Here is a 55,299-nt window from a genome sequence, read left to right as displayed (position 1 = left end):
CCCGGCCTCGACGAGATCAACGGCTCGACCGGCAACGACGTATTGCGGGGCGGTGACAATACCGACACGCTGAAGGGCGGCGGCGGCGACGACACTCTCGAGGGCGGGCCGGGCCGTGACGACAACCTGTTCGGCGGCGACGGGAACGACAAGCTGTTCGGTGGCGACGGCGACTCCGACGATCTCGACGGCGGATCCGGTGCCGATCAGCTCGACGGCGGCCCCGGCAAGCTCGACATCGTGCTCTACAACACCCGCTCGAACCCGGTGTTCGTCAACCTGTCGTCCACGGCAGCGGACAATGGTGAGAGCGGCGAGGGCGACAGCATCCTCACGGGTGTCGAGAACGTCATGGGCGGCGAAGGCGACGACATCCTCAACGGCAACGAGGGCGACAACAACCTGCTCGGCAGGGGTGGGAATGATCTCATCTTCGGCGGCAAGGGCAAGGACATCGTTGTCGGCGGTGACGGTGACGACATCCTCGGTGGGAACGTGTTTAACCTGTTCACCTCCCTCCCGAACGCCGATGGCGCCAAAGACCAGATCGCCGGCGAGGACGGCAACGACACCTGTGTCCGCAGTGCCGCCGATCCGGACCTGACCGTCGGCTGTGAGGCGGTCAGCATCGACGGATGATCGACCGATCGGTGTCATCACGACACCGCTGACCGATCCGCGGTCCGTTGACCCTCGTACCCGAGCCGGGGGTCAACGGGCCGGACCAACGGAGGCGGAACGCCGCGACCAGAGGCTTCAACGGTCGCTGGTGTGCTCGCTGCGAGGCTCGTCCGAACCGGCCGCCACAATGGGGCGATGGTCCACATTGCGCTCCACAATAGCGACGCGGCTGCCGAGCATCGGGAGGGCGTTCTCCACGTTTGGAACGAGACCTTCGGGAGGGTCGGCGACGCCTCCGTATGGCAAGACACGGTGTGGGACCGGCACCGGGCCCGTGCGGACTTCCGCTTGGCGACTGCCTACGACGATGACCGCCTGGTCGGATTCAGTTGGGGCTACACGGGGCAACCGGGCCAGTACTGGTCTGACTTCATCCTCGACAAGCTCGGCCCTGCGGTGCAGGAGTGGGTTGGCGGGCACTTCGAGTTCGTCGAGCTTGCGGTGCTTCCCAGCGTGCGTGGGCAGGGTGTCGGCGGCAGGCTGCATGACCTGCTCCTAGCCGGGCTGCCGCACAAGCGCGCGTTGCTCGGCACCGATGACGACGCGACCAGCGCAGCCGTACGCCTGTACCTCAGCCGTGGCTGGCGTCGTCTGGGTAAGCAGTCGCCAACCGGTCAGGTGATGGGCAAGCTCCTGGAGGACGACTAGGGCTCCGGTCGATGGAACTGGTCGCCGGTAGGCGGTGCCGACCGCGACCTCGGCGCGAGATCTGTAGCCATGCCGAATCTGTGCCATACCTGCGGCTCAATCGACGCAGTCCGGCGTGTCGCGGCATGGGAGGCCGTTGAGCCACGCGTTTGTCACGGATCTCCCGGGGCAGTGCTGAGGTGGCTCATCGCACTGGACCGAGAGTCGGCAAGAATGGACTTGTGGCCATTGATCCGGACATTGACCGCCTTGAGGCTGGTCCTGCGGAACTGAGCCCGCGACAGCGACGGCAACTGCTCCGCTGGGGCCTGACCCCAGTTCTTGGACACGCCGAATCCCGCACCCGTGATGGGCAGGGAGTGAGCGAGATGATCCGAGAATCATGGCCAGGAAGAACTACTCCGAGGAGTTCCGTCGTCAGGCCGTCGACTTGTATGAGTCCACACCGGGGGCCACGGTCCGCGGCATTGCTGAGGACCTGGGCATCGTGCGTGGCACGCTGCGGCACTGGCTCGAGGCGTACGGGACCGGCAAGAAGACCGCCGCCGACGGGACGCTGACCTCCAGCCCACTGCACGCCAAGCCGCCGATGACGCCTCCGTCAGGGCCTGTCGATGAGACACAGGAACAGCGGATCGCGCGGCTCGAAACAGAGAACGCGGCCCTGCGGGCAGAGACGACGAAGTTGACCACCGAGCGGGAGATCCTCCAGCGGGCGGCCAAGTATTTCGCCGGGGAGACGCGCTGGTGAGTCGCTTCCAGTTCGTCGCCGACAACTCCGCCACCTTCGAGGTGAAGCGACTGTGTGCACTCGTCGAGATCGAGCGCTCCTCCTACTACGCCTGGAAGGCTGGAGCGCCAGCCCGTACCGACCGTGCTGCCGCGGATGCGGAGTTGGCCGAACGGATCCGGGTGATCCACGAGGCCGACAACACCGTCGGCGCGCCACGGGTGACCGCGGAGCTCAACGACGGTGTCCCTGCCGGGGAGCGGGTCAACCACAAACGCGTCGCGCGGGTCATGCGTGCGGCTGGGATAGCCGGCTACGTCAAGAAGCGCCGTGTGCGGACCACGATTCCCGAACCGTCGGATCAGTTGATCCCCGACCTGCTGAAGCGGGACTTCACCGCGGATGCGCCGGGGCGACGCTATGTCGGCGACATCACCTACCTGCCGCTGGCCGACGGGACGAACCTGTACCTGGCCACCGTCATCGACTGCTACAGCAGACGGCTCGCCGGCTGGGCGGTCGCGGACCACATGCGCACCAGCCTCGTCGAGGACGCCCTCACCGCAGCAGCTGCGACCCGCGGCGGCTCAGGTGGGCTGGCAGGGGCCATCTTCCACAGCGACCACGGGTCGGTCTACACCTCGAAGGACTACGCCAAGCTCTGCGCGCGCCTCGGCGTGACCCAGTCGATGGGTGCCGTGGGCACGTCGGCCGACAACGCGCTCGCGGAGTCGTTCAACGCCACCCTCAAACGAGAGGTCCTCCAAGACGCCGCCTGCTGGCCCGACGAGCTCATCTGCCGCCGGCAGCTCTTCAGGTGGCTGACCCGCTACAACACCAAGCGGCGCCACTCCTGGTGCCGATACCAGTCCCCGTCCACCTACGAGGCCCGCTGGGCCGCTACGCTCCCAACCGCTGCGTAATCAACCCCCGTGTCCAAGAACCGGGGGTAGGCCCCGCTCGATGCTCGTCGTGCTGGCCGCCGCGGCGCTGGTGTTCGTTTCCGGGTCCATTTCGGCGCTGAATCGTGACTTGGCTCAACGGCCGGCTGCAGCTCCTCCGTCAACTACCGCGAGGCCCTCGTTCACGAGGCTGTCGATGACTGGCGGCGACCGGTGAGAGTCTCGGTTCTTGACCAGCCGAAGACTGATCGGGATCTGCTACCGGCATGGGCCGCTGCTCAGATGCGGACGGCACCTGTCGATTCGGCCCGTCTGGCAGTCGCCACCCCAGGGGTCCAGGTTTCATAGCCGGCACGCAGTCCAGTGCTTGCCTGGTCGCCATTGACCAGGCTGCGCAGCGCGCCACGGGCGACTGCCTATCCGGCAGACGGTTCGTTGCGGCAAGCGACGTTGACTGGATGAGCGTGAGCGCCACGCAGGTGAACTGCCGACTCGATGTCGTGCTCGTTCCAGATGGATATCTGCTCAGGATGCCCAAGGACTCCACCGTGAGCGCGGAAGGACCGAATGTCGCAGTCGTGTCATCAAGCCGCGATTCCGGGGAATACAGCCTTCGAGTGTCGGGCAAGGCTCCTGTCGAGTTCACCGCCAGCGATGATCAGAGCGATTGCTGATCTGGATGTCGCCCGACCGTCGACCAGCTCCATCGACTGGTGCCCTGTTGCTGCTTGATTTCGCGCGGGCTCACAGGATCGACGCAACCCCAGGTCTTGAGAGAAGGGGCTTATGTCTACTGGTGGGTTGCCGGTTCGTCGGGCTGTTCGTCGGGTGTTTTGGTTGGGTGTCCGGGCTGGGTTGTCGCGGGAGGAGGCGGCGGTTCGTGCGGGCGTGTCGGCGTCGGCGGGGCGGCGGTGGTTCCGTGAGGCTGGCGGGATGCCTCCGATGTCGTTGAGCGAGCCGTCTGAGTCGTCGCGTTATCTGACGTTGCCGGAGCGGATCGAGATCTTCGCGGGTTTGCAGTTGGGGAACAGTTATGCCCAGATTGCTCGTGGGTTGGGTCGGTCGACATCGACGGTGACGCGGGAGCTGGACTTGTACAAGGTCCGGCCGACGCGGCCGCGGGCCGAGCCGGTCGGCCGGGAGACGCCGCGTGGTGGGGTCGTCTGCCGCGGGTGTTGAACTATTGCCCGGCGAAGGCTGATGCGCGGGCCGAGGCTGGTCGGCGGCGGCCGAAGACGTCGAAGCTGGCGTCGTGTCCGCGGTTGCGGGCGGAGGTGCAGACTCGGTTGAAGAAGCGGCACAGTCCGCAGCAGATCGCTGCCCGGCTGAAGGTCGCCTTCCCCGACGATGCGGAGATGTGGGTGTCGCACGAGACGGTGTATCGAGGCCTCTATATTCAGGGCAAAGGGGCGTTGGCTAGGGAGCTCACCAAGTGTTTGCGGACCGGCCGGCAGCTGCGGAAGCCTCGCCGGCCTAGGGTCGAGGCGACGCCGCGGTGTGGTGGGGTCTCGATCAGTGAGCGGCCGCCGGCGGCGGAGGATCGGGCGGTGCCGGGCCATTGGGAGGGCGACCTGATCCTGGGTGCGCACAACGGCTCGGCGATCGCGACCATTGTGGAGCGGCGGTCCCGGTTCATGCTGTTGGCGCATCTGCCGACCGATCACACCGCGGCCTCGGTCGCGGCCGCGGTCGCCGCCCAGCTCAAGCAGCTGCCCGACCAGCTGAAGGCCCAGACCCTGACCTGGGACCAGGGCATCGAGATGGCCAACCATGCCCAGCTCGCCATCGACGCCGACGTCAAGATCTTCTTCTGCGACCCGGCCTCGCCGTGGCAGCGACCGACCAACGAGAACCACAACGGGCTGCTGCGTCAGTACTTCCCGAAGGGCACCGATCTGTCGGTCCATGACCCCGAGGAGCTGGCCTTCGTGGCCGCCGAGATCAACGACCGGCCCCGCAAGGTGCTGGGCTGGAAGACCCCTCGGGAGGTCTTCTACGACACGCTGCGGGCCGCCTAATTCCCAACCCTGTAAGGGAATATGGTAATGTTACTTGTATCGTTGCGTCCACTCCTTGAGACCGCCTGCGACGAAGCAACCCTGGCGCACCAGTGAGCGACCGCACACTTGGGCCGGGAGCCAGTGTCGCGCCGACTCGGACCTTGGTCCAAATCGCGGGTCTTCAGCGCTGCGAGTGCTTGAGGAGATCGTCGTAGACCCTCGCGAGGGACGAAGGCCATCGGCTGAAGTTGGTCAGTTGGTCGCTGGAATGGGTCAGTTGGTCGATGGCTCCGACCGGGGCCAGCTGACGCAGCTCTGAGTCCGAGACCTTGCGGAGACAGGCCTGTGCAAACCGTTCGGCATTGAGCACTCGGTATGGCCGGCGGGCATCGTTGATGCCGACCTCGAACGGCTTGCAGGTTGGATCGAGTGGCTGTTCCGAGTCGAGGCGGTTGTGCTCAGCGGCTGCTATCACCAGGGATGCGACAAGCGCAGCCTCGCGGTCTTGCGGAGTCCGGGCGCCCATCAACTGGTCAAGCAATGGGCCGAGTTGCTCGGTCCCTTCGAGTTGAGCGAACGCTGTGCTGAGCCATTTCAGGTAGGGCCAGTACCGGCGTCGCTGCAAGAAGGTGAGCTCCATCAGAAGACGTACGAGGAGGGCAGCGATCATCTGGGCGCCTCGGGAGTCGCCGGCCCCGGCGAGCCGACCGGGCAGAGCCTCCGCGCTCGCGATGAGCTGCCACTGGCTGGCCTGCATCCACCACCAGACGTCATCCGGGTAGTAGGTGAGCTGATGTCGTACCCGGGTGAGGTCGCCTCTGTCGTCGTGGAACACCACCCCGGCGGTCACCTGGAGTAGCCGTTGCTGCGGCATACCGAGCCACGATGCGCTGCCGGTGGGCGCGGGACCGCCGAGCTCGGACTGCACCCATTCCTCAACGGTGGTGACCGCTACGTGGTGACGTACCCGCTGGTCTTGCCAGGCGTAGAACCGGACCGGCACTGACTGGTAGATATCAGGCAGACCGTCATCGATGCGGCGAGTGGTCTCCTCAACCACATCGGCCTTGACGAAGACGTGCAGCCGCGGTCCCCAAGCATGATCGGTCGACTGGCCGTCGTCGAAACCCAAGACCTCCGAGCCTTCGCCGACCAGGGCGGCCGCGTGCGGTACGTCCACCAGACCAGCTACCACGTCGCGATAGAAGCCGGCGGCCAGTGCCTGTCCCTGACTCATTGCCCATTCCTATCAGTCACTGGTCGAGGTGGGCCCGTCCCTGAACCGGGCGCACCTGCACTACCGTTTCGGCGATGGTGACCAATCGCGAACTCATTGATGCTGCCCTGGAATCCCTGCATCCGCTGCGCCGAGATGACGGCGTGAAGTTCGGCAACGTATCGGCCGCCGTGGCCTCTAGCAACGAACGGATCTATCGAGGCGTGAACCTGTTCACTCCCGCGGGTGCTGCTCAGATTTGCGCAGAGAAGATGGCTTTCGGTGCGATGGCTACGGCAGGCGAGTATGTGGCAGCCAAGGTCGTCGCCGTATGGCGTCCACGAGGTGGTGACGATGCACATGTGGTGCCTCCGTGCGGCTGGTGTCGCGAGTTCATCAGCCAGCTCGCGCCGACCGGACACGAGACGATGGTCGTGCTCGGCGAGCAGGAATGCGTACCAGTCAGCCAGCTGCTGCCACGGAACCTGTGGCCGGGGCCGCTCGTCTCGGCGGGACGTTGATCATGACCGATCCAGGTTTCGCCGACGAGTGCCGGCTGGCTCATCTGATGGACTAGCGACGTGACGCGTACGCCAACGCTGCAGATGCTGTGGGAGACATGCGACCCGTACGGGGTGATCGCGACCCGCTTCGGGCACCACGACGCGGACGCAGTCGCGCGCTGGGTGACCAGCACGCTGGAGGCGCGGTGGGGCCTTAACGTGGACGCTTGCGAGCGGATCGTGATGAGCGATCACAATGCGCTGGCTTGGGTCGCGACTCCAGCAGGTCCCATGGTCCTGAAGTGGTCGATAGCGACGGCGCAGTTTCCACGCCTCGATGCGCTGGCCCGGCTCACCGACTGGCTGGCCAGGAAGGGCCTGCCAGTCTCGTTGCCGATCGCCACGCTCGAGGGTGACTTTCAGGTGGAGCTCGACGGAGTCTCGCTGTGCCTGCAGCGTCGGATCGACGGTGGACTTCTCGACATCACCCAGCCTGATCAGGTCAGTGAAGCCGGCGTGGTCCTGGGCCAACTGCATGACGCTCTCGCGGAATACCCGGGCCAGATTCCCGATATAGCTGTCACGACCGCGTCGCTGTCCCAGGGCTTGTTCAAAGTCGTGGTTGCGGCGTGGTGTCGGGTTGACACGCCATGGGTGAGGTATAAGCCGGGCGGGCACGGTGGATACCGGGATCGTGGTGGGTGCTTGACGTCCACTGCCGATCGATCGGAGTCCTGCCGTGCCCGCACCCGTATCTTCTCTCATCCCGGCCGCTGATGCGCTGCGCGCCCATCAGGTCGAACCCGGTCACGGTGTTCCGGTCGAGGTGTGGGAGGTGTTGTCGATCATCACCGATCCGCGGGGCCGGCGGGGCCGCCGGTATGAGCTGGCCACCGTGCTGGTGGTCGCGTTGGCCGCGGTGGTCGGCGGATCACGGAGTCTGGCTTCGATCGCCGGATGGGCAGCGGATCTGCCCACCTGGCATTGGCCACGGTTGGGGATCACCCGGCGGCCGCCGAGCCTGTCGACGATCCGCCGGGTGCTGTTGCGGGTCGACCCGGAGGTGGTGGACGCGGTCCTGCACGCCTGGCTGGCCACGCTGACACCGGTCTCGTCGCGGTGGCGGGCGGTCGCGGTGGATGGCAAGACCTGCCGCGGCGCCCGCGGTGTGGATGGGTCGAGGGTGCATCTGTTCTCGATCGTCGACCATGCCACCGGGGTGCCGTTGGGGCAGGTCAACGCCGGCGGGAAAGATCATGAGATCGCCGCGTTCGCGGCGGTGTTGGACCGGATCAACCTCAACGGCGTCATCGTCACCGCCGATGCTCTCCACACGCAACGTGGCCATGCCCACTATCTGCACCGGCACGGCGGCCGGTACGTCTTCGTGGTGAAACGGAACCAGCCCACCTTGTACGACCAGCTCGCCGGGCTCCCGTGGAGCAAGGTGCCGGTCGCTCATCGTGTGGTGGAGAAAGGGCATGGGCGACGGGAGTCCCGTACCCTGCAGCTGACCGGTGTCCGGGCCGGGATCGGGTTCCCGCACGCCCGGCTCGTCGGCCGGATCGTGCGGAACCGGACCGAGACCGCCACCGGCGAGACCACGCAGGAGATCGTCTATGTGGTCACCAGTCTCGGCTGGTCAGACATCGCCCCGGCCGACCTCGCGACCTTGGTCCGTGGTCATTGGAGCATCGAGAACAAGGTGCATTGGGTGCGTGATCTCACCTTCGACGAGGACCACTCCACCGTGCGCACCGGCACCCTGCCCCAGCTGATGGCAACCCTGCGCAACACTGCGATCGGACTCCTCCGACTCCGCGGGAAACACACCAACATCGCCGCCGCGACCCGCAGCCTCGGTCGCCAAACCGGCCAACTGCTCGACCTGATCGATCACGCCCAGGTCACACCAGTCACAACAGAATCAACTTTGAATTGACCCTGGTCGCTGTCCTCCCAGATCACGGACTGGCTTGACTCCGCCCCTGACCACGTCCCGACGGCGGCTCTAGACGGCCTGCGTCGCCTGATTCCCGAGGCTGTCCCGGGCAATCTGCCGACGCAGTTGGTCCACGGCGACTATCGGTCCGCCAACATCTTGGTGAACGAGACCAGCATCATTGCTGTCATCGACTTCGAGGAAGCCAGAGTCGATCACCGGGTGGTCGAGTTGGCGCGCTCGGCGGTCCTGCTCGGCACCCGTTTCCACGACTGGGGTCCGGTGCCCGGCGAGGTGCACGCAGGCCTTGTCGAAGGTTACGAGTCTCACCGACCGCTGACCCCGACCGAGATGAGTTGGTGGAGGCCCCTCGTGCTTTGGTACTCGCTGATGATGGCACCGGTAGCCGGTGATCCAGCTGGGTGGATCGAGTCGGCCTTGGACCAGCTGCGGTGCAAGGGGACTCATTGAGCAGAGGATCTGGTTGGTCGTCAGGTCGGGTCGAACCTACAACGAGAGTCCCAGATGACCGATCTAGCGCACTGGCGGTCGGCGGATGCTCACTGCGGTGCACTTGCCGCCGACGAAGGTCAGCGTTGCGCCCTCGAGCTGGTGTAGGGCGGCACCCCACTCGGCATGGTCGCAATCTGGCAGTGCGGCGACGAGGACGGGCTCGATCGACCCTCCTGAGGAGATCACCAGAGCCGTTGCGCCATCATCGATCTGATCGAGAGCACGCAGCCAATGGTTGAGGTGCGTCTGCGCAACCCCGTGCAGCTCTGGGCTAGACAGAAGCAATTCGGCGTACCGCTGGAACGGATACTCCCACCGCCACTGATCGTGATGCTCAACGACTCCGCTCACATATCCCGACGGCCATAACACCGTTTCATCGACGGGATAGCCCATCGCGATTGCGGTCTCGACGTGTCGTCGATCAGGTCCGGTCAGCACGTAGCCGGCCGGTGGGAGCAGATCGCCCGATGCGCGCGCGAGCCACGCCTTCACGGGATAACAGGGATCCGATCTCCCGGGCCGGGCCCTTCTTGGTCAGCGAGTGCCGACGCACCTCAAGGAATCGCACGACACCGACCGTAGCGGTGGCCAACTTCGGCCCGGCGGTCAGCAAGTGGGCTCGCATCCCGAAGGTCCTTGCGACGGGTCGGTCTTGCAAGGGCGCGGTGACCGTGCGCGCGAGGATCAAGTGATGGGGGAGGAGCGGCGCCCCGGCGCGAGGGCAACCGCGAGGAGGTTCTCCAGCCCAGCTCGGATCCGTGGGGCGGTCAGATCGGGTCGGGCCGGTTGTACCGCGGCGAGGATGTGGGCGGGGTCGGGAAGGAATCCCAGGATGTCGCTGACGGTCCAGAAGGCGGCTGCGTCGGGATCGGGATCAAGCTGGCCGCCCGCTCGCAGGTAGGCGGTCCGAAAGACGTCAGCGGCTGCGGGAGAGTGCATCATCGCGAAGTCGGAGCACATGTGCGCTACGTCGAGATCTGGCGGTCCCCACGAGGTCTCGGCCCAGTCGATGAGCCCGGAGACCTGATCGTTCTGCCACAGAATGTTGCCGAGGTGGAAGTCTCGGTGCAGGAGTCCGTACGGGGTCGGCGGGACACCGGCGTGGAAGATGCCGATGGCTCGTCGCCAGAGCCCGGGCCGGTTGGACCACTCGGGCACCTGCGGACCGCCCGGTCCTCGGAAGGTGAAGACGGGTGGTCGGTCGCTTCGCGGCACCGGTTGCTGGTGGATGGCCACCGCTGCACGGGCGAGAGCGTCGACCGCGGAGGGACTCAGCGGGTCCAGCCGAGAGTGGCCGGGACGCCAGGTCAACAGGTTCGCCGGGCCGCCGGCGACGGTCCCGTCTGGGTCACTGCCGATCAGTACGGGCACCGGCAGGCCAGAATCGACGAGCAACTGACAGGCCAGAGTCTCCCGCTTCACATGTTCGCGACCGACCTGGCCCCACCTCGCTGGATCTGCCCACCGCATGACAAGCCGCTCTCCGCTGGCTAGGGCGAGGACCCCATTTGGTGTGGGTGATGCCGCCACCCACCGGCTCGACGCCGACCACCGACTCGGGGGCCATCGAGATTGCCCACCGTAAGGCAGTGGCGGGCAAGCCAGGTGGGCCTTCGAGGATCACCAGCTCAGGATCCCGGCCATTCCTCCGGCAGTCCAGTTCGGCTCGGTAGCGATTCCGCGAGAATGACAGTGAGTCAGGCTCACCGAGAAGGAGCAGTTACACCCAAAACGGCCGATTTTGCCTGTAACTGCGCCTTCTCGAGGTCGCCATCTCCTTCTCGACTCGCCCTGACACAAGAGATGGATCGCTTTGGATAACGAATGAGTCAGGACTGCCGCGAGTTGGGCGACTCGATGGCAGCGTTACGCAGGTGCTCGGACGTCTCAAGCCGCTCGTTGCGGTGATCGTGTTGTTCGCTGCCTCCTGCGCCGCACCTGGAACGCTCATTCCGGGTATTCCGGCGCCAGGTGGTGGGCCTGCGCCGTCGGTGTCGATCCCGTCGGACGCTGCTGACCAGCCGACGCCTCCGGCGGATCCGCCAGAGGCTGAATTCCCAGCCCCGCACAAGATCTTCGTTGCCCACTTCACCGACCCGCTTTATGCCGACCAGGTCGAGGAGTTCGCGCCGTTCGGTAGCGACGAGGGCTCGGACACGCTCTGGTATTGGGGTACGCGTCGCGCTGAGCTGACGACGTGTACGACGTTGCGCTGGATGTTCGAGCAAGACGACCCGGCTGCTGCCCTCGGCGATCCGCAAAGCAACGGCCCCGACGTCGACGGGTTCATCATCGGCACCGGTTTCGCGCTGATCCTGTTCACCGGGCACATCGACACGGAGGGCAAGGACTTGGTGCTGGATGCGCTGCAACGCACGTACTCCTACTACGCCGACGCGAACCCTCGCGAATCCGCCGTGATGGTGCGTGACTTGGAGCGGTTCCCGGCCACCGATTGCGTGAAGCCCTGAGTGTCGACCCCGTTCGCGCTCCTTCTTCTTGCGTGGGGAGGGCGCAACGCTCAACGAGTGGGGAGCGGCTTGCCGCTGCGTACGGAGGCGACGACGTCGCGGACCGCCTGGCTTGCCGCGGCGGAGTCGGCCTGGTCCTGGAGCATCGACACGTGGGTGGTGTCGGCGGCGGTCCGATGGAGAGCGTTGGTCGACAGGGTGGCCAAGCGGTCCTGGGCGGATTGCCAGGTCGGGTTGTGCCCGGTGCCGGCGGTCAGCACGATCAACGGCTTGTCGCCGAGATCGGTTAGCGCTGACGCCTGCTGTACGGAGGTGGCGCCCTCGCGATATTCCTGCAGCGTGCTGGCCAGTTGTCGGGAGGTCGACGCGTTCGCCCGTGCCTCGGCTTGGATATCCGGCGGCAGGCTTTCATAGTCGGAGCTGGCGATAATCCGCCCGACCCCGAGATGCGCGACGGCCGGTACGACCGTGAGGACGCGGCCGACGGTGGGAGCTTGCGCGTTCACCGCGGACGGCCTGACCCTGGACGCGGTCGAGTCCAGCAACACCAGCCCGGCGACCTGATCGGGGAATTGGGCCGCGAAGTCCCGGACGTACAGGCCTCCGAAGGAGTGACCAGCCAAGACGTACGGCCCATCGACGTGGGCCTCGGTCAGCAAGGTGTGCAGGTCCGCAGCGATATGGTCGGCGTCCTGGGGTTCGTCGACCGGATCGCTCCAACCGCGGCCGGCACGGTCGTACACACAGACTCTGGTGTCACGGGCGACGACCGGGGCGATCCAGCTCATATCGGCGGACGAGGCACCCAGACCTGGTTCCAGGATGACGGTCGGGCTGCCGGCGCCGACGCAGGACAGATGAAGTCGATGTCCGCCGATGTCGACCAACTCGCCTGGTGGGGGATAGGCACGGGCGTCCAGCGCCTCCCGGACCGTCTCGTAGCCGCCGCCGATCGCGGCCACCGCCAGCACCATCGTGATCGGGTACAGCAGCCAGCGAGCTCCTCGACTGGCTACCTGCCGACCGATCCGCCGGAACATCCAGACCACCAGCACCAACAGCGCTGGCGGCTACAACCACGCGAACACTGCTTCGACGGGATCGGACCCGCCGATAGCCACGATCCCTGACACTGCCAGGAAGGTAGCCGGCACCGCCGCCCAGCGCTGCGGTTGGTCGGTCAACCGAACCGACAGCACCGCCAACAACGCCCAGCCGAGAGCGAATCCCAGCAGCGCCGCTCCGGTGAGGACGTTCTCCTGGGCCGGCAGAATCGGGACGACCACGAGCACTGCAGCGACCGCCAGCCCAGCCAGCAACGAGCCGACGATCACCAGCGGCAGCCGATTGTTGGTCGATCGCTGTGGAGGGCTGGGGTGTGGACGCTGGTCGCTGATCGTCGGAGTCCCCACAGCCTCGAACGTACTCCTGCAGCAGCCATCGCTGCTTGACTGCGCTGCTTGATTGGGCGCTGCTTGAATGAGAGCCCGCCGTCCCCGACTTCGAGGTTTTGTGTCGTCTACCTACCGCGCTCAGGCTCAGCCGTCCGATTCCGGGCAACGGGCCGCGCTGATGCTGGCCGTGCTCGGGTTCTTCGTCGTCGCACTGGACGCTCAGATCGTCAATGTGGCGCTGCCAGAGATCCGTACCTCCCTGGGCGGCGGCCTCTCTGGACTGCAGTGGGTGCTCACCGGCTACACCTTGATGTTCGCCTCGCTGCAGCTGTTCGCCGGTGCTCTCGCTGACCGATCCGGCTCTCGTCGCGTGTACGGCGTCGGCATGACCATCTTCGTGATCTCCTCGGCGGCCTGTGCCGCGGCGCCGAACCTGCCTGCCCTGGTCGCGGCTCGGGTCGTCCAAGGTGCAGGTGCCGCCATGATCACTCCGGCGTCTCTCGCCTTGATCCGAGGAGCATTCGTCGACCCTGTAGCCCGCAGCCGAGCCATCACCTACTGGGCGCTCGGTGGGGCAGTGGCCACTGCGGCGGGGCCGGTCGTGGGTGGCGCTTTCACCCAGCTCGACTGGCGGCTGATCTTCCTGATCAACATTCCTGTCGCCGGCGTGGCGTTCGCGGCGCTCCGTCGTGTTCCGCCCTCGCCCCGCCGCGCGGTCCCGTTCGACTGGGTCGGGCAGTTCAGTGCGGTGGTCGCCCTCGGCGGGTTGACGTACGCCATCATCGAGGGCGCCGACCTCGGCTACACCGCCCCGCGGATCCTGGCCATGTTCGGACTCGCGCTGGCCGGTGCTGGGATCTTTGTCCTCGCCCAGGTACGTGGTCGGCACTCGATGGTGCCGCCGGTCCTGTTCGAGTCGCCGATCGTGCCGGCCGCGCTGCTCGTCGGTGCCGGATACATGGCGGCCTTCTACGGCATGGTGTTCGTCCAGAGCCTCTACTTCCAACAGCTGCGGGGCATCGAGCCGCTGGCCACGGGACTGCTGTTCCTGCCGATGACAGTTGTGGTGGCCGTCGTGAACCCGTTCATCGCGAGAACCATGAACCGGTACGGCCAGCTCGTTCCCGTTGTCGGAGGTCTGCTCGTCATGGCCGCGGGCCTGCTCGGCCTCACTCTCCTCCCGTCCGACGCGCCGGTCTTGGCCGTTGCCATGCTCATGATCCCGATCGGCGTCGGCGGCTCCTTCACGGTCCCGGCGGTCACCGCCATGATCATGGACCAGATCCCCGGTGCTCTGGCCGGCACTGCCAGCGGGGTGCTCAGCACCGCCCGCCAGCTGGGTGGGGCGCTCGGCGTCGCGATCTTCGGAGCTGTGCTGGTCCTGCAGCCTCAGTTCCTCACCGGTCTCCGAGCCAACTTCATCGGTGCCGCAGCCTTCCTTCTGGTCCTGATCCCGGTGATTGTGCGCGCGTACCGAGCACCAGGACAGTGAGCAACGCTCACCGAGAAGGCGCAGTTACAGGTGGATTCGCAGATCTGGGATGTAAGTGCGCCTTCTCGAGGTCGTCATCTCCTTTTCGAGTACCACGGACAGTTCGCGCGTGCGGAACTGATCGGACGAGTCGGGTTTACTGGGTGACCCTTACGACGGCAGCAGCTCGGCTCGGCGAGACTGGGCGGGTGACACCTCCGGTCCCTGTCGAGCTGAGTCCTGCCGAGCTGACCCCCGCCGACCTACCTGATCTCCAGCGCCTGGCTCGGGCGTGCCTGGAGCGTGACGGGGGACTTCCGATGTTCGCCGGGGAGGCGATGCTGGATTCCCGGATGCTCCGTGACCGGGCCATCGGCCTCCGCCTTCCCGACGGCTGCGACGGCCCCGACGGCACGCTGGTGGCGGCCGCGGGGATCAGCCTCGGCGGGGACGAGGCGGTCACCACGGGGATGGTGCATCCGTCGATGCGCCGACAGGGAGTCGGCGATCGACTGCTGCGCTGGGCCATCGCGGAAGCGGGTAACGCTGCGCTGCGGGTCGATACCGAGTCCTGCTCCCGTGACGCCGACGCGCTGTATGCCCGGCATGGCCTGTTCCGAACCTTTGCCGAGACGGTGATGCGTCACGACCTGCAGACCGTACCGGCCGTCGCGCTTCCGGACGGCGTTCAGGTTGCTCCCGTGTCGGGCGTGGCCGAGCAGGACCTGTTCGATGCCTACCGCCGCTCCTTCGAGGATCGTCCGGGCTTCGTCGAGCCCGATGCCGGAGAGTGGCTGGCCGAGCTTCGCGATGACGACGAATGGCGTCGGGACCTGTCGCTGTTGATCCGGGACGAGCAGCGTGTACCGATCGCGTTCGTCAACGTGCTCGGCACCTGGCTCGATCAGGTCGGGGTCGTGCCGGCCTGGCGCGGTCGTGGGCTCGGCGCGTACCTGGTGGCCGAGAGTCTGCGGTCGCTGCAGGCCGAGGGGGCGGGGGAGATGTGGCTGTGCGTCAACGTGAACAACCCGGCCGAAGACCTCTATCGGCGACTGGGCTTCGCCAGCTACGGGACGCGTGCCCGATACCTCAGTCGGCTCCTGGCGCAGTAGTCACCGGAGAGCGCTCGCTTTCAAGCTCGGCCTGCATCTTGTTGACTCGGCCGTGCAGGTGCATATCGTGCCAGCCGTCGGCGTGCAGCGCCGCGCTGCGACGGATGCCCTCGCCGGCAAACCGAGCCTTCGCTGCGACTCGACACGATGCCGGGTTCTGTGTTGAGTGCTCGAGCTGGACCCGGTGAATTCCGTGATCGAATGCCCACTGAGTCGCTACGAGCAGAGCCTGGGAAGCGACGCCCTGGCCCCGAGCTGCTTGGCGCGTCCAGTACCCCACACCTGCTCCCGCGTCCGCGAGATAGAACTTGAGCGTCATCCGCCCAGCCAGCTGCCCCTCGAGGTCGACGGCCCAGCTGACACCACTCTCCTGAGCCCAGGCAATTCCAGCGTCGACAATCCACTGTTCCGCTTCAGTGAGCGTCATCGATCGGGCATGCCAGCGTTGAATCTCCGGCTCCTGATATGCCGCCACCACCGCGCGAGCGTCCTTCGCGGTCCATGGGCGTAGCAGGATCGAGCCCGTCTGCAGCGTCGGTTGAGAAGTGCCCGACAACTGGCCAGGCGCAACTACTGGTACCACGAGAGAAGGCACGTGATCATGGTTCCAGCATCCACCTGCAGTGGGCAACGCGGGCGGGGTCGTCATCGAGATGTGGCGGCCCAGTTTGCGACACCCGACGCCGAACCTAAAGGGGTGACCGGCGCCGCTCCAGCCCTGAGCGATGCTGACCACATGGAGGCAGGGATCGAAGGTGTCGCCGAACTTGTGGGACGGCTCCTCCCGGGGTCGCGTGCTCTCGCTGCCATCGACGCCCCGAACGGAAGCGGCAAGACGACCCCGCAGGATGGCCAAGCGGGTTTGCGTTGGGTTCTTCGCCGGCGGCGATGCAGCCCTTGAACGGCAACGGCACGTAGTGTGCCTTCACGGCGCTGGCTTGGCCTCGACCCAGGTCGGTGGATAGCCCGTGCCGCTGACAGCGGACATGGCGATCAGCAAAGCGAGCCAGAGGTCGGCCGCAACGACTGTCAGCCCCAAGACGAGGCTCCCATCCCGGCGCGTGGCCAGGCGCGGCTGGTAGTCGTCCAGTCGGTCACCGATCTCGACCAGGACCTCCTCGACGCTCGCAGGTACGTCGCCGAGGCCGAGGCGCATGCGGAAGCTCCGCTGGCAGGGTAGTGACACGGGACCCATCGCTCAGAAGGCGACGGGTGCGGTGCCGGCAACGACTGCGCCGGCCACCTGCGGGCAGACAATCGCTTTCAGCGACTGCGGGTCGCGTCGCGCGAGGGTGAGCGCGGCCTCCGTCTCTTCGATTCCGAAGCGGTGGGTGATGATCTCCTCGACCCGAACGACACCCGAGGCAAGCAGGCTCAACGCCAGCGGGTACGTGTTCGCGTACCGATATGTGCCGGTGATCGTGATCTCGCGGTTCTGCAACAGCGGCAGATCGATGCTGACCCTGTCGGTGCCCATCCCGATCAACACCATGCGGCCGCCTCGAGCGAGCGCGGCCATGCCGGACGTCACGGCGGGCTGAACACCCGAGCATTCCAGCAGCACGTCGTACTCCGAGGTCATCGGTTCATCCACGCGGCGCGCGTCCAGGCCGAGATCGCGGGCAACCAACAGCCGGAAGTCGCTCAGATCAGTGACAGTCACGTCCACCGCTCCGAACGCCCGCGCAACCTGCGCAGCCCACAGCCCGATCGGTCCAGCGCCGGTCACCAACACCCGATCCCCGGCGGTGATCCCGGCCCGGCGCGCCGCCCAGACGCCCACCGACACCGGTTCTGCCATCGCGGCCTGTTCGTGGCTCAAGCCATCGGGCACCGGATGGGCGAAGGCGGCGTCGATGGTCACCAGTTGAGCGATCGCGCCGTCGACGGGCGGGGTTGCGAAGAACACGACGTCGGGGCAGAGGTTGTAGCGCCCCGACAGGCACTGCACGCAGTTGCGACACGGGACGCCAGGCTCGAGCGCGACCCGCTCGCCCACGGCCCGGCCTTCTACGTCCCTGCCGAGGGCAACGATCGTGCCGGCTGCCTCGTGTCCGACCACCATCGGCTCCTTCACCACGTGGTCGCCGATTCGTCCGTGCTCGTAGTAGTGGACGTCTGATCCACAGATCCCGACCGCTCCGATTCGTACCAGTACTTCGCGGTGACCGGGCTCCGGAGCTGGTCGATCCTCAATGGTGAGGCGAGAGCCCGATGAGAGGACGGCGCTGAGATTCTGCATGATCATCCTTGACTGCAAGGCGTTCGAGACGCTGTACCGACGGGTGGATAGGTATGAGACTAGGCAGCAAACCAGCTCCGAGATAGCACGTCCGATGCTCACTCCTGGTACTTTCTTGCCAATCAGTGGAAGAGGTCAAGCGTGAGCATGCAACGACAGAAGGCAGCCGCGGCAGTCAATCGTCTGTCGTCGACCCCCGCCGCGCGCGAACTGGTTCCTAGCGATCCCGAGCTGTCGGGTCGCTGGCATCGGCACGGCGTGCCCAGTCCGTACTCGCGGTGGAACTATCACCCTGAGTACGAGGTGCACCTGATTCGGGTCGGCACCGGGCGCTACATCGTCGGTGATCACATCGACACCTTTGTCGCTGGGCAACTGGTCCTGGTCGGCTCGAATGTGCCGCACCACTGGATCAGCGACCTTCAACCCGGAGAGGTGATCGAGGACCGGGATGTGGTGTTCCAGTTTCACGCGGACTGGATCCGTCAGTGCCAGGTGGTGCTGCCCGAACTCGTGGATGTCAACACTCTGCTCAAGCGGTCCGCCTGCGGGATCGAGTTCCTCGGTGCAACGGCCCGCGCCGGCGCTGAGGAAGTCGAGGCCATCGGCGAGACCTCCGGGGCCAAACGGCTGCAGCACGTCTTCGCCCTGCTGGCAGTCCTGGCCTCCGCGCCCCGCAGCGAGTATCGGACACTGGGCAACGCCTGGTTGCCGCCTACGGACAATCATGCCGGGGCGGAGATCATCGACCGAGCCTTCGGCTTCATCCTCCAGCACCTGCGCGCTGACCTCAGTCTCAGTGCCACCGCAGCCGTGGTCGGCATGTCCGACTCCGCGTTCTCTCGCACTTTCAAGCGCACGAGCGGCCAGACGTTCAGCGACACCGTCCGCAAGCTCCGCCTCGCAGAGGCGTGCAAGCTACTGAGGGACACCGACCTGCCCATCGCCGCGGTCTGTGACCGGGTCGGCTATACGAACCTCTCCAACTTCAACCGGCAGTTCCGACGACAGCATGGCGTTACGCCCAGCCAGTATCGGTCGCAAGAAAGGCGACGTTGACCGAGGCGCCTATCCAGGTGCCGATCGCCGACGTCGCGGCGCAATCCGAGGTTCGCTGGGCAAGCGAGGAGCCGCTCATGCTGCGAGCGCCCTGAACGGTATCCGTGGTAGGCCGCGAGTGCGTACGCCAGAGGCGGTCGAGCGCATTTCGCCGTGAGCTCAGGTGTCGGTGGAGATGATCGTGGACCGGTCGGCTGACGGGTTCGGTGGCCGGTGGGACGATGTTCGGCGTGAGCTGGCAGGCTGAGCTGTTCGACGAGTTGGCGTTGCGCCTCACGGGCATCGGACAGGTCGAGCTGGTCGGCTCGGCCGCAGACCCTGCTGTCATCACCGACGGGTGGAGCGATCTGGATGTGATGATCACGCTGACGAGGCCCGGCCAGGTTGACCTGTTGGCCGGCTTCGACGCGTGGGCTGTCTCTGACGTTCGCTCCACAGAGAGTCAGGTGCTGCGGATCGTCCTCCGAGACGGGCGGCGTCTTGACATGGTGGTGGACGGCGGAGTTGTCGCGGTGCCTCCGTTAGCGAGCGACAACGACATCCGCTTTGTCGCTGCAGTGGCGGCGGCGAAGATGGGTCGGGGCGACCATCTCATCGGGCTTCATCTCACGTTGGAGCTGATGCGGTCGTGTCTGGTGCTGGCCATGCGGCTTCGAGACGGCGACGCTGGAACCACCGTGCATCGGTTCGGGTCGGAGCGCGACGCCCTCGTGACGATGTCTCGGCACTGCTCCGTCGCCGAGTCGCGGTTCTGCCTCGTCCCAACATCGTGGAGCGCACGGTCGAGTTGTACGGTCGCTGGCGGCGCCAGTTGGACCCGTGTTACGAGCCGGACTGGTCTGGCCTCGGCTCGTTGCTGGACCGCGGGCTCTCACGATCGTCCGGATAGCTCCGCATGGCTGATGTGGGTGGTTGGACCCTAGGTCGCGTACATCCGGTGACAGGCGTGCTTGTCGATCGGCGCAGAGTCACAGCAGGGTCATTTCGTCGCCGTCGATGATCAGCACCTGACCATCCCGCAACGCCCAGTGCGCCTGTCCGCGGGTCTGGTAGTCAGCGGCAACGGCATCGCAGCCTGCAGACTCTGGGTGCGCGGGGGATCTGACATGCGGGACGAACGGGCGATCGAGGAGACCCAGCCCGTCCGTGATCGGCTCGGCAACGGCATCGAGATCGTCGACGCGTCGCAGTGCAGTGAGATCGGGGCCAAGTACGCACGGTCCCGCGCTGTATCCGCCGTAAACCACGACATCTCGCTCCAACAGATTGATCAGCCGGGAGTCGGCACCGGTATCGGCCAAGGCTCGTCTGAGCACAAAGACATTGCCGCCCCGAACCCAGACGATGTCGAAGTCGGCGAGCCGATCCACCGCGCCAGGCTCCCTCAAGTCGAGCAGTGTCACCTCGAGCCCGGTGGCCTCGAGCTCGTCAACGTCACGGCGCAGCCCGACGATTCGATCCTCGGTCGGTACGTGCTCGACGGCGTTCGGAATGAGCGCGGTTCGCCGACCACCGCCCGCGAGCCTGCGCAGCCGTTCGTGATGCGGCCCGAGTCGGAATGACGCGAGATATAAACGCATTCCTGGATTCTGGCCGATCAGGCGGTGAGCGTGCAGCGGCCCTTGCTGCACGCGCGTGTTGATCTTGTCTCGCTCTTCTGGGGAAGGGGCTGTAGAACACTTGTAGAACAAGGGCTAGCATTGCGGGCATGGCTGCATCGATCGGATTTCGTCCGACGCTCGAGGACGAGCGAATTCTGCGCGAGGCTGCTCTGCCGGGCGAGAGCACGTCAGAGACCTTGCGCAGGGCGCTGCGGCTCTTGGACCACGAACACTGGCTGAGCCAGTTTCGGGCGGATGCGGAGGCGCTCAAGGACGAGGACCTCAATGCGGAGCCGGATGCCTGGTGATCCGCGGAGCCGTGTATCGAATAGACCTCGGACGGCCCCGTGGTCATGAGCAGGGTGGCAAGCGCCTGGGGCTGGTGATGTCACCGCCAGACTCGCCACTTTCGGTTGTGACCGTGATTCCAACGTCGACGTCCGCCCGTCCGTCCATCCACCGCCCTAAGCTCGAGATCGCGGGTCGGTCTACTCGGTTGCTGGTCGACCAGATCCGCTCGATCGACACCGACTATGTCATCGGGGAGCCCGTCGACTACCTCACTTGCGACCGGCTCGCCCAGGTCGAGCTGGCGCTGGCTCATTACCTCGGCGTGCAAGGGATCGCGCCTCCGCGACCGGCATAGGTGTCCCGACCTGTTCGGTCAGGCTGACCCGAGACGACAAGCTGAAGGATGATCCCCGACATCGGGGATCATCCTTCAGCTTGTGGTGGTCGGCGCTCATACCGGCCGAACCAGGGCAAGCCGCTGCTTGGCGTGATCGTCGTCCCAGCAGACCGCCGCCTCCCAGGCGGCCGACGCTTGGGCGGGGATGTCGTACGTCGTGTCGTCGAACTCACCGGCATTGCCGGGCAGGACGAGATCGAGATCAGCGACGTCGACGTGCGACTCGTCCCAGTCGAGCAGCGCGATCCGCTCGGCGGTGACGCGGATGTTGTGCGGATTGGTGGGGTTTCCGTGGACAACGCAGGTCTGCCGACCCGATAGCCGAGCCCACGCGGCTCGGCATCGGGCGACCCCTTCGGCGGGCATGGCCGTCAGGTCGACCCTCGTACCGTGCTGCTCGTGCAGCAGATCGGTGGACGAGCGCCAACCAGGGCGCTGCGGCCAGTCTCGCGTCAGCTGGTGCAGCCGGCGAAGGACATCGGCCACTCGACGCCAGTCCGCATCCGTCTTAGCCGGTTCGCCCTCCATGAAGGTCATGACCACCAGACCGTCGGCGAACAGTCGGCCGTCCATCGTCGGGATCGGTGCCGGTACGGCCAGTCCCTCGCGGTTGAGATAGCGCAGCAGATCGGTCTCCCAGGCAAGGTCTGCGTCGCTGCGTGATCCGAGACGCCCGACCGCGAGCCGGCCGTTGACACGCACCGTCCAGACCTGATTCGCCACTCCGCCGGTGAGTGGTTCCAGCCTGGTCGCGTCGGGGTCCCACTGCCGGAGCGCGTCCCATCCCATGGATTGATCCTTTCAAAGGCCCGATCCTCTCGAGGGCCCGATCCGCGGCAACGATCTGAGCACGATGCCGGCGTACCTGGTTGACGTCGGCCGGACGAGGTCGGACCGTGGCCAGATGCGGATCCGGCGGCTGCTCATCCTGGTGGTGTCGGCGACCGTCAGCGTGAGCCTGCTCGGGCTCGTACGTTCTCCGGGTGCTGTCGCTGGCTGTGTCGGCCCAACTCTTGCGGTCGGCGGACCGTCTGAACCGGGGCCATCGCCGAGCAGCGCGGTCGCTTTGGTCCGTGGACAGTCGACGACCGTGTCCGGGATCTTCTTCCACGCCGGCTGTGAGGACACTGGGTCGTCGTCTTTCCTGGGCTGCCGGGCAGTGCCGCCCAGCGACCCGCAGTCGCCGCTGACCGGCGTCGAGCTCACCCTGGCCCAGGGCGACCGTACGTGGGTGCTCGGCACCGCCGACGCCACCGACCGAGAGCAGCAGTACGCGATCTCGTGGAACGTGTCCATCCCCGATGATGTCGCGGCAGGCCCCGCCGAGCTTCGCGCGGGTGGCGCATCACTCGCCGTCCAGATCACCTGAGCCGGGCTGAGAAGCCCTTCTCGTGACGACGCCGCGATTCAAAGGTGCGTGGATGTCGTTTGGAGCGAAACGAAACAGCATCTGCGCACCTATCGATTGCGGCCAGTTCCCCCATCGGGTCGGTGATCACGTAGCCGGAAGTGCCACACCGTGATCGCCGGGTTGTTCCAAGCGCTCCGGGAGGCCTCGGGATCCCAACCCAGCAAGGTCCATGGCCAGATCGACCATTCACCGATGTCGCGGGTCGGCTCGGGCAACGGCTCGGTGGGCGGTGCCGGTCTCGGATACTCCTCGCAACGGATCACCGTGAACCGCGCTGCCAAGGCCGCGCGGAGGTGGTCGCCCAACCCGTGCCGGTGGGTCGTCGCCAGCTGCGCGGCACCGTCCGGGCCGGTTGCCTTCACCGTAGATCCGAGCAGAACCAGCTCCGGGTGGACGTCGGAGATGATCAAGTCGCCTCCCGGCCGCAACACCCGGGCGAACTCCGCGTACGCCGGCATCAGATCGGGTACGTGAGTCAGCGCCAGCGCGTTGGTCACCAGATCCACCGCGTCGTCCGGCACGGGCAACGACGCGAGATCGCCCACGGAGAATTCGCCGTGGGGAACCCGCGTCCTCGCCAGCTCGAGCATTTCCGCCGACCGTCGACGCCCGTCATCTGGAACCCCCGGGCGGCCAGCCGAGCCATCAGCCTCCCCGTCCCACAGGCGGCATCCAAGGCGTTGCCGACCGGTAGCCCATCCAGGATCTCATCGATAATGGGCTCGTCCATGGCGAACAGGCCGTTGCTCGGGTCGTCGTAGCTGGGCGCCCACTGCGCATAGGCCGATGCGGTCGCATCCCGCTCGACCGATACGCCCGGGACCGCCGCCAGCTCTGGATCGGCCAACAGTTGGCGGATCGCCTCGATTCGTCGCCGAACGAACGGCTTGTCGTGGTCGCCCTCGCCAGCCCACGCGCGCAGAAGGGCCAGACCCTCGACACCCAGCAGGTACGCGAGCGGGTGGTGGTAGATCACGGCTGTGACGCTAGACCAGGATCGTGCGCCACGGCACGCGAATTTCGGCAGCGACCATGAGTTGGCCGGCCGTGATTCGGCACTGATCCCGAGATCGCCGGGAGGGGCTTCCGTGCGTGCCGCGGGCGTTGTGGCTAGCGTCGCTCAGGTGACCATCTATCTCATCGTCGGACTGCCCGGAGCGGGGAAGACGACGCGGGCCAAGGAACTGGAGATCAGTGAGTCCGCGCTCCGCCTGACGCCGGATGACTGGCTCATGGCGGTGTTTCATCGCGATCATTCGACCCAGTGGCGCTCGCGGGAACGTGTGGAGCAGCGCGACCGGATCGAAGGCAAGCTCGTGGAGGTCGGTATGCGAGTCGCAGGGTCGGGCGTCAACGTCGTCCTCGACTTCGGGTTCTGGGGCAAGGACGAGCGTTCGGCGCTCCGCTCGATCGCAGACTCGCTGGGCGTACGCGCCGAGGTCATTTATCTGCCGATCGACGACGAGGAGCAGCGGCGGCGTATCACCGCGCGGAGCACCACGGCGCCCGGTCAATTCCAGATGAGTGACGATGACCTGAAGCAGTGGCGCCTGCAATTCGAAGTGCCGGATTCCGCCGAACTGCGCGGCGCCCAGATCCCAACCGTTCCGCGCGGGTATGCGACCTGGTCCCACTGGGCCTCCGAGCGTTGGCCATCACTACCGATTCTTTGATTCGGAATCGTGAATGGACGCGGTGGTATCGGCGAAGCCGCAGCTGATCGGATGATCGCTGCTTCTGGCAAGCTACCCGGGTGGACCAGGCGAAGCTGCGAGCGGACTACCGAGCCCTGCTCGATCGGCTGCGAGATGACGAGCGAGTCGTCGGGGTGGTGTTGTCCGGCTCGCAGGCGCGTCAGGGAATGGCGACAGAGCGCTCCGACTTCGACGTGCTGATCGTCACCGCCGATGACCAGGTGTCGAACCTGGCTGGGGAAGCCAGGCGGGAGCCCGGCTTCGATGTCGGCGTCACGTCGCTGTCGGCGTTTCGGCGGCATGCACTCGCAGGCAGTGAATTCTCCTGGGACCTGGTCGCCGGCCTGAGGACTTCTGGACCGGTTGACGGCTGGCGAAGGCCGCCACCCACGCGACCGAGGGCTCGAGGATCCAGTCGACGACCGGTGCCCGGACTCGGGATGCGCTGTCTAGTCTTCTCGGGTGACGGAGGCCCGGGTGCTCGAAGCGTACGGCGCGCGAGCTGACGAGTATGTCGAGTTGTTCGGATCGCTCGAGCAACTGGACGAGGCTGACCGACAGCTGATCGCGGACTGGTCAGATGGTCTGACGGAAGGACTGATACTCGACGCGGGTTGCGGTCCGGGAGTGTGGACGGCGTACCTGGCCGGGCGGGGCCGCGAGGTCGAGGGCATCGATCTGACTCCCGAGTTCATTGCTCATGCATGCCGGCGCTATCCGTCCGTGCGGTTTCGTGTCGCGTCCCTCGCTCAGACCGGACTGCCCGATGGAGCGGTCAGCGGGGTTCTTTCGTGGTACTCACTCATCCACACTCCGCCCTCGGAGTTGGCGGGGCAGTTCGCGGAGTTCCGCCGAATTCTGGCGCCAGGCGGCGGGATTTGTCTGGGGTTCTTCGAAGGTGAGGCGAGGCAGCCGTTCGCGCACGCGATCACGACGGCCTACTACTGGTCGGTGGATGCTCTCAGCGAGATCCTCGAGGATGCCGGCTTTCGCGTCACTCATGTCGAACGGCGTCAAGAGCCAGGACGGCGCCCGCATGCGGCGATCACTGCGTTCCGACGCTGAACGGTCCGATGAGCTCATCGACTGGTGCGCAATTGTTGCTACGGATTACCGCGAAGCAACCCCGGCGCACCAGTGAGTGCGCACTCACTCCGGGAAATGGTCCGTGACGGAGGAACCAGAGGAGAGCACGAGTCTGTGTCGTCTGACCGGCCACGTGCAGTTGTGGAGCCCCGACACCGCGACCGCCGCCCACCATCGACATGGTGACCGACTGGAACTACACCGAGGACGACTTCTATTGTGATCTCGCCGTTCCGCACACCACCTCGACGGCAAGATAGGGCCGTGAGTGAGCGGCGACTGGAGGGTGGAAACGCGGGAGGTGCGGTCCGGGTAGGAGACACGGTCCGCCGGGCCTGCGGACCGTGGACGCCATCGGTGCACGCGCTGTTGCAGCATCTCCACGAGGTCGGTTTCACGCGGGCACCAAGGCCGCTCGGCATCGACGACCAGCAACGTGAAGTGCTGTCCTATCTTCCAGGCAACACGGTGGGTGCCAGCCGGCCTTGGCCAGCCTGGGTGCACTCCGATGAGGCGCTGGTCCAGGTTGCCCATTGGCTGAGGGACTATCACGTCGCCGTGGCGGACTTCATACCTCCGGCGGACGCCATCTGGCGCGAGGGCGGGAAGTGGCAGCCGGGTCTGATTGTCGGCCAGAACGACGCAGCACCATACAACGCGGCGTGGGATGACCAAGGGCAGTTCGTCGGCTTCTTCGACTGGGACTTTGCCGCTCCGGTCAGCCGCGACTGGGATCTTGCCTTCACCGCTTTCGCCTGGGTTCCGCTGCATGCTCGCCATGTCGTCGAGGCCGAGGGCTTCACGGACTTCGCCGACCGTGGTCGGCGGCTTCGGCTCTTTCTCGCTGAGTATGGCTGGACTGGTGACCTTGGCGCGTTCCTAAGCACTGTGCAAGCTCGGGTGTTGGCCTCGGTGGACGGTATCGAGCGCACTGCCCGTGGTGGAGATCCTGTCTTTCAGCGCATGCTCGTGTCGGGAGTGGCCGACTCGCTGCGTACGGCGGTGGCGCAGCTGGCCCAGGACACAGCCGACCTCATCGAACCGTGGAAGTCGACCTGACGCAATCACGGTACAACCGGTTCCGCGGGATGCGCGTGTCCAAAGCAAGGAGACGGTGAGGCGCCGTCAGGGACACCAGGAGGGTCGATGCCAGGAGGATCGAAGACTGACTTGTCGCCAGATTTCACCGCCTTCTATGACGCCACCTGGAGCCGTACGGTCGCCTGTGCGTACGCCATCACCGGTGACCTGGTTGCCGCCGAAGACCTGGCTCAGGAGGGAGCGCGATTGCTTCCGGGCGTAGCTATCGGCGGGACCAGTCAGTCCAGCGCAGACCAGGCTGTCGCTCCTGCCTGCCATCGACAAGACTCCTCGGTGTGACCTCCAATCTGGCCTACCACGGCTCCCATGGTGACTATTTCGCCGAGCACGCCGACGCCGGTATCTGGAACTCCTACGTCGATCGACCGACCATGCTCGCCCTGCTCGGCGACGTCTCAGGGCAGAGGGTGCTCGATGCAGGTTGCGGCGCAGGGCACTACGCAGCAGCTTTGGTCGAGCGGGGTGCATCGGTGCTGGGCTTGGACGGCAGCGCTGTGCTCGTTGCTCATGCGCGTCACAGGCTCGGTGACCAGGCCGACGTCGTCCAGCACGACCTGGATACTCCACTCGACCTGCTCGCGGATGCGGACCTCGACGGTGTGGTGTGCGCTCTCGTGCTGCATCACCTCCGCGCCCGATCACAGTTCCTGAGTGAGGTGTTCCGTGTGCTGCGGCCGGGCGGCTGGTTCGTTCTGTCGACGACCCATCCAGCCTCCGACTGGAAGCACTTCGGAGACCCGTACTTCTCACAAGAGTGGGTGGAGTTGATGATGCGAGACGGCAAGCACTCGATCCGCTATCAGCGGATGTCACTGGAGACAATCCTTGGGGAGTTGTTGTCCGCCGGATTCGTCCTCGAACGGCTGGTGGAATCCCGGCCCGCCGACGCCCTGCGCGAGAAGAACCCGGAAGTGTTTGAGGATCTCAACCAGCAGCCGTCCCTGCTGGCTCTCCGCCTCCGTCGTCCCCAACGCTAACCTCCGGAGATCACTTCTCGCCCTGTCCGTAGTTGCCGCGATGTGCGCATGCGCGCAGCGCAGCCCTGGGTCTTCATGGATTCGGCGCTTGATCGGGCGTCCGCCATCGAGTCGCCGCTTCAGCTCTGATCGGCCTTCGGTGGGGGTCGGTGGTTCCGATACAGGCGAAGAGCCGCGACCGAGACGAGCCGAGGCTCGCCGGATTCGTCGTGGAGCGTGTCAGCCGGCCAGACGTAGTCGTGTTCATCCCAGAAGGTCGTAACCAAGTCGCAAGAGACTGGCAGAGGCTGCGCGGTCTTGCCGCGAACTCCCGGCAGAATCGCACAGCTTCCTTTGGGGTCACGCCGTTCAGGCCGGTGACGGACCAGGATGAGCTAGACCATGGGCGTCCTGGGAGCTTCTCGTGCCGTTCAGGTTGTTTGATTTCCGCCAGTTCGATGGTGATGGTCAATGGTTCTCGGCGTGGACTTCGCGAGAGCACGCCGCTCGGCGGCGAGGAGGATCAGTTCGCCAGTCCACTTGGGGCCGTTCGTCACTCGCTCGACCGCCTCAGGTACGGGAAATGCCTCGACCTCGGCGATCACCTCACCATCGGTCGGGTTCATCGGAGGACCGACGACTTCAGCGTCAGCCCAGCCCCATAGCCAGGCCTGATCTGGATGCGGCAGGTGCGGGCGGTACGGCTGGGAGGCGTCCGTACGGCCGAGGTGGGCGCCGATGGGATGGAAGTCGCTCAGCAGACGCGCGCCAGCCTCCTCGAGCAGTTCGCGACTGAGCGATTCGAGGACTGATTCCCCTGGTTCCCGAGTGCCGCCCGGCAGGATCCACACGTCCTCTCGATCGATTCGGCAGAGCAGGACGCGCTCGTCGACGAAGGCGACCACATGAGTGCTCACGACCAGCGCCTCGTCGGGAATCTCCGTAGCGAACTGCATGGTGATCGCCGCCCAGTCCCACCGGTCGGGTTGATGCAAGAGCGGAAAGCGATCAGCCAGACTCACCGCGCCATTCTCGCCTCGATGCGACGGCAAGACGTGACCCTACGGGCGCGCAGCGGTCAGTCCTCGCCCGTCCAACGGGGTCGCCCCCGCGCAGCAGGCGTCGACCGGTCAGTGGCTTACGGCGGCGGCGCCACGGCGTACGAGTTCAGTGGTGATCATGCTGCGCAATCGGTCATGCTGGGGCCCCAACCGCAGCGAGGGGAGTGTCCAGAACTCCGCGGGATACAGCCACACCGGCTTCGTCACACGTTCGGCCGGCTCCCAGTCGTAGCGGGGCCACACGTGGGCGTGGAGAAACTCATCGGTGTTGCCCAGGATCTCGAAGTTGAGACGCCGGAAACCGCCGTCGGTGGTGCGGCACGCCGACTCCACCGCCCCGCCCAGCGTCGCCATGCTGGCCAGATACTGCAGACGTTCGTCGGGTTCGAGATCAGTGAGACTGCCGACGCCCTCGCGATCGACCAACAGCACGCAGTATCCCGGCAGCCATTGCACGTCGCCGATGACCGCGAAGGCGCCGGGGAGACGCGCCATCACCGTCGGATTCTCCCCACGCAGGGCTGACCCGATCCGATCTGAGCGCCACTCATCCACTGCCCGACCATATCGATCGGACGAGGACCTCGCCTGGTCGGAACGACCTGACTGCCGCGCTGCCGCCGCGCGTGCCGGCTGGGTTAGGGTGACCTAAATCACCGGCGTCGGGAGGCTTAGCCATGAATGTGACCTTGTTGGAGAGGCCGGTTTCGCCGGTCCATCAGTCGGGAACTGAGCCGCTCGAGTTGCCCTGTCAACTCCTCCCACCGGCCCGCCCCTGTCGGATTGCACTCCAGCAGATCAGGCTGGCCGAACGCATCAGCAGGCGTCGATTCACCATCGGGGCGGGCGGCCTCGCATTGGCCGCACTCGTTGGTTGCGGGCAACAGGAGCAGGCCACGCAACCCACGCCCGTCACCTCGGACGTATTGCCTGAGCCCATCGTGATCCAGCACGCCTTCGGATCGACCGAGGTTACCAAGACACCGAGCAGGGTGGTGACGCTGGGATGGGGCCCGACCGAGGCCGCACTGGCTGTGGGCGTCGTTCCGGTGGCCATCCCGCGCGGCACCGGGAACGGCGGCGACAAGGAGGGCTACCACCCTGGGTGCGGGAGTACTTCGCGCGCACGCAACAGCCGCTGCCGGAGGTGCTCTCGACCAACGCGGGCGACCCGCCGCCATTCGAGGAGATCCTCACGTACGAGCCGGACCTCATCCTGGCGACCGAGGCGGGTCTGACCCGGAAGCAGTACGACACCCTGTCCGCGATGGCCCCGACGATCGCGCACCCGGGCGAGGCGTGGGAAACCCCATGGCGCGACACCATCGCGATCTCCGGGCGTGCGCTCGGCAAGGAGGCCGAGGCCGAGCAAGTGCTGCGTGACCTCGATGCCAAGACCGCCGCGTCCGCAGCGGCGCACCCTGAATTCAAGGGACGCAGCATCACGGTGGCGGAGGTGTACGAAGGTGAGTTCTTGATCTATACCGCGGCCGAGCCCCGGGGCAAGCTGTTGACCCAGTTGGGGTTCACCGTCGACTCGTACGGATCGAGCGACACCGTGCACGAACTCAGCTTCGAGAAGGCCGACACCATCGGCTCGGACGTGCTGCTGATGTACTTCCCGGACGGCGAGGCACGCCAGGACTTTGAGTCCGGACCGGCCGCACGGGTCTTGTCACCCCGACTCCGGGACGGCCGAATCGCCTCCGTCGTCGGGGCTGCCAACGTGGCCGCTGTGTCGCCGCCGACGGCGCTCTCCTGGCCGTGGACCATCGATGAGTTCACCAGCACGCTGAGCGCTGCTGCGAAACCCTGACTCTCGTCCGCGCCGCGCGGGTCAACCTGCCGGCAGGACTGCCCCTGAGTGAAGTGCTCCGGCAGGACCGCTGGAGTCAGCTCAGCCGCGGCGACTCGTACGAGCCGATGAGCTGTCCATCCCGATACTCGACTCCGGTGAAGCCGCTGGTCGGCGCGGTGAAGTGATAGAAGCGCAGGACCGTCCCGTCTGGGTCGGGCACGTCGAGGCGGGATCCCTCCGGCCCGTCCTGGATCTCGCTGTGGTGGATGCCGAGGCGGTCGCAGCGCTTCGTCAGGTCTTCGAGGACGGTCCGATCGGCGGGCAGGAATGCGACGACATCGAATCCTTCGAGGTCGGGTTGGCTCGCGCACACTGACCGGTCTCGCAGCGCGACGTTGAAGCGCTGCTGCGGGTCGATCAGACCAGCTCCCCGCAGCACGCCGTCCTCGATGATCTCGAACCAGAGTCGCAGATCGAGGAATCGTCGATACCAGCGCACGCTGCGCGCCAGGTCGGTGACCGGCAGCTTGACCTGGGCGATGCGGTCGAGCCCGCCGATCCCGGTGCCGAGTGGTGCTTCGGTTGTTGTAGTCATGCTGTCGACGGTAGGGCGGTTGTGGTGGACACTCCATGTGTGAGCGTCCGCGAAACCCCAGCGTCCGTCTCGTTGAACACTGACGTCTTGGCGTCTGTGCTCCGTGAGCTGCGGTTCGAGAGCGCCGCCTATCGCTGGCTCGAGCTCGGAGCGCCATTCCGCATCGGATTCGACGAGCCGGGTCTTCGCGGCGTCCACATCGTTGTCGAGGGAGGGTGCGAACTCGTCACCGCCGAGGGTTCGGTCGTGCGACTGGACGCCGGTGACCTGGTGCTGCTCCCGCGGGGCGATGCGCACGAGATCCGCTCCGCCGAGCGTGGGGGTCGTCTGGAATCCGGGTTCGACCTGGCGATGCGCACGCCTGGAACCAGGCTCCGAGCAGGCGGCTCAGGCGCGCGCACCGTCGTCGTGTGCGGGGCGTTCGTCGTCCGGGAGATGCATCACCCGGCGCTGCTCGGCCTGCCGCACCTCATCCGGGTGCCTGGGGTCGACGGTCGGCCGCCGGCCTGGCTCGCTCCGTATGTCTCGGCGCTGGCCACCGAGGCGTTCGAGGGTGAGGCCGGCAGTGACCTGGTCATGGCGCGCTTATCGGATGCGCTGTTGGTCCGGGCCCTGCGCCACCACGGCGAGAGCGGCGGCGGCTCGGGGTGGCTGTCCGGACTGCGCGACCCGTACGTCGCCGTCGCGCTCCGGCTCCTGCACGAGGACCCAGCCCGACCATGGACCCTGGCCTCGCTCGCTCGCGCCGTCGGCTTGTCGCGGGCCGCCTTCGCTGCCCGCTTCACCGAGCGGGTCGGTCAGCCGGCGATGCAATATCTGCTCTCGTTGCGAATGCAGCGGGCAAGGTCGATGCTGCGTGATCAGCGAGCAACGGTGGCCGCGGTTGCCACGCGGGTCGGCTACACCTCCGATGTGGCCTTCGCCGCAGCCTTCAAACGCGAGGTCGGCACCACACCGGGCGCCTACCGCCGAGCTGCCCAGGCGGACCAGTGAACGAGCCGTCGCCGGCCAGCGTCGCCCGAATCCTCAGCACTCGGCTGTAGCGAGTGCGAGAAGGCGGGGAGACAATCGAGGGATGACGACCGCACCCTCCGTCCCGCCGCCGGTCATCGTCCTGGCCGCCGCCGGCGCACAGCGACTGCTCAGCCGGAACGGCAATCGGCCGGGCCCGCTTCGCCGAGTCGCGGCTCTCACCATGGTGGGTGCCGCCGCCGGTCTCGCCGGGTCCGCCGCCGGACTCTTCCGGTCTGCCGGCACGACCGTCGATCCGCACCACCCGGAGCGGAGCACGGCGCTGGTCACCACCGGCGTGTACCGACTGACGCGGAACCCGATCTACGTGGGTTTCGGTGTGGCCCTCCTGGCGCACGCCGTGTATCGCGGCTCGCCGCTGACGCTGTTGCCTCTTGCCGGCTACCTGACCTGGATCGATCGCCTGCAGATCCCCGCCGAAGAAGCAGCCTTGCAGGCTCAGTTCGGTGACGCGTGGGATATCTACAGCTCCACCGTGCCGCGCTGGTTAGGTTGGACCTCGCGCCCGCTCGGTGCATGAACAGCAGGCGAATCAGGCTTGTCCTCGACACAGTGGGAGAACAGCGATGGCTCGGCTCGCAGTGTTCGGTGCCAGCGGACGTACCGGGATGGAGGTTCTGCGACATGCCGTGGCTGCTGGCCACCAGGTGATCGGCATCTGCCGTGACCCGGCGAAGCTGTCGGGCCTTGCCTTCGATGTCGACGTGCGCGGAGCAGACGTGCTCGATCCAGCATCGATGGCGAAGGTGCTGGATGACGCTGATGCGGTGATCTCCACCCTCGGTCCGGACAATGGTCGGCAGCCGACTGAGGTGTGCTCTCAGGGGATGCGGACAATCATTCGGCAGATGCGTCTGGTAGGCGTACGGCGGATTGTCGCGGTGAGCGCCGTTCCGGTCTCGGCGCCGAGCGAGAAGACCTCCTTCGAGCGGGTCGTGCTTCATCCGATCCTGTGGCGCGTCTTCGGTGGGTGCTACCGCGACCTTCGGCTCATGGAGTCTGAACTGGCGGCAGCCGACGACCTCGAGTGGGCGGTGGTGCGACCGCCGATGCTGACCAACGGTACGGCGGGTCGGACGTTGCGGATGTCGTGGGACGAGCCGCTTCGGGGCACCCGCAAAGTCAGTCGCCGGCTCCTCGCCCAGACGCTCGTCGATGTTGCCACCGCCGTACCTTTCAGATCCGGCACTTTGACCATCACGCAGGGGTAGTGAGTGGCAAGCCGTGCACGAGGCACAGGACGGTCACCTTCTCGGCCAGTAGTGACCCTCACACCTGCTGATCTAGCCAAGGCAGCACGCCCTGGTGTGTTTAGCGCCGCCGGGCCACGTACGCTCGCGAACCCAGCGTGGGGCGCGTACGCCTGACGCCCTGGGGCCACAAAGGAACGCGAGCCGGGTGGATCGGGCGAGCGTTTCGCGCCACCGGGCCACCAATGACCGCCGACGGCGGGCGCGCCGGACCTTTGCCGGTGTGGGTCCGGCAGGAGCTCGCCAACAGCAGGCCGCCGACTCGGGTGCTGAAGCTCTCGGTGAGAATCAGCACGTGTCCGACCGTGCTCCCGTCACGTTCCAAGACCGCGACCTGATCACGATAGAGATCGAGGCGCGGATCGGAGGTCGGTGGCCAATCCGGCGACCAGGGCATATGACAACCATGCCCGAAGACCCTCGGCGAGTCCCTCGATCCCACCCGCAGTTGGACTTCGCGTCGGCCTCACGGTGGCTACGGTGAAGCTTGTGCCCGGCCTGAGCTATCCGACCTTGACTGACGGCGTCGTTGCGCTCCGGCCCTGGGGGATCGACGATGTCGACGATCAGTTGGCTGCATTCGCGGATCCTGTCTTCGTACGGTTCTCCGACTGGGCGCCAGACACGCGTGACCAGCTCGTGGATCGCCTGCAAGAGGTCGAGCGGGCGCGCGAGAACGGCCTCGGCATCCACCTGGCGATCACTCACCCCGATACTCCGTCGCACGCACTGGGCGAGGTAGCCCTTTCAGGCATCGACGACACCAACCAACGAGCCAGCGTCGGCTACTGGCTCAGCCCGGCCGCACGTGGCCGTGGTCTGGCGTCCCGTGCCGTCCGCCTGATTGCGAGGTGGGCTTTCGATGAGCTCGGACTCCTCCGGCTCGAACTCACGTGTGGTCCCGACAACCCGGGTTCTCAGGGTGTGGCGGTTCGCTGCGGGTTTCGTCTGGAGGGCCTGCTGAGGTCCCATATGGCCTTCAAGGGCGGACGGCGTGACAGCCTCGTCTATGGTCTGCTGCCAGGCGAGTTGCTCTCCTGAGGTAGGTCGCGTTACTGGCGACGTCGCAGCCAGGTCACCTGGTCGCGGAACACCGCCGACGCGGTCGCCGAAATATGCAAGCATGCTGTTGCCATATTGCTGGCCGCCCGGCCCCGACCAAGACTTGACCAAGACTAGGCACCCGCTTTGCTCCCTTCACGCAGCATGCAGCACCGCCGATATGCAGCACTCGACGGCCTGCGCGGCTTCGCGGCCCTGGCCGTTCTGTTCAGCCACCTCGTACCGCTGGCGCCGTCCCTGCACGTGGTCACCCGGGAGGAGTGGCACCAACCCCTGTCGCTGCCGCAGGACTGGCTGACCTACTCGCCGCTGCATCTGTGGTGGTTGGGCACCGAGGCCGTCTATCTGTTCTTCGTCCTCAGCGGGTTCGTCCTGGCGCTGCCGTTCGTGCAGGCGGGATCCGGCGGACGAACGCCGGAGGGCTACTGGCGTTCCTACTATCCCAGTCGGTTGCTGCGCCTGTACCTGCCCATCTGGGCGTCACTGCTGTTGGCGCTGGTCTTGGTGCAGGCGATCAGCTACCCGGAGAACCTGCCGCCGGGACTGCCGTACGACGCCGACCATCACACGTTGGGCGCCATGCTGTGGCACAGCCTGGCGCTCTTCGGCACCGGCTCGCTGAACCTTCCGCTGTGGTCCCTGAAGTGGGAACTGTGGTTCTCGTTGCTGTTGCCCGTGTACGTCGCCGCGGCCCGGTTGATCCGGCGTCAGATCTGGACCGCCGTCGTGCTCGTGGCCTGCTTCGGTCTCATCGCGTTCGGGCTGCGCTCCGGACTCGGCGTGCTGCAGTTCATGCCGGTGTTCATGATCGGCGTGGTGATCGCGTTCCGGCTGGACGATGTCCGCGGAGCCTGCGGGTGGCTGGCGAGGCGAGTGCCCGGAGCCATGCCGGCATTGCTGCTCATCGGCGTCGTGCTGACCACAGCACGCTGGTCGGTGCTGGGCCTGACCGCCAGCGAAGGTCCGCTGCTGCTGGTGGCGACGGTCTGGTCGATTCTGGGGGTGACCCTGATCGTGGTGAGCGCTCTGGCCTGGGAGCCGGCGGCTGCTGTCCTCTCCAGGAGAACGGCGCGCTTCCTCGGCGCCCGCTCGTACAGCCTCTACCTGGTGCATCTGCCGGTCGTGACCGTGCTGGCCGCGGCCATCGGTGCCGATCGGTTCTGGCTGTTGTTCCCGGTGTGTCTGGCGGCATCGTTCGCGGCCACCGAGGTCTTCTATCGGCTGGTCGAACGTCCGGCGCATCACCTCGCCCGACGCGTCCGCAGTGTGCTGCGACCCCAGCCCAGGCCGACCGACCGGACCGAGGTCGATTCCGTGCCCGGGCCGGAATCACCGACGCAGCCATGAGCCGTTCGGGCGCCATCGGTTGAAATCGGGCGCCGTTGCCCCGGACTTGCTCGGGATGCCCGTGTGGTGACACGTGAGCCGCGGCCACAGCGGCCCGAACAGCCGCTTCCAGTAGCTGTGCTGCGTCCACACGCCGGACATTCTCGTGCTCGATCAGGTCGGCAGATGTGCGGTCCCGAGGGTGTGTGCGTAGGAGACCGTCAGTTGAGTAGGGCCTGGCTGAGCAGTTCGATCCACCAGTTCTCCACGGCATCCGGGGTCCAGCCGCGTTCGCGGGTGGCGAAGTCGTAGGTCTCGATGGCGACGGTGATGGCAAAGATGTCGAGAGCCCGGTCCAGCGTGATCCCAGGCCGAAAGGCTTCCGGTGGCCAAGTCTGGAACACCTCGCGGCGGACCCGGTCGCCGCGACCGCGCCCCTCGGCGTACGCGGCCTGGAGGGCAGGCTCGTTCCGGCGTCCCTCGGCGATCACCCGGATGAGCTCGCCGGCGTTCTCGAACAGCCGTCGCTCGAACCGGACGAAGGCTGCGAGCTGGCCGTGAGGATCGCCCTCGGCGGCATCGAGGTCGGCGACTGCCCGGCCGGCGTCCGCGTCGGCGTCGGCGCTGTCAACCAGAGAGCTGGCGAGTCCCGCCTTGCTGCCGTAGACCGCGTACACCGTCGCTTCCGACACGCCAGCGGCCACGGCGACCGAACGCACGCTGGTGCCGGCCCACCCACGCTCGACGAAACGATCGCGAGCGGCCCGGGCGATGCGCATCCGGGTCTGCTCGGCCTGCTCCTCCCGCAGTGCCGAGCGATATGGCCGTCCGCTCACCTCGGCCGTCATCCTCTCGTTCCTTCCGTCGATGCCGGTTTCACGCGACCACTGTACATCTCCGGTGAGAGGGTCTATATTAACTGATGGATCATCAATGAATGATGACCACTCACTCAAAGGGGAAGCCATGGGCTTGATCGCACCGGCCGAGACATCGGCGGCAGATGTCGTCGCGCGGGACGTGCTGCAACGACTGGAGCACAGCTGGAACCGCGGCGACGGACCGGCGTTCGGGGCGATGTACGCCGAGGACGCGACGTTCGTGACCATTCGCGGGGACTACGCCGTGGGTCGAGATGCGATCGCCGCCGGCCATGCGGCGATCTTCGCGACCACGCATGCCGGCAGCGTCAATCGGATGGAGCTGATCGCAACTCGCGAGATCGCCGACGGTGTTGTGGTGGTGGTGTCGCGGAACGTGCTGACCGCACCCGTTGGGCCGCTCGAGGGGCGGCATGCCGCGATGTCGACGTCGATGCTGGTCCGTACGGCGGGGCAGTGGCAGATCGCGGCGACTCACAACACGCTGGTTGGTGCGCTGTGAGCCGGGCGGTGGAGTCCGTGGAGTCGACCGACTTGCGGCTGACGGGGACTGGTGCGGCACGCGTGGGGGAGCCGGGCGGGCGAGTTGGCGCGGCTCTGCTGGCCATCGCGGGAATCTCGATGGCTGCCGGAGGGCTGTTGCACCCACACGGGTCCGGCGACACCGTCGACGAGGCGTTGGGTGGCATGCTCGCTTCCCCGCTGTGGAACCTGTCCCACCTGCTGGTGCTGGCCGGGTTGATCATCGGTATCGCCGGGTTCGTGCTGGTCCGACGGTCCGACGTGCTGGGGGCGTCGTTGCGGCGGTGGCTGACGCTGGTGATCGTCACTTGGTCGCTCGCCGCGGTCGAGACGGTGCCGCATCTGCTCGCGGGTGGCGAACACGCCGCTCACGTCTCCGGTGGTCCGACCCCGATGACCGATGCGCATGTGCTGCTGTCGACCATCACCACGCCGCTGCTGGCGGTCATCACTGCGCTGTTCGCGATCCAGCTCGCCCGACACGCGCGTACAGCGGTGGCCTGGGTGCTGGCCGGTTTTGCGCTCCTCGGCGCGGTCACCTTCGGGGCGGCGTCGCCGCTGTTGGCCATCACCGGCAACCCGGCGGTCTCGGCTCTCTTCCCGGGCCAGTTGTTCATCGACGTCTGGTTGGTCGGCACCGCGGTTCGGCTGCTGTCGTCCGGGCGACCTGGCCACCGCTGACGCCGTCCGCGGATCTGCTCGGGTTCGTCGGTCTTGCTCGATCTGCAGACCGAGCAGAACCGACAAGATCGAGCAGATCCGGCGGGCCACGAGAAATCCGGGTGCCGGGTGCGGGCAGATCCGTTACGTTGCGAACCGTGCCGAACCTAGTTCCCGCCGGTGCTCTGGCAGAGGTGCTGCCCGGGTCCACGTTGGGCTTGTTTGCATCTCCTGATCTCGCGGAACTGGTCGTCCTGCAGCGTTGCTGCTGGGTGTCGGAGGCGATCGTGAACTCGACGCTCGACATCCCTGCGTTGCACGAGACTCAGGATGAGGTGCTGGCTTGGGCCACTGCCTGGACGACGTTGGTCGTCCGCGCGGAGGGTCGGCTCGTCGCGGCAGTCCGCGGGCGGCGAGAGGGGATGAGCTGGGAGATCGGGCGGCTGATGGTGGCGCCCGACCTCGCGGGTCGTGGCATCGGGTCGAGACTGCTCGCAGTGATCGAGTCTCTCGCACCCGACAACGTCACCGAGTTCGCCTTGTTCACCGGCGCCAAGAGTCTTCGGAACATCGCCTTGTACGAGCGCTCCGGGTATCGATTGATCCATGCTTGGGATCCCGATGGACCGGGTCACATCAGCGGGGCCGTCTTCCTGACCAAACTGCGTACGACTGGCTGAACCCTGGAAACGCGATCGCTTGACGCCGCGGGACCATAGGCGACCGGTAGTTGGGCCGCACGGAGTACGCCTCGCGCCCCCGGGCCACAAACGACCGCGAATCGAGCAGAGGGCTCGGACGGTTTGCGCCACCGGGCCACGAACGACATCGGTACCGCGTAGCGCCCGGACATCCGGCGCCCGCGGGCCAAAGGCGACCGGACCAAGCAAGTCGTTACACTCGTCACAGATCGTGAAGTTCTGTCGTTACGAGTGATGGAGTTCGGATGTGACTGACGAGCCGGCTCGAGTTTGGGTTGTGCTGTTGGTGCGGCTGCCGGCTGATCCGGCGAAGCATCGGATGGCGGTCTGGCGTGAACTGCGCCGCTCGGGGGCCATCTCGATCGGACAGGGTGCGTGGGCGCTGCCCGACACACCCGTGGTCCAGTCGCTGATTGATCGAGTCGCGGAGCTCGCCGACCAGGCCAAGGGCTCGCTGCTCGTGTTGCGGGCCGACGGCTGGGATGACGCACAGCGTCAGCGGCTCCAGGATCTGTACGGGGAAGCGCGCAGCGACGAATGGTCGGAGTTCTTGGCCGACTGCGACAAGTATCTGGCCGAGCTGGCGAAGGAGATCCGGATCCGCAAGTTCACCCTGGCCGAGCTGGAAGAGGAAGAACAGAGCCTGGACCGGCTACGTCGCTGGTGCCGCGAACTTCGCGGTCGTGATCTCTTGGATCCCTCGCGCTCGGCCGAGGGTGTGGCAGCACTGCGTCGTTGTGAGGAGGAGTTCGACGGGTACGCGGACCAGGTCTACGCCGCTCTCGGCGGGCTGACGTGACCGCGCAGCAGACCTCGACCCGCCGTACGGCGTGGAGTCTGGTGGTCGGTTTCGGGTTGGTCAGTCTGACCGCGGACATGGTCTACGAAGGGGCGCGGGCGATCACCGGGCCGCTGCTGGCCTCGCTCGGCGCGACCGCTGCAGTCGTCGGTCTGGTCAGTGGACTCGGTGAAGCTGTATCTCTCCTCCTCCGACTCGTGTCGGGTTCATGGGCCGATCGATCGGGACGCTACTGGCGCTGGACGATCGCCGGGTACGCGATCACGGCCGTCTCAGTGCCGGCGCTTGCGATCACACCGTTCCTCGGCGCGGCCGGTCTGGTGGTGGGCTGCCTGCTGATCATCGCCGAGCGCTTCGGCAAGGCGGTTCGGAGCCCCGCGAAGTCGGTGCTGCTCGCCCAAGCCTCGGGCGTCGTGGGGCTTGGCCGCGGCTTCGGCGTGCACAAGGCACTCGACCAACTCGGTGCTTTCGCCGGTCCGCTGCTGGTCGCCGCCGTGATCAGCCTGACCGGCGCGCTCTGGTCGGGACTTGTCGTGCTCGCGATTCCCGGTGCGCTGTCGATCATCGTCTTGCTGGTGCTCCGCCGCGCCAGCAACGACACCGGGACGGCCAGCAACGGGCCGGACAGTCCGACCCCAGGTGTTGTGTCCAACCCGAGTGCCATGCCGATCCCGAGTGCCACCCCGACCGCGCAGCCACTCCCACGGCATCGACTGCCGAGCGAGTTCTGGACCTTCGCCGCAGCCGCCGGGGCCACGACAGCGGGCTTGGTGACGTTCGCTGTCATCGGCTACCACCTGGTCGACGGACGGGTGACCAGTGCTGCGCTCGTACCGGTGATCTATGCCGCGGCGATGGCCGCCGCCGGGGTTGCCGCGCTGGGTACCGGCTTCCTGTTCGACCGGATCCATGCCCGGGTGCTGCTCGTGCTGCCGCTCCTGGTGGCGGCGGTGCCGGTGTTCGCCTTCGCCGACGCGCTGCCCTTGGTCATGGTCGGCGTCCTGGCCTGGGGAGCGGCCAGCGGACTCCAGGACTCGACCGTCAAAGCCCTCGTCGCGGACCTCGTGCCGGCGCCGCGACGAGGCACGGCGTACGGACTCTTCGCCGCCGTCCAAGGGGGTGCGGCCGTCCTCGGCGGTGTCATCGCCGGTGCCTTGTACGACCACTCGACACCCGCACTGATCGCGTACGTCGCCGCCACGCAGCTGATCGCACTCGTGCTGTTGGTGCGGACGCTGCGCCGTCCGCCGGTCTCGCCGCGCTGACCTCCCGCCGAGAGGGGGAAGCGCTCAGTCTTCTGGAAGGGGTCGGCTTCTGGAATGGGTCGGCCGAAGGCATCCAGGGTGATCGCATCCGGCTCTGGACCACCGCGGTGGCGGTTCTTCTCCCGGGGATGCCCCGATCGAGGCCGCTTGCCAAGCCCGACTACAGACTGAGCCCGAGCGCGAGACCGCCGGCGGCGGCGCCCGTACACAGCACCAGCATGCCGAAACCGTTGATCAAGCCGGCCCGCCACCGGCCTTCCTCGACCAGGCGCACCGTTTCCACACTCGCTGTGCTGAAGGTCGTGTAGCCGCCCATCATCCCGGTCCCGACGATCAACTGCCAGTAGTGCGAGGCCACCTGACCCAGGACGAGCCCGACGAGCAGCCCAAGCACCAGGGACCCGGTGATGTTGATGATCATGGTCGCGTACGGGAAGCTCGGCGGTGTGCGGTGTCGGACTGCGCCGTCGACGATGAAGCGCAGCGCCGCGCCGATGCCGCCGGCTACGCAGACTGCCAGGAACTCGAGGATCATGAGGCCGACCTCGCGATCCGCGGGCGCACCAGATGACGAGCGGTGGCGATGCCGGCAACCGACGCCAGCCCACCGATGATCACTGTGCCGACGCCGTACGCCACGGCGATCACCGGGCTGGCCAGCGCCAGCGTGACGCTGTCCGCGGCCAAGGTGGAGTAGGTCGTGAACCCGCTGATCACACCGGTGCCGATCCCCAGCCGGAGCCGGCGGCTCCAACCGTGATCGGGGCCGAACTCCGACAAGGCCTCCAAGAGCAGGCCAAGGAGGAAGGCGCCCACGAGATTGACGGTGAGGATTGCGACGGGCACCCCGGCGACCGGTGGCATGAGCAACATCAGGCCATAGCGCAGACCGGTGCCGATGGCACCGCCCGCGGCAACCAGAGCGATATTGGCGGGGGAGCGGTGCGCTGCCCGTGGACGTCGGGACTTGGGTCGCTCGGTGACCAGTTCACTGTCGAACGGCGGCGACTCCTGGTGTTTCGGTTCCCGACGCTTCACGTCTTGCCGATGGTTCGCTTCCCCGTGGCTCACTTCTCGGTGGCTCACTGCTCGTCCTCCCAGGGCAGCGGTCCCTCGGCGTGTGCCGTGAGTGGCACCACCACCACGGGGATGGTCTGCCGGTGGGCGAGATGCACCGCGACCGAGCCGCTGAAGTACTCCCGCACACTCGCCCGGACCCCGGAGCGGGTGCCGACCACGATCAATTCGGCGCGAACCAGCTCCGCCAGGCGCGCGATGGCCCGCGCCACCTCGCCGGCCAGCTCGACAGTCCGCACCGAGATGCCCTGGTCGCCCACGAGCCGGTCGATCCGTGCGGCCAGTTCGGGGTCGAACTGGGCACAGATCCACTCTTGGGCATCCGGATCCAGCGGTCGGGCCTCGACGGTTCCGTCGGGATGCTCCTCGACGACATAGGCCGAGGTATCCACGTGGGCACAGACCAGCTCGACATCCAGCGAGCGGGCCAGCCAGGCCGCCGTACGGATGACTGAATCGGGCTGGTGAGAGGTCACCGCGATGACCACGCTGCGATGGGGTGGGGACTGGCTCATGGGCATGCTCCTCAGACGCGAACGATCGTCTCAGGAGTCATCAGCCCTGCGGGGCGGTTCGGGGAGCTACCCCTGGCGGACGCCATCGCCGCGATTCACTATATACGCGATGTACGCGGCTGACCCGCGGGCCCCATGTGACCTCAGGCCTGAGCAAGGGCCTCCACCGGGTGGGCGCGGGCGGCCCGACGCCCGGGAAGCACGGAGGCGACCGCACCGGCCACCACGGCAGCCCCGAGCACGATCACCGTCTGCGGGATCGAGATCGCGAACCGAGTCACGGCAAAGCCGGCCTCGCCCGCCATGGCCGCGGTGCCGACCATGCCGAAGCCGATGCCGGCGAGCACCCCGACGGCGGCGCCGATGAGAGCCAGCAGGATGGCCTCCGCAGCGAGCATCGAGCGCAACTGCCGCCGCTGCAGCCCCAGGGCTCGCAGCAAGGCCGACTCATGGCTCCGCTCGATCACCGACAGCGCCAGCGCATTGCCCAACCCGACGACCGCGATCACGACCGCGACGGCGGTCAGCGCGGTGCTGATGGCCAACAACTGATCAAGCACTTTGCTGATGGCCGCCACATCCAGCAGCGAGCCGGAGACCTCCAGTCCGGTCTGCCGATCGGCGATGGTCCGCACGTCGTCCATCAATGCCGCCGGGTCGGCGTCAGGCTGGGCAGTGGCCCAGACCGCGGTGATCGGCGCGTCGGGCGCCAGTTTGTGCAGCGCGTCCGAGGTGATCGCCAGCGCGCCGGCATCCGCGACATCGCTGGCCCGCAGGACGAAGGAGTGCGATCTGCCGCCGATCCGGATCTCGACCCGGTCACCGGGATTCTTGCGGATCATCTCCAAGGTGAAGGGGTGCACCAGCGCGGTGTTGTCATCGAGAACGTCGAGTCCGCCGGCCACCACCGAGCCGGCATCGGGGCCCAGCCCGTCCAGCCGTACGGTGCCGTTACCGACCTGCGTCTCCGCCGATGGGACGGTGATCGCGGCGCGGATGCCGGGCAGCTCACGCACTTCCCGGGGCACCGAGTTCGGGAGTGCGCCGGACTGGGATCGGACGATGACATCGACCGGGAACTCGTGGTGCAGGGACGCCTCCGTGCTGCTCTTGATGCTGGCGGCGCCCACCTGCAGCGTCACGATCAGGCCTACGCCCAACATCAAGGCCGTGCACACCGCAGCGGACCGGCTGGGATTGCGGACCAGGTTGGCGCTGGCGAGTCGGACGGTCGGCCGGCTCCGTTGCAGCAGTCGTGCGAGACCTCGCAGCAACGGCGGGAGGAACAGCGGTGCCAGCGCGATGATGGCGGCGGCCGCCAGTGCGGATCCTGCGATGCAGAGCACCAGGGTGCCGCTGCCGCCGCGGATCAGTCCGGCGGCGATGGCGGCGACCCCGCCCAGGCCCAGAGCGCCACCGACGACCGCTCGAATCCGGCCCGCTCGTCGGGCGGCCCCCGGCTCGGACACGGGTCGCAAGGCGTCGAGCGGAGTCACGACCATGGCCCGTCGCGCGGGAGCCAGCGCCGACAGCACGGTGATCACCACACCGGCGAGCCCGGTGAGCAGCACCAGCCCGATCCGTACCTCGAGTCCGCTGGACAGTGACCCCGTCGCCGCAGCCCCCACGGCAGCCACGCCGATGCCGATCAGCGCACCCAACAGCGCGCCTAGGACACCAGCGCCGGCTGCCTCGAGCAGGAGGTTGCGGCGTACCTGGGCGCGCGTGGCGCCGACGGCGCGCAGCAGTCCGATCTGGCGGCGCCGCTGGGCGACGACAATGGCGAAGATGTTGGCGATGATCATGGAGCCGACCAGGGCGGCGATGCTGCCGAAGGTGAGCAGCAGATAGCGGATCACGTCGACGCCGCCAGTCACCATCTCGAGCCGCTGCTGGGCCAGGTCGGCAGACGTGACGACATCGGTATCGGCCGGAAGCTGGGTCCGCAGTGTGCTCGCCAGCGTGGGAGGATCGACACCGGGACGGGCGATCACCAGATATTCGACGCCGCCGTCGGCCAGTATCGGTGAGGAGGCCGGCGCGAAGGCGGTGCTCTGCATGCTCGCGAACAGTGAGGCGGACTCGTCGATCAGACCGGTGAGGCGCAGCTGCCGGTCTTCTCCGGCGCCACCTATGCCGCGTACGCCGATGGTGTCGCCGACAACTGCCTTCGCCCGCTCTGCAGTCTGCCGGCCGATGATGATCTCATCGGCGATCCGGGGCCAGGAACCGTCGTGCAAGGTCATCCAGCGCAGTCGCGCATCGCCCGGCAAGGTGGTGACCATCAGCAGTGTGTTGCGGCCGCCGAGGGTTGCCTCCAGCGCGGTGTTCCGGGATGCCTCGACGTGCTCCACTCCGGTCGTCTTCGCGATCGTGGGCGTGAGGTCACGTTCGGTCGTCGGCAGGACGACCACGCTGCTGCCGGCTGTCTGGGCGGAGACCGCCCGTCGGATCGCGGCAGCCTCGGTGTCGACGAAGACCAGGCTGGCGACCACGAAACCGACGCTGAGTGCGACCGCCAGCACGATGCCGAGCAACCGGGTCGGATGGGCCCGTACCTCGGAGAGCGTGACCCGCAGCATCTCAGGCACCGACCTGGCTCAGCTCGACCCGGATCGAGTCGGCGTCGGGATGATCGAGGTCGCCGACCAACTGTCCGTCGTTGATCAGCAGCGCCCGGTCCGCGTAGGCGGCCGCGGCCGCATCGTGGGTGACCATCACGATTGTCTGACCGAGTTCCCGGCTGGCCATCCGCAGCTGCGCGAGTAATGCCTGGCCGTTGACCGAGTCCAGGGCGCCGGTGGGCTCATCGGCGAAGATCACGTCCGGTTCGGTGATCAGCGCCCGAGCGATCGCCACCCGCTGCTGCTGCCCGCCGGAGAGCTCACTGGGTCGATGTTGCAGCCGGTCGGTGAGGCCGAGCGACGCCACCACGCTCTGCAATCGCTGGTCATCGACTCGGCGGCCGGCCAGGTCGAGCGGCAGCAGGATGTTCTGCCGTGCCGTCAGCGTGGGCAGTAGGTTGAACGACTGGAACACGAAGCCCACCCGGTCTCGGCGGAGCTTGGTCAGCTCGGCATCGCGGAGCTGGCTGATCTCGTGTCCACCAAGGAAGATCCGTCCGCTGGTGACCGAGTCGAGGCCGGCCAGGCAGTGCATCAGGGTGGACTTGCCGGACCCAGACGGTCCCATGATCGCGGTGAAGGTGCCGCGCGGGATGACCAGGCTGATCCCGTCCACCGCCCGGACGCTCCGCGCGCCGGTGCCGTAGGTCTTGGTGAGATTCACAGCACTGACGGCGATCGTGGTCGCGACGCTGGGCTGCTCGAGTGGTAGCGCGGTGAGGAACATGTCGATCAGCCTCGTCGGCACCGACCCGGCGTGACATCGGAGCACGGTCGGGACCTGTTCCGCCCGTGATCAGACCACGGGCTGATCGTGATCAGCCCGCGCGCGGTGCCAGCCCCGTCTCGTACGCGAACAGCACCAGGCCGACTCGGTCCCGGATGCCGAGCTTGGAAAGCAGCCGGCCGATATGGGTCTTCATCGTGCCCTCGGCCAGATAGAGCCGCTGACAGATCTCGGCGTTGGTCGCACCATCGGCGATCTCCACCAGAACGTCGATCTCGCGTTCGGTGAGCACCGACAGCCGTGAGTCCGGGCCGCTCGGCGGCGAGGTCGCCGGCAGCGTCGGCAGGACATGCTCGAGCAGTCTCCTGGTTGCGCTCGGTGCGACGACCGCATCCCCGGCGGCGACATTGCGGATGGCCGAGAGCAGCTCGGTCGGACGGGCGTCCTTGAGTAGGAAGCCGCTGGCCCCGGCTTGCAGACCCGCGTAGACGTACTCGTCCAGATCGAAGGTGGTCAAGATCAAGATCTTGGGTGGCTGTGGTCTGCCGAGGATGCACCTGGTGGCCTCGATGCCGTCCATCCGCGGCATTCTGATGTCCATCAGGACCACATCGACCTGTTGTCGGGCGAGCGCATCCACCGCCTGCTGACCGTCGGCCGCTTCACCGACGACCTCGAGATCGTCCTCGGCATTGATCAACAGGGCAAATCCGCTGCGGACCAGTGCCTGATCATCGACCAGGAAGACGGTGATCATGAGCTGCTCCCAGATACAGGGCCGGTCGTGGTGGTGGCGGGCAGGGGGATCGAGGCTCGGACAACGAAGCCGCCGCCCGGCCGCGGCCTGGCATCGAGCCTGCCGTGCATCAACGACACCCTTTCGGCCATGCCGCGGAGTCCGTGCCCGGGCTCTGGGGCTGCGCCGGCTCGGCTGTCCGTGGCGGCATGGTGTGCGGCCGCGCCGCGGCCGTCGTCGCTGACCTCGATCTCGATCGAAGCAGGCAGATAGTCGATCCGGATCTGAGCGGTCGCCGCCGGCCCGGCATGCTTCAACACGTTGGTGATCGACTCCTGTACGACCCGATAGACGGTGAGTCCGATGGCCGCCGGGACGGCCGGAGTCGTGCCCCGGACGAGGAGTTGGAAGCGATCACCGGAGCGAGCCACCAGTTCGGCGAGATCTCCCAGGCCGGGGGAGGGCAGATAGCTGGCCTCTGCGGAACCGCCACGGAGGACGTCGACGATGCGGCGCATCTCTGCCAGGGAAGTACGCCCGGTCTCCGCGATCGTGTCCAGCACTTCGGCTCCTACCTCCGGCCGTTTCAGCACCACCGCCCGGCCGCCCTCGGCTTGCACGACGATCACCGACAGGGAGTGGGCCACGATGTCGTGCAGTTCCCGGGCGATCCGGCTCCGCTCGTCGATGGCGACCGCACGGGCCCGCTGCTCCTGCTCCGACTGCTGCAGCCGTAGTCGCTCCAGCTCGGCCTGGGCGCGCTGGCGGCGGTTGATCTGCTGTTCCCGGAGCTGGCGCCCGAGCAGATAGGCGCCGGTCACGATGGCAGCGCAGGCCGTCGCCGTCACCGCGAAAGCGATCGGATTGTCGGTCAGACCGCTCCATCTGGCCGGCCCGATGACTGCGCCGGCAAGTCCGATCCACAAGGCGACGAGGCCGGTTCGAGGGCTGGCGTTGCGGGTGACCGCATACACGATCATCGGCACGACGACGATGCTCAGCGTCGGAGTCGGCAGGTAGTAGACCTGCAACAGACTCGCTGTGGTCGCCCAGGCGAGCGCAACCCGGGGGTGGCTGCGGCGCACCAGCAGCGAGGAGGTCAGCAGGAGCGACAGCACCATGGCGTCCCGGCCCCAGGGATCGCTGGCCGGCACACAGATCCCGGTGACCAGGCCGGCGAGGATGAGGTCGAGGGCCCAGCTTCGGCCACGGGCGACCGGCAGGTCAGGGTCTCTCACGCGATCGCCCGAGCTGGTCATGTCGTGCGCCAGCCTAGGGCTGTTGCTCTCATCAGACATCAGACCAGAGTCCTACATCAGCCCGCACGGGCCTCGGTGCCGCTGGCATGTTGCACCGTGGCCCGCAGAAGCTGAGCGATTCTGCCGGGATGTCACGGCAAGATCGCACACCTTGTTCGCCGCCACCTCAAGCTTCGATCGGAGACAGCCTGAGTTCGGTCACGTTCGAGAGAGTTGGCGGACGCGGTTCCCCCAGCCCGGCCGTTCGACGACGGCATCGCGAGAGATGTAGGCAGCATGCAGCCCTGCCGCGAGTGCGCCGTCGATGTCGGTCTTCGGATTGTCACCGACCATCAACACCTGGTCCGCAGGCAGACCCAGAGCGGCACAGGCAGCCGCGAAGGCCAGCGGAGGCGGTTTGGGAGCAGACAGTTCCTCGGAGACGCACACCACCGTAAGGGAATCGTTCGTTGTCAGCTGACTTGCACGAGCGCACGATGGAGGCATGACACAAACGGCGCCTCGCGCGGAGCCGGTCGCCGCCAGTTCCGCAGCCGAAGTCAGAGCCGGCTGGGGCTGGCTGTGTGGCGCGATCGGCGGAGTGGCCGGGATGGCGGTCGCCGATCTGACGGCGTACCTGATCGCTCCGGCCGGCTCCCCGGTGGCCGCCGTGGGTTCCATGATCATCGACCTGCTGCCGGCGGGTTTGGTCAACTGGGGCAAGGAGACGCTCGGCACCGCGGACAAGCCAGTGCTGCTGGTGATCGTCGCGCTCGGCGTGCTGGGCCTCTGTGGGCTTGCCGGGCGACTCGAGCAGCGACGGCGGTACGCGGGTGGGCTGGTCTTCGCCGGCGTGGCTGCCATCGGGATCGGGGCCGTGCTGACCGGCGATCAGGCATCGCTTGACGCGATCGTGCCCACGGTGCTCGGACTCACGGTCGGCTATCTGGTGCTGCGGCTCCTGCTGAGTCGCCTGGCCGACTGGTCATCGGCGACTGCCCCGGCAGCCGGATCAGAGACTGCCGATCCGCTGGAGCCGACGCTCGCCCGGCGTAGCTTCCTGATCTGGACCGCGGTCGTCGGAACCGTCGCCATTGCCAGTGCAGTCGCGGGACGGTTGCTGATCGCGACGGCCGGGGCGGTGGAGGAGGCGCGGTCACGATTTCGGCTGCCGATCCCGACCCGACGCGACCCGATCCCGGCCGGCGCTGACTTGGGGGTGGACGACCTGTCGCCTTACCTGACGCCCAATGCGGACTTCTATCGCATCGATACGGCCCTGCAATTGCCGATCATCGCCGCCGCCGACTGGTCCCTCACGGTCACGGGCATGGTGGAGCGTGAGGTCACCATCTCCTTCAGCGACCTGATTGCCAAGCCGTTGGTCGAGCACGTCACGACACTGACGTGCGTCTCCAACGAGGTCGGCGGAGATCTGGTCGGCAATGCGGTCTGGCTGGGCTACCCGATTCGCGAGTTGCTGGCGCAGGCGGGCGTGCAAGCCGGGGCTGACATGGTGCTGTCGACCAGCCAGGATGGCTGGACCGCCGGGACGCCACTTTCGGTGCTGACCGATCCGGATCGCCAAGCACTGCTGGCGGTCGGTATGAACGGCGAGGCGCTGCCGCTCGAGCACGGCTATCCCGTACGGATGGTGGTGCCGGGGCTCTACGGCTATGTGTCGGCCACCAAGTGGGTACGCCAGCTGAAGGTCACCACGTTCGACGCAGACCAGGGATATTGGACTCCGCTTGGTTGGTCGGCCAAGGGTCCGATCAAGACGGCATCGCGGATCGACGTGCCTCGCAGACACACCGTGGACGCGGGTCAGGTGGTGGTCGCCGGCGTGGCCTGGGATCAGCACACCGGGATCGCGAAGGTCGAGGTCGGCATCGACGACGTCTGGCACGCCGCGGAACTGGCCGAGGCGACCGGGCCCGACACCTGGCGGCAATGGCTCTATCGCTGGGACGCGACTCCCGGAACCCACGAGGTCGCCGTCCGGGCCACGAATGCCGATGGCCAGCAACAGACCGCCGAGTTGGCCCGACCGGACCCCGATGGCGCGACCGGCTGGCACACCGTGACGATCAGCGTCCGCTGACCTTGTGCGATCGGAGGCCAGCGCTCTCGAGTCACGGTGCAGCGCGAGAGCTGCGGTCGATCCGCGGTCGTCCTTGGCCCGGGGGCGCAAGACGTACGCCCAGCACGCTCAATCGCCGATCATCCGTGGCCCCGCGGCGCCAGACGGACGGTGACGCCGCATTCACGGCCAGCTCGCCGTGCCACGGCTAGACACTAAGACTCTAGATTGCTAGCATTCTAGATATGCCGGACAAGCCGCCCGCCAAGGTCCAGTTCAACGTCTATCTGCCGCCGGACCTGGTCAAAGCCTTCAAACATCGAGCCATCGACGAGGGCCGGAGTCTGTCGGCCGTCGTCCAGTCCGCGCTCACCGACTACCTGTCCAGAAAGGAATCCCAATGATTCTTCCGTACGTGATCTGGCCCCTGCGGTTCTCGCCGAACGCACCGGCGATGATCGACTTCTATACCCGACTCGGCCTGCACAAGTCGTTCAGCCACGACAACGGCACCTTCGCGACCTTCCATGGCCGTTCCGGGACCCTGGGCGTCCACGATGCGCTCAACACCGAGTCCGGCGTGGTGCCTCAACATACTGCGCTGAACTTCGCGACCACGGATGTCGTGTTGGCCGCCGAGGAACTCACCGAACTGGGACACCACGTCAAGGTCTGGGACGAGACGTACGGCAAGCAGGGGGTCGTGGCGTCGCGCGACGGCCGGGTGATCGGGCTGAACGGAGACAGCCAGGAGGACCTGTACGGGGGCTATCGCACCCACCCTGAGGAAGAGGCACCGAGTCTGGATGTGGTCGCGGTCTGCGTCACTTCGGAGATGAAGGCCGAGGCGGCCTGGTTCGCCTCCTTCGGCTTCGTCGCATCGTCCTACGACGATCCTTGGTGGATCGGGTTGCGTGCGGGAGAGCGGTCCGGGGTGATCGGCATCCATGCCGGCGAGGTCGACTCCCCAAGCGCCCGCGAGGCCGACGACGACTTGTTCGGGCCTGCTTACGAGGTGCGGATCGGGTTCGAGACTCACGAGCCGCTCGAAGTCCTGGACGCGCGTCTGCGTGACGCCGGCTTCGAGACCACGCTGGTAACCGAGGACGCGCCGCACATCGAGCTGACCGATCCTGACGGGGAGCGGATCGAGATTCATCGGGCGCCCTGAACGGCTGATTGACCTGAACGGCCGATGGACCTGAGCAACTGATTGATTCGCGCTCCGACCGCTTGCGAGGCAGGAAGTTACGCGGGTAGCTGCCCAGGTCGAGGCTGAGATGTCACCGGTTCGGGAGACAGCTCGGTGGGATCCTAGACTCAGCGCCGTGACTGCCACCCGACGGTCTGTCCGGCGACGATCGAGCCTGATGGACCACATCGACGCGGCGTTCTTCGCGTTCGCCGGGCTGGCTGCGCTGTGGCTCGCGTACCTGTTGCTGCGGCAGGGAGTGCGCCCGGGTTGGCCGTTGCTGTTGCTGGCGGCGTTCTGGGTCGTGTTCACCTATCTGCTGTTGCCGCGGCTGCACCGGATCCTCACCGTCATCTATGTGCCGGGGTACTTCATCGGCCGGACCCGCACCGCGGACGGGCTGCTCGGCGACCCGGTGAACATCGCACTGCTCGGGCACGAGGGGCAACTGCACCAGGCGATGACCAAGGCCGGTTGGATCCGGGCCGACGATCTCGATGCCAAGTCCGGTCGCAAGATGATCACGGCCACCGTGGCGCGCCGGAGCTATCCGAACGCGCCGGTCAGCCCACTGCTGCTGTTCGATCGGCAGCAGGATTTCGCTTACCAGCAAGAGGTTGGTGGCAGTACGTCGCAGCGTCATCATGTCCGGTTCTGGCGCTGTCCGGACGGCTGGATGCTGCCCGGCGGCTATGCGGTTGACTGGCTCGCCGCCGGGACCTTCGACAAGAGTGTGGGGCTCTCGCTGTTCACCTTCCAGATCACCCACAAGATCGAGGCGAACACCGACATCGAACGAGACTTCGTGGTGCATACGGTGACCGAGGCGAACCCGGACTCCTCCGTCCGGGTGATCAAGGACTTCTCCAGCGGCTATCACTCGCGCAACGGCGGCGGCGACCTGATCCAGACCGACGGTGATCTTCCGATCATGGATCTGCGAGCTGTGCCGGCCGCACCGGTGCCGTCCGAGCAGCAGAGCGATAGCCGGGACAAGCGGCCCGCGCAGACCGTGTTCGGCGGCGGGGTAGCGGTCGTCCGTGGCTTCGGCACTCTGCTGCTCGCGCTGGTCATGGTCCTCGCTCCCAGGCTGGTAGGGACCCAGGCGGAGGTGGGTGACACGGATGGGATCAACCAGACCACGCTGGTGACCATCGCGGCAGCCATCATCGCAGCGGGGGCGGTGCTGGACATCCTCCTCGGAGCAGCGACGTGGGTCGGTCGCAACTGGTCTCGGCTGCTGCTGATGGTCTATTCGGTGCTCACGATCCTCAGTGCCTTCTTCGCCGACCTCAGCGGATCCCAGCTGATCGGCATCTCCCAACTGCCGACCATTGCCACCGGCACATTGGTGCTCCTGGCTTTGTCCAGTCATCGAGCCCGCGAATTCGCCGTACGCGGTCGCTATCACCCGAAGACGCTCGGCAGCCAACGACTAGACGAGATCACTCCCTGACATGCCCAACGAACCAGGTCCAGCGCTCGTCGTCGCCTTGATTGCCTTGCTGCTGCTGGCCGTCACCATCTCCTGGCTCGGCGGCCTGAGGCACCAGAAGCAGATCGCCACGGCGGCCGTACGCGCCACGATTCAGCTCGCCGTGGTCGCCCTGGTGATCACAGCCGTCCTCGGCTCGGTGTGGTGGTCGCTGCTCTTCGGCGCGTTCATGCTCGGGATCGCGGTCTTCACCTCGTCCCGTCGCATCGAGGCACCCCGTACCTGGCCATGGGTGGGGGTCGCCATCTTGACCGGGGTGGTTCCGACGCTGGCGATCATCTTCGCCTCCGGCGCGGTGCCGTTCACTGGGGCCTCACTGGTCCCGGTGGCCGGCATCGTGATCGGCGGGGCGATGACGGCCAGTTCGCTGACCGGCCGCCGGGTGTTCACCGCGATGCGTGACGAGTACGGCACTCTCGAGGCCGGTCTGTCGATCGGACTGACTCGTCCGGAGGCGATCGACGAGGTGATCAGGCGCCATCTGCCCGAGGCGCTCGTCCCCGGTCTGGACCAGACCCGGACGGTGGGCCTGGTGACGCTGCCCGGTGCCTTCGTCGGTGTCCTGCTCGGCGGTGGTACGCCGGTGCAGGCCGGCGCTGCTCAGCTGTTGGTTCTCATCGGGCTGCTGTCGGCGCAGACCATCACGGTGGTGGTGGCCTCTCGGCTGATTCGTGCCGGTCTGCTGCTGCCCGCCGATCTGCGCAACCGACTGCCGCTATAGCCGGGCCCACCAGACGCGACTACCAGCCGCGTGCTCGCCACTCGGTCAGCTGCGGCCGTTCGGCACCGAGCGTGGTGTCGTCCCCGTGGCCCGGATGCACCACCGCACGGTCGTCGAAGCGCGCGAAGATCTTTGCCTCCAGGTCGTCCATCAACGAGGTGAAGTCGGCCGGACTCAGCGTGCGTCCGGGACCGCCCGGGAAGAGACTGTCGCCGGTAAACAGATGCACCACGCCGTCCGCGCCGGTGTAGGCGAGGGCGATCGACCCGGGCGTGTGGCCCACCAGGCCGATGACCTTCAGCTCGCCGTCGCCCACGGTCACCGCATCGCCGTCCCAGGCGCCGACGAGGCCCTCGACCCAGGCGCCGGTGGCGATGGCACCGACGTCGGGCCGGCCGCACACCAGTTCGGCCTTCGTGGCCTCCGCGACCGACGGCAGTGCCTGCCAGTGATCACCGTGCCGGTGGGTGGTGATGATCACCGCGACCTCGCGCTCGCCGATCAGCTCCAGCAGCCGGGTGTCGTCGTCAGCGGCGTCGATGAGCACCGCGCCGCCGCTGTCCGGCACGATCAGGTACGCGTTGTTGTCCATTGGTCCGACGCTGATCTTGGTCATGGTGACGTCGTCGGACAGCTGAAGGGTCAGCGGGGGGCCGCCTGGCTCGACATGGTTGAGACCAGCCATCATGCGGCTCCGGCCAAGGCGTTGATCACGTCGTCGGCGCTGACCGGAAGCGAGAACATCGGATAGTCGAATCGAATCGCGCTCTCGTGCTCGGCCGTCGATGTCGCGGCGGTGCAGTCGGTCACGGTGACCACCCGATAGCCGTTCTCGTATCCGGTGCGCATGGTCGATTCCACGCAGCAGTTGGTCAGGAAGCCGCCCAGCACGATCGTGGTGATTCCCTTGCTGCGCAGGATGAAGTCCAGGTTGGTGCTGGCGAATGTGTCCAGCCCGCGCTTGCCTTCGATCACGATGTCTCCTGGTTGCGGTGCGAGGTCGTCGACGATCGCGGCGCCCCAGGTGTCCTTGACGAAGGCGTTGCCGTCCACCACCCCCTTCAAGATCCCGTACGGGTGCGAGGAGATCTCGTGATACCCGGCGACGAAGGTGATCGGGGCATGCATGATCGTCGCGCCGGCAGATCGTGCCGCGCTCGCCAGCGCTTTCGTCTTGGCGAGCATGTCGGTGGATCCCATCACCTCGGCAACGGCGCCGTGCAGCGCGCCGCCCTCGCTGGTGAAGTCGTTCTGGTACTCGATCAGCACCACGGCAGTAGTGGCGGGGTCGAGGGTGAGGCCGGTTGCTGCGTCGGACATGAGCACGAGTCCTTTCCAGGGCACCGTGGGAGTTGGTTGTCCCCTCAACCTAGCCCTCTCCGGTCAGCTGGTTTTCGCCTCCGACGAGTCGGCAGGCCGCCAAAGACTCAGCAGGGTGGTGGGCCGGTGCTCTCGCGTTCCAGCAGCCCCGGCGTCGAGTCGGCATGCGCGGCAGGCTCGGCGCCGTCCAGCAGCTCGAACAGACGGCGTCCGACGTGGGCGCCGAAAGCCATCACGTCGTGATGCAGAGCCGACAGCTGCGGATGGGTGATGGCGCACAGATGGGAGTCGTCCCAGGCCAGCAGACTGACCTCGGCGGGCACCTCGACCCCCATCTCGGAGAACGCCGACAAACCGGCGACCGCCATCAGGTCGTTGTCGTAGACGATCGCGGTGGGTCGCTCCGGCAGTGCCCACAGATCCCGGGTCGCCTGACGCCCGGCGGCGTCGGAGTAGTCGGCGTGGATGATGGTGCCGGTGACGCCTTCTGCGGTGATCACCTGCTCGAACGCGCGGTCGCGTACCCGGGTATGGCTGAATTCCGGCGTACCGGCCACCCGGCCGAACCGTCGATGGCCGAGCTCGACCAGTCGGCGGATTGCGGCCGTCATCGCGGCGGCGTCGTCGGTCCAGACGGTCGTGAAGCCGCCGGTCTGACTCGGATCGCCGACGAAGACGGCCGGCATCCCGAGAGCGCACAGGGTTCCCACTCGGGGGTCGTCGACCCGCATGTCCACGACGATCACCGCATCCACGCGCCGTTCCGACGACCAGCGGGGGTAGAGCTCGAGCTCTTCTGCCGCGGTCGCCGTGAGCTGGAGCAGCAATGCGTACCCGCGCCGGGAGAGCTCGGCCTGCAGTCCGGCGATGAACATCATGTGGAACGGTTCGGAGCCGAGGATGCGAGGATCGCGAGCGAGGATCAACCCGAAGGTCTCGGTCCGTGAGCCGGACAGCATCCGGGCGGTGCGGCTGGGTGCCCAGCCGAGTTCGCGGGCCACCTCGAGGATCTTGTCGCGGGTCTGTTGGGATACTCCGGGGCGTCCGTTCAGCGCATACGACACCGCACCCTTCGACACCCCCGCTCGCTGCGCGATGTCGTTGATCGTGACGCGCTTCACATCGCGTACGGTAGCGACTGAACCGGTTCGGTGGAACAGCTGTGACCGGAGACACCAAGTGACATCGAGCCGGT

Annotated in this window: 64 protein-coding genes, 2 pseudogenes and 1 riboswitch (1 of these 67 cut by a window edge); of the genes and pseudogenes, 39 read left to right on the top strand and 27 right to left on the bottom strand. The window is 66.8% G+C overall.

The genetic code is table 11. The features are described from left to right. The 5 genes and pseudogenes from MLP_RS28125 to MLP_RS19450 all read left to right on the top strand — a co-directional run. Positions 1-639: the 3' portion of a calcium-binding protein gene (locus tag MLP_RS28125; RefSeq protein WP_013864885.1), read on the top strand. It extends 432 nt beyond the left edge of the window; only the last 639 of its 1,071 coding nucleotides appear in the window; its start codon lies off the left edge, out of view; its stop codon occupies positions 637-639. A gap of 177 nt (positions 640-816) precedes the next feature. Continuing rightward, positions 817-1,329, top strand: coding sequence for a GNAT family N-acetyltransferase (locus MLP_RS26660; protein ID WP_049804601.1), 513 nt, complete (start codon positions 817-819; stop codon positions 1,327-1,329). A gap of 382 nt (positions 1,330-1,711) precedes the next feature. After that, a protein-coding gene (locus MLP_RS19460; protein ID WP_156821080.1) for an IS3 family transposase occupies positions 1,712-2,982 on the top strand; the annotation gives its coding sequence in 2 pieces (ribosomal slippage) (positions 1,712-2,060 and positions 2,060-2,982; 1,272 coding nt in all). Between the two features lie 437 nt (positions 2,983-3,419). Continuing rightward, positions 3,420-3,635 carry a hypothetical protein gene (locus MLP_RS28120; RefSeq protein WP_013864881.1) on the top strand — a complete coding sequence of 72 codons (216 nt, stop codon included), beginning with the start codon at positions 3,420-3,422 and terminating at the stop codon, positions 3,633-3,635. A 112-nt stretch (positions 3,636-3,747) separates the two neighbouring features. Beyond that, a pseudogene (locus tag MLP_RS19450) lies at positions 3,748-4,979 on the top strand (IS30 family transposase). Between the two features lie 163 nt (positions 4,980-5,142). Here MLP_RS19450 and MLP_RS19445 read toward each other — a convergent pair. Continuing rightward, positions 5,143-6,198, bottom strand: a complete 1,056-nt coding sequence (locus tag MLP_RS19445; RefSeq protein ID WP_013864878.1) for a DUF4037 domain-containing protein — start codon at positions 6,196-6,198, stop codon at positions 5,143-5,145. A 74-nt stretch (positions 6,199-6,272) separates the two neighbouring features. Between MLP_RS19445 and MLP_RS19440 the strand changes: the two genes are divergently transcribed. Genes MLP_RS19440 through MLP_RS19425 form a run of 4 tightly spaced genes read left to right on the top strand, consistent with a single transcriptional unit; the run spans position 6,273 to position 9,093 of the window. Then, positions 6,273-6,698 carry a cytidine deaminase family protein gene (locus MLP_RS19440; RefSeq protein WP_013864877.1) on the top strand — a complete coding sequence of 142 codons (426 nt, stop codon included), beginning with the start codon at positions 6,273-6,275 and terminating at the stop codon, positions 6,696-6,698. Between the two features lie 60 nt (positions 6,699-6,758). Continuing rightward, positions 6,759-7,457 (top strand): protein kinase family protein, encoded by a 699-nt coding sequence (locus tag MLP_RS19435; RefSeq protein WP_013864876.1) that lies wholly within the window; start codon positions 6,759-6,761, stop codon positions 7,455-7,457. Beyond that, positions 7,420-8,622: an ISAs1 family transposase gene (locus MLP_RS19430; protein ID WP_013863144.1), complete on the top strand. Its 1,203-nt coding sequence runs from the start codon at positions 7,420-7,422 to the stop codon at positions 8,620-8,622. The genes MLP_RS19435 and MLP_RS19430 overlap by 38 nt, the downstream gene beginning before the upstream one ends. Positions 8,623-8,631: 9 nt before the next feature. Next, positions 8,632-9,093 (top strand): phosphotransferase enzyme family protein, encoded by a 462-nt coding sequence (locus tag MLP_RS19425; protein ID WP_083843883.1) that lies wholly within the window; start codon positions 8,632-8,634, stop codon positions 9,091-9,093. A gap of 63 nt (positions 9,094-9,156) precedes the next feature. On the opposite strand, the gene MLP_RS19420 is transcribed toward MLP_RS19425, so the two are convergent. Together MLP_RS19420 and MLP_RS26655 are read right to left on the bottom strand one after the other, a co-directional pair. Further along, a complete protein-coding gene (locus tag MLP_RS19420; RefSeq protein ID WP_013864874.1) occupies positions 9,157-9,630 on the bottom strand; it encodes a hypothetical protein in 474 nt (157 codons plus the stop codon). A 192-nt stretch (positions 9,631-9,822) separates the two neighbouring features. Then, positions 9,823-10,608 (bottom strand): aminoglycoside phosphotransferase family protein, encoded by a 786-nt coding sequence (locus MLP_RS26655; protein ID WP_049804600.1) that lies wholly within the window; start codon positions 10,606-10,608, stop codon positions 9,823-9,825. 404 nt (positions 10,609-11,012) lie between these two features. On the opposite strand from MLP_RS26655, the gene MLP_RS19410 reads away from it, so the two are divergent. Further along, on the top strand, positions 11,013-11,609 hold the full coding sequence (locus MLP_RS19410) for a hypothetical protein (protein WP_013864872.1): 597 nt from the start codon (positions 11,013-11,015) through the stop codon (positions 11,607-11,609). Between the two features lie 50 nt (positions 11,610-11,659). Here MLP_RS19410 and MLP_RS19405 read toward each other — a convergent pair whose 3' ends face one another. Both MLP_RS19405 and MLP_RS26650 read right to left on the bottom strand, forming a co-directional pair. Then, positions 11,660-12,649, bottom strand: coding sequence for an alpha/beta fold hydrolase (locus MLP_RS19405; RefSeq protein WP_156821226.1), 990 nt, complete (start codon positions 12,647-12,649; stop codon positions 11,660-11,662). A gap of 30 nt (positions 12,650-12,679) precedes the next feature. Beyond that, on the bottom strand, positions 12,680-13,021 hold the full coding sequence (locus MLP_RS26650) for a hypothetical protein (protein WP_013864870.1): 342 nt from the start codon (positions 13,019-13,021) through the stop codon (positions 12,680-12,682). A 100-nt stretch (positions 13,022-13,121) separates the two neighbouring features. Between MLP_RS26650 and MLP_RS19400 the strand changes: the two genes are divergently transcribed. Further along, entirely contained in the window at positions 13,122-14,495 is a 1,374-nt protein-coding gene (locus MLP_RS19400; protein ID WP_013864869.1) for an MFS transporter, read from the top strand. Between the two features lie 188 nt (positions 14,496-14,683). Further along, positions 14,684-15,586 carry a GNAT family N-acetyltransferase gene (locus MLP_RS19395; RefSeq protein ID WP_197536449.1) on the top strand — a complete coding sequence of 301 codons (903 nt, stop codon included), beginning with the start codon at positions 14,684-14,686 and terminating at the stop codon, positions 15,584-15,586. On the opposite strand, the gene MLP_RS27545 is transcribed toward MLP_RS19395, so the two are convergent. The 3 genes from MLP_RS27545 to MLP_RS19380 all read right to left on the bottom strand — a co-directional run bounded on the left by MLP_RS27545 (position 15,564) and on the right by MLP_RS19380 (position 17,828). Next, the gene (locus tag MLP_RS27545; RefSeq protein WP_231851345.1) at positions 15,564-16,235 is read right to left on the bottom strand and encodes a GNAT family N-acetyltransferase; all 672 of its coding nucleotides are present in this window, start codon (positions 16,233-16,235) and stop codon (positions 15,564-15,566) included. The two genes, MLP_RS19395 and MLP_RS27545, sit on opposite strands and share 23 nt — an antisense overlap. Before the next feature lie 276 nt (positions 16,236-16,511). After that, positions 16,512-16,742 (bottom strand): hypothetical protein, encoded by a 231-nt coding sequence (locus tag MLP_RS19385; protein WP_013864866.1) that lies wholly within the window; start codon positions 16,740-16,742, stop codon positions 16,512-16,514. A 42-nt stretch (positions 16,743-16,784) separates the two neighbouring features. After that, positions 16,785-17,828 (bottom strand): NAD(P)-dependent alcohol dehydrogenase, encoded by a 1,044-nt coding sequence (locus tag MLP_RS19380; protein ID WP_013864865.1) that lies wholly within the window; start codon positions 17,826-17,828, stop codon positions 16,785-16,787. A gap of 147 nt (positions 17,829-17,975) precedes the next feature. On the opposite strand from MLP_RS19380, the gene MLP_RS19375 reads away from it, so the two are divergent. Continuing rightward, on the top strand, positions 17,976-18,887 hold the full coding sequence (locus MLP_RS19375; RefSeq protein WP_041790298.1) for an AraC family transcriptional regulator: 912 nt from the start codon (positions 17,976-17,978) through the stop codon (positions 18,885-18,887). Between the two features lie 230 nt (positions 18,888-19,117). Beyond that, the gene (locus tag MLP_RS19370; RefSeq protein WP_156821223.1) at positions 19,118-19,810 is read left to right on the top strand and encodes a hypothetical protein; all 693 of its coding nucleotides are present in this window, start codon (positions 19,118-19,120) and stop codon (positions 19,808-19,810) included. A gap of 45 nt (positions 19,811-19,855) precedes the next feature. Here the strand turns inward: MLP_RS19370 and MLP_RS19365 are convergent, their stop codons facing one another. Beyond that, positions 19,856-20,518, bottom strand: a complete 663-nt coding sequence (locus tag MLP_RS19365; RefSeq protein WP_013864862.1) for a Type 1 glutamine amidotransferase-like domain-containing protein — start codon at positions 20,516-20,518, stop codon at positions 19,856-19,858. A gap of 77 nt (positions 20,519-20,595) precedes the next feature. Between MLP_RS19365 and MLP_RS19360 the strand changes: the two genes are divergently transcribed. Then, the gene (locus tag MLP_RS19360) at positions 20,596-20,796 is read left to right on the top strand and encodes a hypothetical protein (RefSeq protein ID WP_013864861.1); all 201 of its coding nucleotides are present in this window, start codon (positions 20,596-20,598) and stop codon (positions 20,794-20,796) included. Beyond that, positions 20,793-21,134, top strand: a complete 342-nt coding sequence (locus MLP_RS19355; RefSeq protein ID WP_013864860.1) for a type II toxin-antitoxin system PemK/MazF family toxin — start codon at positions 20,793-20,795, stop codon at positions 21,132-21,134. The genes MLP_RS19360 and MLP_RS19355 overlap by 4 nt, the downstream gene beginning before the upstream one ends. Before the next feature lie 96 nt (positions 21,135-21,230). Here the strand turns inward: MLP_RS19355 and MLP_RS19350 are convergent, their stop codons facing one another. Then, positions 21,231-21,965, bottom strand: coding sequence for a phosphotransferase enzyme family protein (locus MLP_RS19350; RefSeq protein ID WP_013864859.1), 735 nt, complete (start codon positions 21,963-21,965; stop codon positions 21,231-21,233). A 64-nt stretch (positions 21,966-22,029) separates the two neighbouring features. Between MLP_RS19350 and MLP_RS19345 the strand changes: the two genes are divergently transcribed. Next, positions 22,030-22,545 carry a hypothetical protein gene (locus MLP_RS19345; protein ID WP_013864858.1) on the top strand — a complete coding sequence of 172 codons (516 nt, stop codon included), beginning with the start codon at positions 22,030-22,032 and terminating at the stop codon, positions 22,543-22,545. Positions 22,546-22,634: 89 nt separating this feature from the next. Here the strand turns inward: MLP_RS19345 and MLP_RS28690 are convergent, their stop codons facing one another. Both MLP_RS28690 and MLP_RS28685 read right to left on the bottom strand, forming a co-directional pair. Further along, a complete protein-coding gene (locus tag MLP_RS28690) occupies positions 22,635-23,132 on the bottom strand; it encodes a class I SAM-dependent methyltransferase (RefSeq protein ID WP_231851344.1) in 498 nt (165 codons plus the stop codon). Next, positions 23,081-23,563 carry a class I SAM-dependent methyltransferase gene (locus MLP_RS28685; protein WP_013864856.1) on the bottom strand — a complete coding sequence of 161 codons (483 nt, stop codon included), beginning with the start codon at positions 23,561-23,563 and terminating at the stop codon, positions 23,081-23,083. The genes MLP_RS28690 and MLP_RS28685 overlap by 52 nt, the downstream gene beginning before the upstream one ends. Positions 23,564-23,711: 148 nt before the next feature. Here MLP_RS28685 and MLP_RS19335 point away from each other — a divergent pair, with 148 nt between their 5' ends. The 6 genes from MLP_RS19335 to MLP_RS19310 all read left to right on the top strand — a co-directional run bounded on the left by MLP_RS19335 (position 23,712) and on the right by MLP_RS19310 (position 27,445). Next, positions 23,712-24,260: an AAA family ATPase gene (locus MLP_RS19335; protein WP_041793019.1), complete on the top strand. Its 549-nt coding sequence runs from the start codon at positions 23,712-23,714 to the stop codon at positions 24,258-24,260. Positions 24,261-24,340: 80 nt separating this feature from the next. Next, positions 24,341-24,787 (top strand): nucleotidyltransferase domain-containing protein, encoded by a 447-nt coding sequence (locus MLP_RS29560; RefSeq protein WP_013864854.1) that lies wholly within the window; start codon positions 24,341-24,343, stop codon positions 24,785-24,787. Beyond that, positions 24,744-25,346: a class I SAM-dependent methyltransferase gene (locus MLP_RS19325; protein WP_013864853.1), complete on the top strand. Its 603-nt coding sequence runs from the start codon at positions 24,744-24,746 to the stop codon at positions 25,344-25,346. The genes MLP_RS29560 and MLP_RS19325 overlap by 44 nt, the downstream gene beginning before the upstream one ends. A gap of 285 nt (positions 25,347-25,631) precedes the next feature. Continuing rightward, on the top strand, positions 25,632-26,426 hold the full coding sequence (locus tag MLP_RS19320; protein ID WP_197536448.1) for an aminoglycoside phosphotransferase family protein: 795 nt from the start codon (positions 25,632-25,634) through the stop codon (positions 26,424-26,426). A 111-nt stretch (positions 26,427-26,537) separates the two neighbouring features. Further along, positions 26,538-26,747 carry a SigE family RNA polymerase sigma factor gene (locus tag MLP_RS19315; protein ID WP_156821222.1) on the top strand — a complete coding sequence of 70 codons (210 nt, stop codon included), beginning with the start codon at positions 26,538-26,540 and terminating at the stop codon, positions 26,745-26,747. Continuing rightward, the gene (locus MLP_RS19310; protein WP_013864850.1) at positions 26,744-27,445 is read left to right on the top strand and encodes a class I SAM-dependent methyltransferase; all 702 of its coding nucleotides are present in this window, start codon (positions 26,744-26,746) and stop codon (positions 27,443-27,445) included. The genes MLP_RS19315 and MLP_RS19310 overlap by 4 nt, the downstream gene beginning before the upstream one ends. A 410-nt stretch (positions 27,446-27,855) precedes the next feature. Here MLP_RS19310 and MLP_RS19305 read toward each other — a convergent pair whose 3' ends face one another. Both MLP_RS19305 and MLP_RS19300 read right to left on the bottom strand, forming a co-directional pair. Then, a complete protein-coding gene (locus tag MLP_RS19305) occupies positions 27,856-28,446 on the bottom strand; it encodes an NUDIX domain-containing protein (RefSeq protein WP_013864849.1) in 591 nt (196 codons plus the stop codon). Positions 28,447-28,554: 108 nt separating this feature from the next. Further along, complete coding sequence (locus tag MLP_RS19300; RefSeq protein ID WP_013864848.1) at positions 28,555-29,040, bottom strand: HIT family protein; 486 nt, start codon at positions 29,038-29,040, stop codon at positions 28,555-28,557. A gap of 550 nt (positions 29,041-29,590) precedes the next feature. On the opposite strand from MLP_RS19300, the gene MLP_RS19295 reads away from it, so the two are divergent. Beyond that, complete coding sequence (locus tag MLP_RS19295; RefSeq protein ID WP_013864846.1) at positions 29,591-30,301, top strand: ABC transporter substrate-binding protein; 711 nt, start codon at positions 29,591-29,593, stop codon at positions 30,299-30,301. A 76-nt stretch (positions 30,302-30,377) separates the two neighbouring features. On the opposite strand, the gene MLP_RS19290 is transcribed toward MLP_RS19295, so the two are convergent. Next, a complete protein-coding gene (locus MLP_RS19290; protein WP_013864845.1) occupies positions 30,378-30,878 on the bottom strand; it encodes a VOC family protein in 501 nt (166 codons plus the stop codon). An 87-nt stretch (positions 30,879-30,965) separates the two neighbouring features. Here MLP_RS19290 and MLP_RS19285 point away from each other — a divergent pair, with 87 nt between their 5' ends. The 5 genes from MLP_RS19285 to MLP_RS19260 all read left to right on the top strand — a co-directional run bounded on the left by MLP_RS19285 (position 30,966) and on the right by MLP_RS19260 (position 35,569). Beyond that, entirely contained in the window at positions 30,966-31,871 is a 906-nt protein-coding gene (locus tag MLP_RS19285; RefSeq protein ID WP_197536447.1) for an AraC family transcriptional regulator, read from the top strand. Positions 31,872-31,953: 82 nt separating this feature from the next. After that, a complete protein-coding gene (locus tag MLP_RS19280; RefSeq protein WP_013864843.1) occupies positions 31,954-32,430 on the top strand; it encodes a methyltransferase family protein in 477 nt (158 codons plus the stop codon). A gap of 46 nt (positions 32,431-32,476) precedes the next feature. Continuing rightward, positions 32,477-33,121, top strand: a complete 645-nt coding sequence (locus tag MLP_RS19275; RefSeq protein ID WP_013864842.1) for an NAD(P)-dependent oxidoreductase — start codon at positions 32,477-32,479, stop codon at positions 33,119-33,121. Between the two features lie 519 nt (positions 33,122-33,640). Continuing rightward, the gene (locus MLP_RS19265) at positions 33,641-34,201 is read left to right on the top strand and encodes a GNAT family N-acetyltransferase (protein WP_197536446.1); all 561 of its coding nucleotides are present in this window, start codon (positions 33,641-33,643) and stop codon (positions 34,199-34,201) included. Between the two features lie 165 nt (positions 34,202-34,366). Continuing rightward, a complete protein-coding gene (locus MLP_RS19260; RefSeq protein WP_013864839.1) occupies positions 34,367-35,569 on the top strand; it encodes an acyltransferase family protein in 1,203 nt (400 codons plus the stop codon). A 200-nt stretch (positions 35,570-35,769) separates the two neighbouring features. Here the strand turns inward: MLP_RS19260 and MLP_RS19255 are convergent, their stop codons facing one another. Further along, the gene (locus MLP_RS19255; RefSeq protein WP_013864838.1) at positions 35,770-36,396 is read right to left on the bottom strand and encodes a TetR/AcrR family transcriptional regulator; all 627 of its coding nucleotides are present in this window, start codon (positions 36,394-36,396) and stop codon (positions 35,770-35,772) included. Between the two features lie 85 nt (positions 36,397-36,481). Here MLP_RS19255 and MLP_RS19250 point away from each other — a divergent pair, with 85 nt between their 5' ends. The 5 genes from MLP_RS19250 (at position 36,482) to MLP_RS19230 (ending at position 40,376) form a co-directional block, all read left to right on the top strand. Beyond that, positions 36,482-36,931 carry an SgcJ/EcaC family oxidoreductase gene (locus MLP_RS19250; protein WP_156821219.1) on the top strand — a complete coding sequence of 150 codons (450 nt, stop codon included), beginning with the start codon at positions 36,482-36,484 and terminating at the stop codon, positions 36,929-36,931. Positions 36,932-36,948: 17 nt separating this feature from the next. Beyond that, positions 36,949-37,632 carry a hypothetical protein gene (locus MLP_RS28375; protein WP_172641599.1) on the top strand — a complete coding sequence of 228 codons (684 nt, stop codon included), beginning with the start codon at positions 36,949-36,951 and terminating at the stop codon, positions 37,630-37,632. A 137-nt stretch (positions 37,633-37,769) separates the two neighbouring features. Further along, complete coding sequence (locus tag MLP_RS28370; RefSeq protein WP_197536445.1) at positions 37,770-38,291, top strand: GNAT family N-acetyltransferase; 522 nt, start codon at positions 37,770-37,772, stop codon at positions 38,289-38,291. A 268-nt stretch (positions 38,292-38,559) separates the two neighbouring features. Beyond that, positions 38,560-39,111 (top strand): Chromate resistance protein ChrB, encoded by a 552-nt coding sequence (locus tag MLP_RS19235; protein WP_013864834.1) that lies wholly within the window; start codon positions 38,560-38,562, stop codon positions 39,109-39,111. Beyond that, on the top strand, positions 39,108-40,376 hold the full coding sequence (locus tag MLP_RS19230; RefSeq protein WP_013864833.1) for an MFS transporter: 1,269 nt from the start codon (positions 39,108-39,110) through the stop codon (positions 40,374-40,376). The genes MLP_RS19235 and MLP_RS19230 overlap by 4 nt, the downstream gene beginning before the upstream one ends. A gap of 160 nt (positions 40,377-40,536) precedes the next feature. Here the strand turns inward: MLP_RS19230 and crcB are convergent, their stop codons facing one another. The 8 genes and pseudogenes from crcB to MLP_RS26640 form a co-directional block, all read right to left on the bottom strand. Continuing rightward, positions 40,537-40,911 (bottom strand): fluoride efflux transporter CrcB, encoded by a 375-nt coding sequence (crcB, locus tag MLP_RS19225; protein ID WP_013864832.1) that lies wholly within the window; start codon positions 40,909-40,911, stop codon positions 40,537-40,539. Next, positions 40,908-41,414, bottom strand: a complete 507-nt coding sequence (locus tag MLP_RS19220; RefSeq protein WP_013864831.1) for a fluoride efflux transporter FluC — start codon at positions 41,412-41,414, stop codon at positions 40,908-40,910. Before MLP_RS19220 ends, crcB begins: the two co-directional genes overlap by 4 nt. Before the next feature lie 44 nt (positions 41,415-41,458). After that, the gene (locus MLP_RS19215) at positions 41,459-41,968 is read right to left on the bottom strand and encodes a universal stress protein (protein WP_197536444.1); all 510 of its coding nucleotides are present in this window, start codon (positions 41,966-41,968) and stop codon (positions 41,459-41,461) included. A 24-nt stretch (positions 41,969-41,992) separates the two neighbouring features. Beyond that, positions 41,993-42,067, bottom strand: a riboswitch (Fluoride riboswitch). 44 nt (positions 42,068-42,111) lie between these two features. Further along, positions 42,112-44,550, bottom strand: coding sequence for an FtsX-like permease family protein (locus MLP_RS19210; protein ID WP_041790288.1), 2,439 nt, complete (start codon positions 44,548-44,550; stop codon positions 42,112-42,114). 1 nt (position 44,551) lies between these two features. Continuing rightward, positions 44,552-45,316 (bottom strand): annotated as a pseudogene (locus tag MLP_RS19205) (ABC transporter ATP-binding protein); the annotation flags it as partial. A 94-nt stretch (positions 45,317-45,410) separates the two neighbouring features. After that, on the bottom strand, positions 45,411-46,076 hold the full coding sequence (locus tag MLP_RS19200; RefSeq protein WP_013864827.1) for a response regulator transcription factor: 666 nt from the start codon (positions 46,074-46,076) through the stop codon (positions 45,411-45,413). After that, entirely contained in the window at positions 46,073-47,353 is a 1,281-nt protein-coding gene (locus MLP_RS19195) for a sensor histidine kinase (RefSeq protein WP_013864826.1), read from the bottom strand. Before MLP_RS19195 ends, MLP_RS19200 begins: the two co-directional genes overlap by 4 nt. Before the next feature lie 159 nt (positions 47,354-47,512). Then, positions 47,513-47,800 (bottom strand): HAD-IA family hydrolase, encoded by a 288-nt coding sequence (locus MLP_RS26640; protein WP_083843881.1) that lies wholly within the window; start codon positions 47,798-47,800, stop codon positions 47,513-47,515. On the opposite strand from MLP_RS26640, the gene MLP_RS19185 reads away from it, so the two are divergent. From MLP_RS19185 to MLP_RS19165, 5 genes are all read left to right on the top strand, one after another. Then, positions 47,799-49,397, top strand: coding sequence for a molybdopterin-dependent oxidoreductase (locus MLP_RS19185; protein WP_013864824.1), 1,599 nt, complete (start codon positions 47,799-47,801; stop codon positions 49,395-49,397). The genes MLP_RS26640 and MLP_RS19185 overlap by 2 nt on opposite strands. 224 nt (positions 49,398-49,621) lie before the next feature. Continuing rightward, complete coding sequence (locus MLP_RS19180) at positions 49,622-49,780, top strand: ribbon-helix-helix domain-containing protein (protein WP_013864823.1); 159 nt, start codon at positions 49,622-49,624, stop codon at positions 49,778-49,780. After that, complete coding sequence (locus MLP_RS19175; RefSeq protein WP_013864822.1) at positions 49,777-50,547, top strand: VOC family protein; 771 nt, start codon at positions 49,777-49,779, stop codon at positions 50,545-50,547. The genes MLP_RS19180 and MLP_RS19175 overlap by 4 nt, the downstream gene beginning before the upstream one ends. A gap of 157 nt (positions 50,548-50,704) precedes the next feature. Beyond that, positions 50,705-52,024: an LssY C-terminal domain-containing protein gene (locus tag MLP_RS19170; protein ID WP_231851343.1), complete on the top strand. Its 1,320-nt coding sequence runs from the start codon at positions 50,705-50,707 to the stop codon at positions 52,022-52,024. A 1-nt stretch (position 52,025) separates the two neighbouring features. After that, positions 52,026-52,784 (top strand): ABC transporter permease, encoded by a 759-nt coding sequence (locus MLP_RS19165; protein ID WP_013864820.1) that lies wholly within the window; start codon positions 52,026-52,028, stop codon positions 52,782-52,784. A 19-nt stretch (positions 52,785-52,803) separates the two neighbouring features. Here the strand turns inward: MLP_RS19165 and MLP_RS19160 are convergent, their stop codons facing one another. The 3 genes from MLP_RS19160 to MLP_RS19150 form a co-directional block, all read right to left on the bottom strand. Then, the gene (locus tag MLP_RS19160) at positions 52,804-53,472 is read right to left on the bottom strand and encodes an MBL fold metallo-hydrolase (RefSeq protein ID WP_013864819.1); all 669 of its coding nucleotides are present in this window, start codon (positions 53,470-53,472) and stop codon (positions 52,804-52,806) included. Then, a complete protein-coding gene (locus MLP_RS19155) occupies positions 53,469-54,104 on the bottom strand; it encodes a cysteine hydrolase family protein (protein ID WP_013864818.1) in 636 nt (211 codons plus the stop codon). The genes MLP_RS19160 and MLP_RS19155 overlap by 4 nt, the downstream gene beginning before the upstream one ends. Positions 54,105-54,211: 107 nt before the next feature. Further along, entirely contained in the window at positions 54,212-55,225 is a 1,014-nt protein-coding gene (locus MLP_RS19150) for a LacI family DNA-binding transcriptional regulator (RefSeq protein ID WP_013864817.1), read from the bottom strand. Between the last annotated feature and the right edge of the window lie 74 nt (positions 55,226-55,299).

This window comes from Microlunatus phosphovorus NM-1 (assembly GCF_000270245.1).
Classification (GTDB): Bacteria; Actinomycetota; Actinomycetes; order Propionibacteriales; family Propionibacteriaceae; genus Microlunatus; species Microlunatus phosphovorus.
The sequence above is the reverse complement of the archived record's forward strand: the minus strand, read 5'-3'. Positions and strand labels throughout refer to the sequence as shown.

Bases quoted from the DNA above. Each gene is read 5' to 3' on its own strand.
- MLP_RS26660 (WP_049804601.1), top strand. From the start codon at position 817: ATGGTCCACATTGCGCTCCACAATAGCGACGCGGCTGCCGAGCATCGG.
- MLP_RS28120 (WP_013864881.1), top strand. From the start codon at position 3,420: ATGAGCGTGAGCGCCACGCAGGTGAACTGCCGACTCGATGTCGTGCTC.
- MLP_RS19445 (WP_013864878.1), bottom strand. From the start codon at position 6,198: ATGAGTCAGGGACAGGCACTGGCCGCCGGCTTCTATCGCGACGTGGTA.
- MLP_RS19440 (WP_013864877.1), top strand. From the start codon at position 6,273: ATGGTGACCAATCGCGAACTCATTGATGCTGCCCTGGAATCCCTGCAT.
- MLP_RS26655 (WP_049804600.1), bottom strand. From the start codon at position 10,608: ATGCGGTGGGCAGATCCAGCGAGGTGGGGCCAGGTCGGTCGCGAACAT.
- MLP_RS19405 (WP_156821226.1), bottom strand. From the start codon at position 12,649: ATGTTCCGGCGGATCGGTCGGCAGGTAGCCAGTCGAGGAGCTCGCTGG.
- MLP_RS27545 (WP_231851345.1), bottom strand. From the start codon at position 16,235: ATGACGACCCCGCCCGCGTTGCCCACTGCAGGTGGATGCTGGAACCAT.
- MLP_RS19385 (WP_013864866.1), bottom strand. From the start codon at position 16,742: ATGCGCCTCGGCCTCGGCGACGTACCTGCGAGCGTCGAGGAGGTCCTG.
- MLP_RS19380 (WP_013864865.1), bottom strand. From the start codon at position 17,828: ATGCAGAATCTCAGCGCCGTCCTCTCATCGGGCTCTCGCCTCACCATT.
- MLP_RS19375 (WP_041790298.1), top strand. From the start codon at position 17,976: ATGCAACGACAGAAGGCAGCCGCGGCAGTCAATCGTCTGTCGTCGACC.
- MLP_RS19360 (WP_013864861.1), top strand. From the start codon at position 20,596: ATGGCTGCATCGATCGGATTTCGTCCGACGCTCGAGGACGAGCGAATT.
- MLP_RS19350 (WP_013864859.1), bottom strand. From the start codon at position 21,965: ATGGGATGGGACGCGCTCCGGCAGTGGGACCCCGACGCGACCAGGCTG.
- MLP_RS19345 (WP_013864858.1), top strand. From the start codon at position 22,030: ATGCCGGCGTACCTGGTTGACGTCGGCCGGACGAGGTCGGACCGTGGC.
- MLP_RS19290 (WP_013864845.1), bottom strand. From the start codon at position 30,878: ATGACTACAACAACCGAAGCACCACTCGGCACCGGGATCGGCGGGCTC.
- MLP_RS19280 (WP_013864843.1), top strand. From the start codon at position 31,954: ATGACGACCGCACCCTCCGTCCCGCCGCCGGTCATCGTCCTGGCCGCC.
- MLP_RS19275 (WP_013864842.1), top strand. From the start codon at position 32,477: ATGGCTCGGCTCGCAGTGTTCGGTGCCAGCGGACGTACCGGGATGGAG.
- MLP_RS19260 (WP_013864839.1), top strand. From the start codon at position 34,367: ATGCAGCACCGCCGATATGCAGCACTCGACGGCCTGCGCGGCTTCGCG.
- MLP_RS19255 (WP_013864838.1), bottom strand. From the start codon at position 36,396: ATGACGGCCGAGGTGAGCGGACGGCCATATCGCTCGGCACTGCGGGAG.
- MLP_RS19250 (WP_156821219.1), top strand. From the start codon at position 36,482: ATGAATGATGACCACTCACTCAAAGGGGAAGCCATGGGCTTGATCGCA.
- crcB (WP_013864832.1), bottom strand. From the start codon at position 40,911: ATGATCCTCGAGTTCCTGGCAGTCTGCGTAGCCGGCGGCATCGGCGCG.
- MLP_RS19215 (WP_197536444.1), bottom strand. From the start codon at position 41,968: ATGAGCCAGTCCCCACCCCATCGCAGCGTGGTCATCGCGGTGACCTCT.
- MLP_RS19210 (WP_041790288.1), bottom strand. From the start codon at position 44,550: ATGCTGCGGGTCACGCTCTCCGAGGTACGGGCCCATCCGACCCGGTTG.
- MLP_RS19200 (WP_013864827.1), bottom strand. From the start codon at position 46,076: ATGATCACCGTCTTCCTGGTCGATGATCAGGCACTGGTCCGCAGCGGA.
- MLP_RS19195 (WP_013864826.1), bottom strand. From the start codon at position 47,353: ATGTCTGATGAGAGCAACAGCCCTAGGCTGGCGCACGACATGACCAGC.
- MLP_RS19185 (WP_013864824.1), top strand. From the start codon at position 47,799: ATGACACAAACGGCGCCTCGCGCGGAGCCGGTCGCCGCCAGTTCCGCA.
- MLP_RS26640 (WP_083843881.1), bottom strand. From the start codon at position 47,800: ATGCCTCCATCGTGCGCTCGTGCAAGTCAGCTGACAACGAACGATTCC.
- MLP_RS19180 (WP_013864823.1), top strand. From the start codon at position 49,622: ATGCCGGACAAGCCGCCCGCCAAGGTCCAGTTCAACGTCTATCTGCCG.
- MLP_RS19175 (WP_013864822.1), top strand. From the start codon at position 49,777: ATGATTCTTCCGTACGTGATCTGGCCCCTGCGGTTCTCGCCGAACGCA.
- MLP_RS19165 (WP_013864820.1), top strand. From the start codon at position 52,026: ATGCCCAACGAACCAGGTCCAGCGCTCGTCGTCGCCTTGATTGCCTTG.
- MLP_RS19160 (WP_013864819.1), bottom strand. From the start codon at position 53,472: ATGATGGCTGGTCTCAACCATGTCGAGCCAGGCGGCCCCCCGCTGACC.
- MLP_RS19155 (WP_013864818.1), bottom strand. From the start codon at position 54,104: ATGTCCGACGCAGCAACCGGCCTCACCCTCGACCCCGCCACTACTGCC.